The 57,671-nt window shown below is 60.7% G+C and carries 45 protein-coding genes, 6 tRNA genes and 3 rRNA genes (1 of these 54 cut by a window edge); 16 read left to right on the top strand and 38 right to left on the bottom strand.

Features of this window, described 5'->3' with window-relative positions; all coding sequences use genetic code 11:
* From rplB to ACEN42_RS01720, 29 genes are all read right to left on the bottom strand, one after another.
* Window positions 1-725 carry the 5' portion of a 50S ribosomal protein L2 gene (gene rplB / locus ACEN42_RS01860; protein ID WP_035506766.1) on the bottom strand. 103 nt of this gene lie to the left of the window's left edge, so 725 of the gene's 828 nt are visible here — the first part of the coding sequence; the start codon lies at window positions 723-725; the stop codon falls past the left edge of the window.
* A gap of 2 nt (window positions 726-727) precedes the next feature.
* On the bottom strand, window positions 728-1,042 hold the full coding sequence (rplW, locus tag ACEN42_RS01855; protein WP_008343846.1) for a 50S ribosomal protein L23: 315 nt from the start codon (window positions 1,040-1,042) through the stop codon (window positions 728-730).
* Entirely contained in the window at window positions 1,039-1,659 is a 621-nt protein-coding gene (rplD, locus tag ACEN42_RS01850; protein WP_035506767.1) for a 50S ribosomal protein L4, read from the bottom strand. Before rplD ends, rplW begins: the two co-directional genes overlap by 4 nt.
* On the bottom strand, window positions 1,659-2,318 hold the full coding sequence (rplC, locus tag ACEN42_RS01845) for a 50S ribosomal protein L3 (RefSeq protein ID WP_035506792.1): 660 nt from the start codon (window positions 2,316-2,318) through the stop codon (window positions 1,659-1,661). The genes rplD and rplC overlap by 1 nt, the downstream gene beginning before the upstream one ends.
* A gap of 209 nt (window positions 2,319-2,527) precedes the next feature.
* Window positions 2,528-2,839 carry a 30S ribosomal protein S10 gene (rpsJ, locus tag ACEN42_RS01840; RefSeq protein WP_006998489.1) on the bottom strand — a complete coding sequence of 104 codons (312 nt, stop codon included), beginning with the start codon at window positions 2,837-2,839 and terminating at the stop codon, window positions 2,528-2,530.
* A gap of 140 nt (window positions 2,840-2,979) precedes the next feature.
* Window positions 2,980-4,170, bottom strand: coding sequence for an elongation factor Tu (tuf, locus tag ACEN42_RS01835; RefSeq protein ID WP_250484237.1), 1,191 nt, complete (start codon window positions 4,168-4,170; stop codon window positions 2,980-2,982).
* 67 nt (window positions 4,171-4,237) lie between these two features.
* Window positions 4,238-6,340, bottom strand: a complete 2,103-nt coding sequence (gene fusA, locus ACEN42_RS01830; protein ID WP_371880510.1) for an elongation factor G — start codon at window positions 6,338-6,340, stop codon at window positions 4,238-4,240.
* A 118-nt stretch (window positions 6,341-6,458) separates the two neighbouring features.
* A complete protein-coding gene (gene rpsG / locus ACEN42_RS01825; protein WP_006053291.1) occupies window positions 6,459-6,929 on the bottom strand; it encodes a 30S ribosomal protein S7 in 471 nt (156 codons plus the stop codon).
* A 181-nt stretch (window positions 6,930-7,110) separates the two neighbouring features.
* Window positions 7,111-7,491: a 30S ribosomal protein S12 gene (rpsL, locus tag ACEN42_RS01820; RefSeq protein ID WP_006998493.1), complete on the bottom strand. Its 381-nt coding sequence runs from the start codon at window positions 7,489-7,491 to the stop codon at window positions 7,111-7,113.
* Window positions 7,492-7,730: 239 nt separating this feature from the next.
* Window positions 7,731-9,578 (bottom strand): DNA helicase RecQ, encoded by a 1,848-nt coding sequence (recQ, locus tag ACEN42_RS01815; RefSeq protein WP_371880509.1) that lies wholly within the window; start codon window positions 9,576-9,578, stop codon window positions 7,731-7,733.
* Between the two features lie 177 nt (window positions 9,579-9,755).
* The gene (gene rpoC, locus ACEN42_RS01810; RefSeq protein ID WP_187609762.1) at window positions 9,756-14,000 is read right to left on the bottom strand and encodes a DNA-directed RNA polymerase subunit beta'; all 4,245 of its coding nucleotides are present in this window, start codon (window positions 13,998-14,000) and stop codon (window positions 9,756-9,758) included.
* 21 nt (window positions 14,001-14,021) lie between these two features.
* Window positions 14,022-18,128 carry a DNA-directed RNA polymerase subunit beta gene (gene rpoB / locus ACEN42_RS01805; RefSeq protein WP_035511394.1) on the bottom strand — a complete coding sequence of 1,369 codons (4,107 nt, stop codon included), beginning with the start codon at window positions 18,126-18,128 and terminating at the stop codon, window positions 14,022-14,024.
* Window positions 18,129-18,496: 368 nt separating this feature from the next.
* Complete coding sequence (gene rplL, locus ACEN42_RS01800; RefSeq protein WP_035511392.1) at window positions 18,497-18,871, bottom strand: 50S ribosomal protein L7/L12; 375 nt, start codon at window positions 18,869-18,871, stop codon at window positions 18,497-18,499.
* Window positions 18,872-18,954: 83 nt separating this feature from the next.
* Window positions 18,955-19,452 (bottom strand): 50S ribosomal protein L10, encoded by a 498-nt coding sequence (rplJ, locus tag ACEN42_RS01795; RefSeq protein ID WP_034473109.1) that lies wholly within the window; start codon window positions 19,450-19,452, stop codon window positions 18,955-18,957.
* 302 nt (window positions 19,453-19,754) lie between these two features.
* Window positions 19,755-20,453 carry a 50S ribosomal protein L1 gene (gene rplA, locus ACEN42_RS01790; protein WP_238295825.1) on the bottom strand — a complete coding sequence of 233 codons (699 nt, stop codon included), beginning with the start codon at window positions 20,451-20,453 and terminating at the stop codon, window positions 19,755-19,757.
* Window positions 20,454-20,885, bottom strand: coding sequence for a 50S ribosomal protein L11 (rplK, locus tag ACEN42_RS01785; protein ID WP_008343796.1), 432 nt, complete (start codon window positions 20,883-20,885; stop codon window positions 20,454-20,456).
* A gap of 147 nt (window positions 20,886-21,032) precedes the next feature.
* Entirely contained in the window at window positions 21,033-21,590 is a 558-nt protein-coding gene (gene nusG, locus ACEN42_RS01780; RefSeq protein WP_187609765.1) for a transcription termination/antitermination protein NusG, read from the bottom strand.
* A 1-nt stretch (window position 21,591) separates the two neighbouring features.
* Entirely contained in the window at window positions 21,592-21,972 is a 381-nt protein-coding gene (secE, locus tag ACEN42_RS01775; RefSeq protein ID WP_371880508.1) for a preprotein translocase subunit SecE, read from the bottom strand.
* 34 nt (window positions 21,973-22,006) lie between these two features.
* A tRNA-Trp gene (locus tag ACEN42_RS01770) sits at window positions 22,007-22,082 on the bottom strand.
* A 67-nt stretch (window positions 22,083-22,149) separates the two neighbouring features.
* Complete coding sequence (gene tuf, locus ACEN42_RS01765; protein ID WP_250484237.1) at window positions 22,150-23,340, bottom strand: elongation factor Tu; 1,191 nt, start codon at window positions 23,338-23,340, stop codon at window positions 22,150-22,152.
* A 62-nt stretch (window positions 23,341-23,402) separates the two neighbouring features.
* Window positions 23,403-23,477 (bottom strand) — tRNA-Thr (locus ACEN42_RS01760).
* A gap of 16 nt (window positions 23,478-23,493) precedes the next feature.
* Window positions 23,494-23,567: transfer RNA gene (locus ACEN42_RS01755), tRNA-Gly, on the bottom strand.
* Window positions 23,568-23,597: 30 nt separating this feature from the next.
* Window positions 23,598-23,683: transfer RNA gene (locus ACEN42_RS01750), tRNA-Tyr, on the bottom strand.
* A 148-nt stretch (window positions 23,684-23,831) separates the two neighbouring features.
* A 5S ribosomal RNA gene (gene rrf, locus ACEN42_RS01745) occupies window positions 23,832-23,945 on the bottom strand.
* A gap of 174 nt (window positions 23,946-24,119) precedes the next feature.
* Window positions 24,120-27,006: ribosomal RNA gene (locus ACEN42_RS01740) — 23S ribosomal RNA — on the bottom strand.
* 287 nt (window positions 27,007-27,293) lie between these two features.
* Window positions 27,294-27,369 (bottom strand) — tRNA-Ala (locus tag ACEN42_RS01735).
* A 47-nt stretch (window positions 27,370-27,416) separates the two neighbouring features.
* Window positions 27,417-27,493 (bottom strand) — tRNA-Ile (locus tag ACEN42_RS01730).
* Window positions 27,494-27,555: 62 nt separating this feature from the next.
* Window positions 27,556-29,089, bottom strand: a 16S ribosomal RNA gene (locus ACEN42_RS01725).
* The 16S, 23S and 5S rRNA genes sit together here with 5 tRNA genes alongside, the layout of an rRNA operon.
* A gap of 451 nt (window positions 29,090-29,540) precedes the next feature.
* Window positions 29,541-30,836: an SGNH/GDSL hydrolase family protein gene (locus ACEN42_RS01720; protein ID WP_371880507.1), complete on the bottom strand. Its 1,296-nt coding sequence runs from the start codon at window positions 30,834-30,836 to the stop codon at window positions 29,541-29,543.
* 177 nt (window positions 30,837-31,013) lie between these two features.
* Here ACEN42_RS01720 and ACEN42_RS01715 point away from each other — a divergent pair, with 177 nt between their 5' ends.
* The gene (locus tag ACEN42_RS01715; protein ID WP_371880506.1) at window positions 31,014-32,165 is read left to right on the top strand and encodes a methyltransferase; all 1,152 of its coding nucleotides are present in this window, start codon (window positions 31,014-31,016) and stop codon (window positions 32,163-32,165) included.
* Window positions 32,166-32,169: 4 nt separating this feature from the next.
* On the opposite strand, the gene ACEN42_RS01710 is transcribed toward ACEN42_RS01715, so the two are convergent.
* Window positions 32,170-33,432, bottom strand: a complete 1,263-nt coding sequence (locus ACEN42_RS01710) for a TIGR03862 family flavoprotein (protein ID WP_371880505.1) — start codon at window positions 33,430-33,432, stop codon at window positions 32,170-32,172.
* A gap of 204 nt (window positions 33,433-33,636) precedes the next feature.
* Here ACEN42_RS01710 and ACEN42_RS01705 point away from each other — a divergent pair, with 204 nt between their 5' ends.
* The 9 genes from ACEN42_RS01705 to ACEN42_RS01665 all read left to right on the top strand — a co-directional run bounded on the left by ACEN42_RS01705 (window position 33,637) and on the right by ACEN42_RS01665 (window position 41,516).
* Complete coding sequence (locus tag ACEN42_RS01705; RefSeq protein ID WP_250484247.1) at window positions 33,637-35,109, top strand: MFS transporter; 1,473 nt, start codon at window positions 33,637-33,639, stop codon at window positions 35,107-35,109.
* Between the two features lie 235 nt (window positions 35,110-35,344).
* Window positions 35,345-36,349: a 1,2-phenylacetyl-CoA epoxidase subunit PaaA gene (gene paaA, locus ACEN42_RS01700; protein ID WP_371880504.1), complete on the top strand. Its 1,005-nt coding sequence runs from the start codon at window positions 35,345-35,347 to the stop codon at window positions 36,347-36,349.
* A 17-nt stretch (window positions 36,350-36,366) separates the two neighbouring features.
* Window positions 36,367-36,651, top strand: a complete 285-nt coding sequence (gene paaB / locus ACEN42_RS01695) for a 1,2-phenylacetyl-CoA epoxidase subunit PaaB (protein ID WP_014191517.1) — start codon at window positions 36,367-36,369, stop codon at window positions 36,649-36,651.
* Window positions 36,652-36,664: 13 nt separating this feature from the next.
* On the top strand, window positions 36,665-37,462 hold the full coding sequence (gene paaC / locus ACEN42_RS01690; protein ID WP_371880503.1) for a 1,2-phenylacetyl-CoA epoxidase subunit PaaC: 798 nt from the start codon (window positions 36,665-36,667) through the stop codon (window positions 37,460-37,462).
* Entirely contained in the window at window positions 37,462-37,974 is a 513-nt protein-coding gene (paaD, locus tag ACEN42_RS01685; protein ID WP_371880502.1) for a 1,2-phenylacetyl-CoA epoxidase subunit PaaD, read from the top strand. The genes paaC and paaD overlap by 1 nt, the downstream gene beginning before the upstream one ends.
* A gap of 47 nt (window positions 37,975-38,021) precedes the next feature.
* Window positions 38,022-39,110, top strand: a complete 1,089-nt coding sequence (paaE, locus tag ACEN42_RS01680) for a 1,2-phenylacetyl-CoA epoxidase subunit PaaE (protein WP_238217736.1) — start codon at window positions 38,022-38,024, stop codon at window positions 39,108-39,110.
* Window positions 39,111-39,193: 83 nt separating this feature from the next.
* The gene (locus ACEN42_RS01675) at window positions 39,194-39,994 is read left to right on the top strand and encodes a DUF1835 domain-containing protein (RefSeq protein ID WP_371880501.1); all 801 of its coding nucleotides are present in this window, start codon (window positions 39,194-39,196) and stop codon (window positions 39,992-39,994) included.
* Window positions 39,995-40,027: 33 nt separating this feature from the next.
* The gene (locus ACEN42_RS01670; protein WP_187606609.1) at window positions 40,028-40,630 is read left to right on the top strand and encodes a TetR/AcrR family transcriptional regulator; all 603 of its coding nucleotides are present in this window, start codon (window positions 40,028-40,030) and stop codon (window positions 40,628-40,630) included.
* A 220-nt stretch (window positions 40,631-40,850) separates the two neighbouring features.
* Complete coding sequence (locus ACEN42_RS01665; RefSeq protein WP_187606608.1) at window positions 40,851-41,516, top strand: GNAT family N-acetyltransferase; 666 nt, start codon at window positions 40,851-40,853, stop codon at window positions 41,514-41,516.
* Between the two features lie 75 nt (window positions 41,517-41,591).
* Here ACEN42_RS01665 and ACEN42_RS01660 read toward each other — a convergent pair whose 3' ends face one another.
* Window positions 41,592-42,095 carry an Lrp/AsnC family transcriptional regulator gene (locus ACEN42_RS01660; RefSeq protein WP_371880500.1) on the bottom strand — a complete coding sequence of 168 codons (504 nt, stop codon included), beginning with the start codon at window positions 42,093-42,095 and terminating at the stop codon, window positions 41,592-41,594.
* 146 nt (window positions 42,096-42,241) lie between these two features.
* Here ACEN42_RS01660 and hppD point away from each other — a divergent pair, with 146 nt between their 5' ends.
* On the top strand, window positions 42,242-43,345 hold the full coding sequence (gene hppD, locus ACEN42_RS01655; RefSeq protein ID WP_371880499.1) for a 4-hydroxyphenylpyruvate dioxygenase: 1,104 nt from the start codon (window positions 42,242-42,244) through the stop codon (window positions 43,343-43,345).
* Window positions 43,346-43,453: 108 nt separating this feature from the next.
* On the opposite strand, the gene ACEN42_RS01650 is transcribed toward hppD, so the two are convergent.
* A complete protein-coding gene (locus ACEN42_RS01650; RefSeq protein WP_371880498.1) occupies window positions 43,454-43,663 on the bottom strand; it encodes a hypothetical protein in 210 nt (69 codons plus the stop codon).
* Window positions 43,664-44,008: 345 nt separating this feature from the next.
* Between ACEN42_RS01650 and ACEN42_RS01645 the strand changes: the two genes are divergently transcribed.
* Complete coding sequence (locus ACEN42_RS01645; RefSeq protein ID WP_371880497.1) at window positions 44,009-47,593, top strand: indolepyruvate ferredoxin oxidoreductase family protein; 3,585 nt, start codon at window positions 44,009-44,011, stop codon at window positions 47,591-47,593.
* 118 nt (window positions 47,594-47,711) lie between these two features.
* On the opposite strand, the gene ACEN42_RS01640 is transcribed toward ACEN42_RS01645, so the two are convergent.
* Window positions 47,712-49,985 (bottom strand): NADP-dependent malic enzyme, encoded by a 2,274-nt coding sequence (locus ACEN42_RS01640; protein WP_035509395.1) that lies wholly within the window; start codon window positions 49,983-49,985, stop codon window positions 47,712-47,714.
* A 256-nt stretch (window positions 49,986-50,241) separates the two neighbouring features.
* A complete protein-coding gene (locus ACEN42_RS01635) occupies window positions 50,242-51,480 on the bottom strand; it encodes an MFS transporter (RefSeq protein ID WP_371880496.1) in 1,239 nt (412 codons plus the stop codon).
* 234 nt (window positions 51,481-51,714) lie between these two features.
* On the opposite strand from ACEN42_RS01635, the gene ACEN42_RS01630 reads away from it, so the two are divergent.
* Window positions 51,715-52,401 carry an orotate phosphoribosyltransferase gene (locus ACEN42_RS01630; protein ID WP_371880495.1) on the top strand — a complete coding sequence of 229 codons (687 nt, stop codon included), beginning with the start codon at window positions 51,715-51,717 and terminating at the stop codon, window positions 52,399-52,401.
* 79 nt (window positions 52,402-52,480) lie between these two features.
* Here the strand turns inward: ACEN42_RS01630 and ACEN42_RS01625 are convergent, their stop codons facing one another.
* Window positions 52,481-53,191, bottom strand: a complete 711-nt coding sequence (locus tag ACEN42_RS01625) for a response regulator (RefSeq protein WP_187606601.1) — start codon at window positions 53,189-53,191, stop codon at window positions 52,481-52,483.
* 290 nt (window positions 53,192-53,481) lie between these two features.
* On the opposite strand from ACEN42_RS01625, the gene ACEN42_RS01620 reads away from it, so the two are divergent.
* From ACEN42_RS01620 to argC, 3 genes are all read left to right on the top strand, one after another.
* Entirely contained in the window at window positions 53,482-54,072 is a 591-nt protein-coding gene (locus ACEN42_RS01620) for a YbhB/YbcL family Raf kinase inhibitor-like protein (RefSeq protein WP_371880494.1), read from the top strand.
* A gap of 119 nt (window positions 54,073-54,191) precedes the next feature.
* A complete protein-coding gene (locus ACEN42_RS01615; protein WP_035509487.1) occupies window positions 54,192-54,806 on the top strand; it encodes a flavodoxin family protein in 615 nt (204 codons plus the stop codon).
* Between the two features lie 46 nt (window positions 54,807-54,852).
* Window positions 54,853-55,806 (top strand): N-acetyl-gamma-glutamyl-phosphate reductase, encoded by a 954-nt coding sequence (gene argC, locus ACEN42_RS01610; protein ID WP_371880493.1) that lies wholly within the window; start codon window positions 54,853-54,855, stop codon window positions 55,804-55,806.
* A 232-nt stretch (window positions 55,807-56,038) separates the two neighbouring features.
* On the opposite strand, the gene ACEN42_RS01605 is transcribed toward argC, so the two are convergent.
* From ACEN42_RS01605 to ACEN42_RS01595, 3 genes are all read right to left on the bottom strand, one after another.
* Complete coding sequence (locus tag ACEN42_RS01605; RefSeq protein WP_371880492.1) at window positions 56,039-56,404, bottom strand: response regulator; 366 nt, start codon at window positions 56,402-56,404, stop codon at window positions 56,039-56,041.
* 7 nt (window positions 56,405-56,411) lie between these two features.
* On the bottom strand, window positions 56,412-56,852 hold the full coding sequence (locus tag ACEN42_RS01600) for a hypothetical protein (RefSeq protein WP_371880491.1): 441 nt from the start codon (window positions 56,850-56,852) through the stop codon (window positions 56,412-56,414).
* A 153-nt stretch (window positions 56,853-57,005) separates the two neighbouring features.
* The gene (locus ACEN42_RS01595; protein WP_309881622.1) at window positions 57,006-57,635 is read right to left on the bottom strand and encodes a LysE family translocator; all 630 of its coding nucleotides are present in this window, start codon (window positions 57,633-57,635) and stop codon (window positions 57,006-57,008) included.
* Between the last annotated feature and the right edge of the window lie 36 nt (window positions 57,636-57,671).

The raw sequence follows: 57,671 nt of genomic DNA, 5'->3' as shown, positions 1-57,671 counted from the left end.
CCTGCAGCCGTCTTGCCTTCACCACCGCCGTGCGGGTGATCGACCGGGTTCATTGCAACACCACGCACCGTCGGACGGATACCGCGCCAGCGGTTTGCGCCGGCCTTACCGATTTGACGCAGGCTGTGCTCTTCGTTGCCCACTTCACCGATGGTCGCGCGGCACTCAACGTGCACGCGACGGATTTCGCCCGAGCGCAGACGCACTTGAGCGTAGACGCCTTCGCGAGCCAGCAGCATGGCCGACGTGCCAGCCGAACGCGCGATTTGCGCGCCCTTGCCCGGCAGCATTTCGATGCAGTGGATCGTCGTACCGACCGGAATGTTGCGGATCGGCAGCGTGTTGCCTGCCTTGATCGGCGCTTCCGAACCCGACATCAGCGGCGTACCAACCGTCACGCCCTTCGGCGCGATGATGTAGCGACGCTCGCCGTCTGCGTACAGAACCAGCGCGATGTTCGCGCTACGGTTCGGGTCGTACTCGAGACGCTCGACCTTTGCCGGAATGCCGTCCTTGTTGCGACGGAAATCGACGATACGATAGTGCTGCTTGTGACCACCGCCCTGGTGACGCGTGGTGATACGGCCGTTGTTGTTACGGCCCGCCGACTTGGATTGCGAGTCGAGCAGCGCTGCGTGCGGCGCGCCCTTATGCAGATCCTTGTTGACGATCTTGACCATCGCGCGGCGACCCGGCGAGGTCGGCTTAACTTTCACGATTGCCATGATTACTTGGCCTCCGCTTCAAAGTTGATTTCCTGGCCGGGCTTCAGGCAGACGTACGCCTTCTTCACGTCCTTGCGCTTGCCGTTGAAGCGGCCAAAGCGCTTGGCCTTGCCCTTCGTGACGAGCACGTTGACGGAATTGACTTCGACCTTGAACAGCAGCTCGACAGCAGCCTTAACTTCCTGCTTCGTGGCGTCCGGCGCGACTTCGAACACGACTTGCTCGTTCTTGTCGGCAACCAGCGTCGCCTTTTCGGAGATCACCGGAGCGAGCAGAACTTGCATCAAACGATGATCGTTTTTGCGAATTTCGCTCATGACAGCAACTCCTCGATCTGAGCGACCGCAGCCTTCGTGATCAGAATCTTCTTGAAGTAGATCAACGAGAGCGGGTCGGCGTAACGCGGCTCGACAACTGCCACGTGGGCCAGGTTGCGCGACGCGAGGTACAGGTTCTCGTCGACCGTATCGGTAATGACCAACACGGATTCGAGACCCATCGCCTTGAATTTATCGGCCAACAGCTTGGTCTTCGGGGCTTCGAGCGCGAGGTCTTCGACCACCGCGATACGGCCTTCGCGAGCCAGCTGCGAGAAGATCGAGCAGAGACCTGCGCGATGCATCTTCTTATTGACCTTGTGCGAGAAGTTTTCTTCCGGCGAGTTCGGGAAGATACGACCACCGCCACGCCACAACGGGCTCGACGACATACCGGCACGAGCACGGCCCGTACCCTTCTGACGCCACGGCTTCTTGGTGGTGTGCTTGACCTGCTCGCGGTCCTTCTGCGCGCGGTTGCCGCTACGTGCGTTCGCTTGATAAGCGACGACGATCTGGTGAATCAGGGCTTCGTTGTAATCGCGACCGAACACGACGTCCGATGCGTTCACGCCAGCGCCTTCCTGACCATTGGCATTCAGGAGCTTAAGTTCCATTATTTCGCTCCTTTCACAGCACGCGCCTTGACGGCCGGGGTCACGAAGACCTTGCCGCCCTTCGCACCCGGAACTGCACCGCGGACGAGCAGCAGATTGCGCTCAGCGTCGATGCGGGCGATTTCGAGATTTTGAACCGTAACGGTCTCGTCACCGAGGTGACCCGTCATGCGCTTACCAGGGAACACGCGACCCGGATCCTGCGCCATACCGATCGAACCCGGAACGTTGTGCGAACGCGAGTTACCGTGCGTCGCGCGACCCGAGGCGAAGTTGTAGCGCTTGATCGTGCCGGCGTAGCCCTTACCGATCGACGTGCCTTGCACATCAACCTTCTGGCCGACTTCGAAAATGTCCGTACCGATCACGGCGCCGTTCGACAGTTCACCTGCCTTGGCCGTATCGATATGGAATTCCTTGAGGATTTCACCGGCTTGAACACCGGCTTTGGCGAGGTGACCCGCCAGCGGCTTCGTCACGCGAGATGCGCGGCGAGCACCGAATGCAACCTGAACGGCGGTATAACCATCCGTTTCAACGGTCTTGATCTGCGTCACGCGGTTGTCCGACACGTCCAGCACGGTGACGGGGATCGAATCCCCTTCAGGCGTGAAGATACGGGTCATGCCAACCTTGCGACCTACGAGTCCAAGGCTCATCGTTTTCTCCATTCCCAACTGCGATTGGTCGGGGCTGATTTACAAATGCCGGCTTCGTTACGAGAAACTGGGTCGGCTTTCTTGCGTCTCTTTCGTGCGAATAGGCGCGAAAAGCCTTGGAGTATAACAAGGCTTTTCGAATCCCGCAAGCAATCAAAGACTTAGCATGTTCTGAGGCACCTGCAGGCACGCCAGACACCTTTCGGCACTTACTGCAGCTTGATCTCGACGTCGACGCCAGCGGGCAGATCGAGCTTCATCAGCGCGTCAACGGTCTTGTCCGTCGGATCGACGATATCCATCAGGCGCTGGTGGGTACGGATTTCGAGCTGATCGCGCGACGTCTTGTTGACGTGCGGCGAACGCAGGATGTCAAAACGCTGAATACGCGTCGGCAGCGGCACCGGACCACGGACGATCGCGCCAGTCCGCTTCGCGGTATCGACGATTTCGGCTGCCGATTGATCGATCAGGCGATAGTCGAAAGCCTTCAGACGAATACGGATTTTCTGGTTTTGCATGACAATTCCTTGAAAAGAGCGAGGCGGTATTGCACCGCACATCTGGCAAAAGAGCGTGGGACCGGACGCTCGCTGAGGGCGAGCGTCCGGTCCCTGTTTTTACAGCATTACTGCAACTTCAATCGAGCAAGCCCGATATCTTACTCGATAATCTTCGCCACGACACCGGCGCCGACGGTACGGCCGCCTTCGCGAATGGCGAAGCGCAGACCTTCTTCCATGGCGATCGGAGCGATCAGCTTCACCGTGATCGACACGTTGTCGCCCGGCATCACCATTTCCTTGTCCTTCGGCAGCTCGATCGAGCCCGTCACGTCCGTCGTACGGAAGTAGAACTGCGGACGGTAGTTGTTGAAGAACGGCGTGTGACGGCCGCCTTCGTCCTTGCTCAGCACGTACACTTCAGCCGTGAAGTGCGTGTGCGGCGTGATCGAACCCGGCTTCGACAGCACTTGGCCGCGCTCCACGTCTTCACGCTTCGTGCCGCGCAGCAGGATACCGACGTTGTCGCCTGCCTGACCCTGGTCGAGCAGCTTGCGGAACATTTCCACGCCCGTGCACGTCGTCTTCACCGTCGGCTTGATACCGACGATTTCGATTTCCTCGCCGACCTTCACCACGCCGCGCTCGATACGACCCGTCACCACCGTGCCACGACCCGAGATCGAGAACACGTCTTCCACCGGCATCAGGAACGAACCGTCAACTGCGCGCTCCGGCGTCGGGATGTACGAATCCAGTGCGTCGGCCAGGTTCATGATCGCCACTTCGCCCAGCTCGCCCTTGTCGCCTTCCAGCGCCAGCTTGGCCGAACCCTTGATGATCGGCGTGTCGTCGCCCGGGAAGTCGTACTTCGACAGAAGCTCGCGCACTTCCATTTCGACGAGCTCGAGCAGCTCGGCGTCGTCCACCATGTCGCACTTGTTCAGGAACACGATGATGTACGGCACGCCAACCTGACGGGCCAGCAGGATGTGCTCGCGCGTTTGCGGCATCGGGCCGTCAGCGGCCGAGCACACCAGGATTGCGCCGTCCATCTGCGCTGCGCCCGTGATCATGTTCTTCACATAGTCAGCGTGGCCCGGACAGTCGACGTGTGCGTAGTGGCGGTTAGCCGTTTCGTACTCGACGTGCGCGGTGTTGATGGTGATACCACGCGCCTTTTCTTCCGGCGCTGCGTCGATCTGGTCGTACGCCTTCGCTTCGCCGCCGAACTTCTGCGTGAGAACCGTCGTGATCGCTGCCGTCAGCGTGGTCTTGCCGTGGTCAACGTGACCGATCGTGCCCACGTTCACGTGCGGCTTGGTCCGCTCGAATTTACCTTTTGCCATGATTACCTTCTTTCAAAGTTTGGTTATCGGTTAAAGCTTGTGGCTTGCGCCGAATTACTTGCGGGTATTACTTACCCTTGGCGTTGATGATCGCTTCGGCGACGTTACGCGGAGCTTCGGAGTAGTGCTTGAACTCCATCGTGTACGTGGCACGGCCCTGCGTCAGCGAACGCAGCGACGTCGAGTAGCCGAACATTTCCGACAGCGGCACTTCGGCGCGAACGATCTTGCCGCCGCCAATCATGTCTTCCATGCCCTGGACGATACCGCGACGGCCCGACAGGTCGCCCATCACGTTGCCCATGTAGTCTTCCGGCGTTTCGACTTCCACAGCCATCATCGGTTCGAGGATGACCGGGCTTGCCTTGCGCATTGCTTCCTTGAAGGCCATCGAACCGGCCATGCGGAACGCGTTTTCGTTCGAGTCGACGTCGTGGTACGAACCGAACGTCAGGTGAACCTTCACGTCGACCACCGGGAAGCCAGCCAGCACGCCCGACTTCAGCGTTTCCTGGATACCCTTGTCCACGGCCGGGATGTATTCGCGCGGAATCACGCCGCCCTTGATCTCGTCCAGGAACTCGTAGCCCTTGCCCTGCTCGTTCGGCTCGAGCGTAATGACCGCGTGACCGTACTGGCCGCGACCACCCGACTGCTTGACGAACTTGCCGTCGACGTCTTCCGCCTTGCTGCGGATCGTCTCGCGGTAAGCAACCTGCGGCTTGCCGACAGTCGCTTCCACGCCGAATTCGCGGCGCATACGGTCTACCAGAATTTCGAGGTGGAGCTCGCCCATGCCCGAAATGATGGTTTGGCCCGATTCTTCGTCCGTTTGCACGCGGAACGACGGATCTTCCTGTGCCAGACGGTTCAGCGCCAGACCCATCTTTTCCTGGTCAGGCTTCGTCTTCGGCTCAACTGCCTGCGAAATCACCGGCTCCGGGAAAATCATGCGTTCGAGCACGATCGGGTGTTGCGGATCGCACAGCGTGTCGCCGGTGGTCGCTTCTTTCAGACCGACTGCCGCCGCGATATCGCCCGCGCGCACTTCCTTGATTTCTTCGCGCTGGTTGGCGTGCATCTGCAGAATACGGCCGAGGCGTTCCTTCTTGTCCTTGGTCGCGTTCAGCACGGTGTCACCCGAATTCACAACGCCCGAGTACACGCGGAAGAAGATCAGCTGACCGACGAACGGGTCCGTCATGATCTTGAACGCCAGCGACGAGAACTTCTCGTCGTCGGCTGCACGACGCTCGCCCTTCTCACCGCTCTCGAGTTCGCCCGTAACAGGCGGAATGTCGATCGGCGACGGCAGGAAGTCGATCACGGCGTCGAGCATGCGCTGCACGCCCTTGTTCTTGAACGCAGTGCCGCACAGCATCGGCTGAATTTCGCACGCGATGGTCCGGTCGCGGATCGCCTTGACGATTTCCGCTTCGGTCAGCTCTTCGCCGCCGAGGTACTTTTCCATCAGCTCTTCGGTAGCTTCGGCAGCCGACTCGATCATCTTCTCGCGCCACTCGTTGCACGTGTCGACGAGTTCAGCCGGGATATCGACGTAGTCGAACTTCGTGCCTTGCGACGCTTCGTCCCAAATGATCGCCTTCATCTTGATCAGGTCGACCACGCCCGTGAACGTGTCTTCAGCGCCGATCGGCACCACGACGGGAACCGGGTTCGCCTTCAGACGCGTCTTCAACTGGTCGTAGACCTTGAAGAAGTTCGCGCCGGTACGGTCCATCTTGTTGACGAACGCGAGACGGGGAACCTTGTACTTGTTAGCCTGACGCCACACGGTTTCCGACTGCGGCTGCACGCCGCCCACTGCACAGTAGACCATGCACGCGCCGTCGAGAACGCGCATCGAGCGCTCCACTTCGATCGTGAAGTCGACGTGCCCCGGGGTGTCGATGATGTTGATGCGGTGCTCGGGATAGTTGCCGCCCATGCCCTTCCAGAAGGCCGTGGTAGCAGCCGACGTGATGGTGATGCCGCGCTCCTGCTCCTGCTCCATCCAGTCCATCGTTGCTGCGCCGTCGTGAACTTCACCGATCTTGTGGTTCACGCCCGTGTAAAACAGAATGCGCTCGGTCGTCGTCGTTTTGCCGGCGTCGATGTGAGCGCTGATACCGATATTGCGGTAGCGCTCGATAGGTGTCTTGCGAGCCACTTTGGATCCTTTTTCGGTCGACGCGCCAGCGAGTGCGAGCGCGCCCTAACACAAACGGGCGAGGCGCCTGGAGTAGCGCACCCGCCCTGATTTTTCCGTTTGCTCTACGAGCGGGAGCTTAGAAACGGAAGTGCGAGAATGCCTTGTTGGCCTCTGCCATGCGGTGAACTTCGTCGCGCTTCTTCATCGCGCCGCCGCGGCCTTCAGCCGCTTCGGAGAGTTCACCTGCCAGACGCAGGGCCATCGACTTTTCGCTGCGCTTCTTCGCGGCTTCACGCAACCAACGCATCGCCAATGCCATACGACGCGAGGGACGCACTTCGACCGGAACCTGATAGTTGGCACCACCAACGCGACGGCTCTTCACTTCGACCACCGGCTTCACGTTGTTGAGCGCAACCGTGAACACTTCCAGCGGGTCCTTGCCACCCTTGGTCTGGATCTGTTCAAAAGCGCCGTACACGATACGCTCGGCAACCGACTTCTTGCCGGAGAGCATCAGCACGTTCATGAACTTGGCTACATCTACGTTACCGAACTTCGGATCCGGCAACACTTCCCGCTTGGGGACTTCGCGACGACGCGGCATGATTCTTCCTTTACTTTTTCAGTTGGAGTTGGCTTTCAACTCCGCGGCCACCAACAAACCCGATCCATCTATTCGACTAAACCAGCTTGGCCGGGTGACCACTTACTCGACAGCACCGGCACTTCCGGCACCACCGCCTAAACCGCCTTGCGGCGACCTGACTCTTACTTTCGACCGAGACTTACTTGCCGGCCTTTGCGCGCTTCGCACCGTACTTCGAGCGAGCTTGCTTACGGTCCTTGACGCCCTGGGTATCCAGCGAGCCGCGAACCATGTGGTAACGCACACCCGGCAAGTCCTTCACACGGCCGCCGCGGATCAGCACAACCGAGTGCTCTTGCAGGTTGTGGCCTTCACCGCCGATGTACGAAATGACTTCGAAGCCGTTCGTCAGACGAACCTTGGCAACTTTACGAAGTGCCGAGTTCGGCTTCTTCGGCGTCGTGGTGTACACGCGAGTGCACACGCCACGACGCTGAGGGCAGTCCTGCAGGGCCGGCGACTTGCTCTTCGTCGTTTCCGACGCGCGGCCTTTGCGAACCAGTTGATTGATGGTTGGCATTGTTTAATCCTAAAAATGAACAGAATCCGCGCAATTCTTTCGGGCAAAGCGAAGACAATTGCGCGTTTGACGATCTCGTCGATGAATTCCGCTTTCCGCACCCGGGACTAAGCCGGTTCCACCCGGGACTAAGCCGGTTCCGAAGGCGGACCAAGAACGAGAACCAAGCATGATATTCCGAAAATCGCAATCGGGTCAATACGTTGCGACAATTTCGAGGGCTTTTCGCATGCGTGGCATCAATCGGAACCGACGACGGCGAGCAATTCGTCACCGAAGCGTTCCAGTTTGCGCACGCCGATGCCAGGAATGTGGCGCAGATCGTCGATCGTATCGGGATCGCTGCGGACGATCTCGGCGAGCGTGGCGTCATGGAAAATGACGTAGGCCGGCACACCGTCGCTCTTTGCGGTCTCCGCGCGCCAGCTGCGCAGACGCTCCCAACGGGCCTTTTCGCGGGCTGACATGCCGGCGGTCGGATCCGCGCGCTCGCCTGTGCGACTGGAAGACTGACGTGCTCGAGTCGGCTTTACGTATTTGCGCAACGTGACGTGCTCTTCGCCCTTCAGGACAGGCTTGCTGGCGTCGGTCAGCACGAGCGCGCCAAAACCGTCGTGATCGACGGCAAGATAGCCGAACGCCACGAGCTGCCGGAACACGGCGCGCCACTCGGGTTCGGAAAGCGCGGCGCCCACACCGAAGGTCGAAATCTTCTCGTGTCCGCGCTGCAGGACTTTCTCGCTGCGGGTGCCGCGCAGGATATCGATGAGATGGCCCGCGCCAAAACGAAATCCGCTCGCCTTCTGCGCGCGATACACGCACGACAGCGCCATTTGCGCCTCGCGTGTGGCATCGAAGGACGCGGGCGGCTCGAGACACGTATCGCAGTTGCCGCACGGCTTGCTGCTCTCACCAAAGTACGCAAGCAGACGCACGCGACGACACGACGCCACCTCGCACAGACCCAGCAGCGCATCGAGTTTGCCGGTCTGCACGCGCTTGTGTGCGTCGTCGGCTTCGGATTCGTCGATCATCTTGCGCTGCTGCACGACGTCGCCCAGTCCGTACGCCATCCACGCGTTCGCCGGTAGACCGTCGCGGCCGGCGCGCCCCGTTTCCTGGTAATAGCCCTCGACGCTCTTCGGCAAATCCAGATGCGCGACAAATCGCACGTCCGGCTTATCGATGCCCATGCCGAACGCGATCGTCGCGCACATGACGACGCCCTCCTCGCGCTGAAACATCTCCTGATGTTTTTGACGCGTCTCGAACTCCATGCCGGCGTGGTACGGCAGCGCGCGGATGCCGTGGCCCTTCATCCACTCCGCGGTTTCTTCGACCTTGCGCCGCGACAGACAGTACACCACGCCCGCATCGGTCGTGCCGTCCTTGTTCGTATGCTCGGCCCGGATGAAGTCGAGCAGTTGCGAGCGCGCGTTGTCCTTCTCGACGATGCGATACCGAATGTTCGGGCGGTCAAAGCTGGATACGAAGATGCGCGCATCGTCGAGCGCGAGCCGATGGACGATTTCATCGCGCGTGATCGCGTCGGCAGTAGCGGTGAGCGCGATGCGCGGGACATCCGGAAACCGCTCGTGCAGCACCGAAAGCTGAATGTACTCGGGGCGGAAATCGTGCCCCCACTGCGACACACAGTGCGCTTCGTCGATGGCGAAAAGTCCGACGCGCGCGCGTTCGAGCAGTTCGAGAAAGCGCGGCGTCATCAGGCGTTCGGGCGCGACGTAAAGAAGATCGATGTCGCCATCGCGCAGCGCGCGCTCGGTGGCCGCGGCCTCGGCGCCCGACAAGGTCGAATTCAGATATGCGGCGCGCACGCCGACTTCCTTGAGGGCCGCGACCTGATCCTGCATCAGCGCGATCAGTGGGGACACCACGATGCCCGCGCCGAGCCCGGCCTCGCTGCGCACGAGGGACGGTATCTGATAGCACAGCGACTTGCCGCCGCCCGTTGGCATGAGAACGAGCGAATCGCCGCCGTTCGCGACATGCTCGACGATCTCCGCCTGTTGTCCGCGAAATGCGGGATAGCCGAAGATTTCGTTGAGTATTTCGAGTGGGCGGGACATGGAAGACGGGTGCGTACTGCGGTGAGAGATAACGAATTCTACCAACGCATCCACGCGCGCCGACGCTCAAGAATGCGCGTTAGCCAAATGACGGAGGCAACGAGGCGGAATCGACAGCCGAAAAAAAACCGCTCAGCCGAAGCTGAGCGGTTCGTGGCTACTACGAGCGAATGACGCTTACTCGTTGGTATGCGGCTGCTGCTGCTCCGCCGCCGGGGTTTCCGGCGTACCAAAGTCGAATGCCTCTTCGGCCGCGATCTGGTCGAAACGCTCGCGATCCGACGATTCCTTCGCCTTGCGTGCCTTGTGGAACGCGAGACCCGTACCGGCCGGAATCAGACGGCCGACGATCACGTTTTCCTTCAGGCCACGCAGATCGTCGCGCTTGCCCATGATCGCCGCTTCAGTCAGCACGCGGGTCGTTTCCTGGAACGACGCCGCCGAGATGAACGAGTCGGTCGACAGCGATGCCTTCGTGATACCGAGCAGCACGTTGTCGTACGACGCCGGACGCTTGTCTTCCGCGATCATCTTGTCGTTTTCGTCCAGCATGTCCGAACGCTCGACCTGCTCGCCCGGGATGAAGCGCGTATCGCCGTTGTCGACGATCTGCACACGACGCAGCATCTGACGCACGATCACTTCGATGTGCTTGTCGTTGATCTTCACGCCCTGCAGACGGTACACGTCCTGCACTTCGTCCACGATGTAGCGCGACAGCGCCTCGATACCCTGCAGACGCAGGATGTCGTGCGGATCGGCAGGACCGTCGACGATCATTTCGCCCTTGTTGACGACCTGACCATCGTGCACCAGCACCTGCTTTTCCTTCGCGATCAGGAACTCGTGCTGATTGCCTTCGAGATCCGTGATGACGAGACGCTGCTTGCCCTTCGTGTCCTTACCGAACGACGTCGTGCCCGTGACTTCCGCCAAAATACCGGCGTCCTTCGGCGAGCGCGCTTCGAACAGTTCGGCCACGCGCGGCAGACCACCGGTAATGTCACGCGTCTTCTGCGCTTCAACCGGGATACGTGCCAGCACTTCACCGACCTGCACTTGCTGACCATCCTTCACGGTGATCAGTGCGCCGACCTGGAAGCCGATCTGCACCGAATGCTCGGTGTTCGGGATCTTCACTTCCTCGCCGTTCGCGTCGAGCAGTTTCACCTGCGGACGCACGCTCTTCGAAGCTTGCGAGCCGCGACGCTTCACGTCGATCACGACCAGGGTCGAAAGACCGGTCACATCGTCGATCTGCTTCGCAACCGTCACGCCTTCCTCGACGTTTTCGAACTTCACCGTACCGCCCCACTCGGTGATGATCGGACGCGTCAGCGGGTCCCATTGAGCCAGTTGCGCACCGGCCTTGATCTGCGCGCCGTCGAGTTGCAGCAGCGTCGCGCCGTACGGCACCTTGTGACGCTCACGCTCGCGACCGAAGTCGTCCGCGATGATCGCCTCGCCCGAACGCGAGATGACGACCTGCTCGCCCTTCGCGTTGGTGACGTAACGCATCGTCGCCGTAAAGCGCACCGTACCGTTGCTCTTCGCTTCGACCGTCGAAGCAACCGCCGCACGCGATGCCGCACCACCGATGTGGAACGTACGCATCGTCAGCTGCGTGCCCGGCTCGCCGATCGACTGAGCTGCGATCACGCCGACTGCCTCACCGACGTTCACGCGCGAACCGCGGCCGAGGTCACGGCCGTAGCACGCGGCGCACAGGCCATAGCGCGTTTCGCAGGTCAACGGCGTGCGCACGCGCACTTCGTCGATGCCGAGGCGTTCGATTTCCTCGACCGCGTCTTCGTCGAGCAGATCGCCCGACGCGTACAGCGTTTCCTGCGTTTCCGGATTGACGACGTCCGCCACCGCGACGCGACCGAGAATACGGTCACGCAGCGCTTCGACGACTTCACCGCCTTCCACCAACGCCTTCATCGCCACGCCGTTCGACGTGCCGCAATCGTCTTCGACGACAACCAGATCCTGCGTCACGTCGACGAGACGACGCGTCAGGTAACCCGAGTTCGCGGTCTTCAGTGCCGTATCCGCCAGACCTTTACGAGCGCCGTGGGTCGAGATGAAGTACTGCAACACGTTCAGGCCTTCGCGGAAGTTCGCGGTAATCGGCGTCTCGATGATCGAGCCGTCCGGCTTCGCCATCAGGCCGCGCATACCGGCCAACTGACGAATCTGCACCGCGGAACCACGAGCGCCCGAGTCGGCCATCATGTAGATGGAGTTGAACGACTCCTGCTTCGTTTCGTTGCCGTCACGGTCGGTGACGGGTTCCGTCGCGAGCTGCTCCATCATCGCCTTGCCGACGCTTTCCGACGTCGCCGACCAGATGTCGACCACGTTGTTGTAGCGTTCCTGCGCGGTGACGAGACCCGACATGTACTGACGGTCGTACTCCTTCACCTTCTTCGCGGCGTCGCCCACGATCGTCTCTTTCTGCGGCGGCACGAGCATGTCGTCCACGCAAATCGAGATGCCGGCGCGCGTTGCGAGGCGGAAGCCCATCTGCATCAGCTGGTCGGCGAAAATCACCGTCTCGCGCAAACCGCACTTGCGGAACGCCGTGTTGATCAGGCGCGAGATTTCCTTCTTCTTCAGCGGCTTGTTCAGCACCGTGAACGGCAGTCCCGGCGGCAGAATCTCCGACAGGATCGAACGGCCAACGGTCGTCGCATACAGCGAGATCTTCGGCACGAACGCCGGCGCGCCTTCGCTCGTGTCCTCGTTCGCCACCATTTCGGTGATACGCACGTTGACGCGCGAAGCCAGCTCGACTTCCTTGTTCTCGTACGCGCGGATCACCTCCGACACGCCCGTGAACGTCATGCCTTCGCCCTTGCCGTTGATCGCTTCACGCGACGCGTAGTAAAGGCCCAGCACGATATCCTGCGACGGCACGATCGACGGATCGCCGTTCGCCGGGAACAGGACGTTGTTCGACGCCAGCATCAGCGTGCGCGCTTCCATCTGCGCTTCGAGCGACAGCGGCACGTGAACGGCCATCTGGTCACCGTCGAAGTCGGCGTTGAATGCCGCGCAGACGAGCGGGTGGAGCTGAATCGCCTTGCCTTCGATCAGCACCGGCTCGAAAGCCTGAATGCCGAGTCGGTGAAGCGTAGGCGCACGGTTCAGCATCACCGGATGCTCGCGGATCACCTCTTCGAGGATGTCCCACACCACCGCCGTCTGGTTCTCGACTTCCTTCTTCGCGGCCTTGATGGTCGTCGCGACGCCCATCACTTCCAGCTTGTTGAAGATGAAAGGCTTGAACAGTTCGAGCGCCATCAGCTTCGGCAGACCGCACTGATGCAGCTTGAGCGTCGGACCCACCACGATCACCGAACGGCCCGAGTAGTCGACACGCTTACCGAGCAGGTTCTGACGGAAACGACCGCCCTTACCCTTGATCATGTCGGCGAGCGACTTCAGCGGACGCTTGTTCGCGCCGGTCATCGCCTTGCCGCGACGGCCGTTGTCGAGCAGCGAATCGACGGCTTCCTGCAGCATCCGCTTTTCGTTGCGGACGATGATTTCAGGCGCCTTCAGTTCGAGCAGACGCTTCAACCGGTTGTTACGGTTGATCACGCGGCGATACAGGTCGTTCAGATCCGACGTCGCGAAACGGCCGCCATCCAGCGGCACCAGCGGACGCAGTTCCGGCGGCAGCACCGGCAGCACTTCGAGCACCATCCAGTCAGGCTTGATGCCAGAACGCTGGAATGCTTCGAGCACTTTCAGGCGCTTCGCGTACTTCTTGATCTTCGCTTCCGAACCCGTGTTCTTGAGTTCGGTGCGCAGCATCTCGACCTGTTCGTCGATGTTGATCGCGCGCAGCAACTCGCGCACGCCTTCCGCGCCCATCTCGGCACGGAATTCGTCACCGTACTCTTCGACCTTGTTGTAGTAATCCTCTTCGGTCATGATCTGCCGCGCTTTCAGCGGCGTCATGCCCGGATCGATGACCACGTACGCTTCGAAGTACAGCACGCGCTCGATGTCGCGCAGCGTCATGTCGAGCACCATGCCCAGACGCGACGGCAGCGACTTCAGGAACCAGATGTGCGCGACCGGCGAGGCCAGTTCGATGTGGCCCATCCGTTCGCGACGCACCTTCGCCAGCGTCACTTCGACGCCGCACTTCTCGCAGATCACGCCACGGTGCTTCAGGCGCTTGTACTTGCCGCAAAGGCATTCGTAGTCCTTGATCGGACCAAAAATCTTCGCGCAGAACAGACCATCCCGCTCCGGCTTGAACGTGCGGTAGTTGATGGTCTCAGGCTTCTTCACTTCACCGAACGACCAAGAACGAATCTTGTCGGGCGACGCGAGGCCGATCTTGATCGCATCAAAAACTTCTTCTTGTTGGACTTGCTTGAATAGATCGAGCAGAGCTTTCATTGCTTTCTCTCCGTAGTCCGATTAGTTGCGGTCCAGATCGATATCAATACCGAGCGAGCGGATTTCCTTCACCAACACGTTGAAGGATTCCGGCATGCCCGCGTCGATCACGTGATCGCCCTTGACCAGGTTCTCATAAACCTTGGTCCGGCCCGTCACGTCGTCCGACTTGACCGTCAGCATTTCCTGCAGCACATACGATGCGCCATACGCCTCGAGCGCCCACACTTCCATCTCACCGAAGCGCTGGCCACCGAACTGCGCTTTACCACCCAGCGGCTGCTGCGTGACGAGCGAGTACGGACCGGTCGAACGCGCGTGCATCTTGTCGTCGACCAAGTGGTGCAGCTTCAGATAGTGCATGTAGCCGACCGTGACTTTCCGCTCAAACGGCTCGCCGGTGCGACCATCGTGCAGCTGAACCTGATTCTTCGACGAGTTCATGCCGAGGTTCGTGGCGATGTCGTCCGGATACGCCAGATCGAGCGCACGCCCCATTTCCTCTTCGGTCGCGCCATCGAACACCGGCGTTGCGAACGGCACGCCTTCGCGCAGGTTCTTCGCGAGTTCGAAGATTTCGTCATCGGAGAAGCTTTCCAGCTCTTCCTTGCGCCCCGACTCGTTGTAGATCTTCGTCAGGAACTGGCGCAGTTCCTCGATCTTCGTCTGACGCGCCAGCATTTCGCCGATACGCCAGCCGAGACCCTTCGCGGCCCAGCCCAGATGCACTTCGAGAATCTGACCCACGTTCATCCGCGACGGCACGCCGAGCGGATTCAGCACGACGTCGGCCGGACGGCCATCGGCCATGTACGGCATATCTTCGATCGGCACGATCTTCGACACGACACCCTTGTTACCGTGACGGCCCGCCATCTTGTCGCCAGGTTGCAGACGACGCTTCACGGCGAGATACACCTTGACCATCTTCAGCACGCCCGGCGGCAGTTCGTCGCCTTGCGTGAGCTTCTTGCGCTTCTCTTCGAATGCGAGGTCGAACTGGTGACGCTTCTGCTCGATCGAGTCCTTGATCGCTTCCAGCTGCGCGGCTGCTTCTTCGTCCGCGAGGCGGATGTCGAACCAGTGGTAGTGGTCGAGATCTTCGAGGTACGGGAGGTCGATCTTCGTGCCCTTCGCGAGCTTCTTCGGACCGCCGTTCGCGACCTTGCCGTTCAGCATGCGTGCGAGACGCTGGAACGCATCGCCTTCCACGATACGAAGCTGGTCGTTCAGGTCGAGGCGATAGCGCTTCAGTTCGTCGTCGATGATCTGTTGCGCGCGCTTGTCACGCGTGATGCCTTCGCGCGTGAACACCTGCACGTCGATGACCGTGCCGCTCATGCCCGACGGCACGCGCAGCGACGTATCCTTCACGTCCGATGCCTTCTCGCCGAAGATCGCGCGCAGCAGCTTTTCTTCCGGCGTCAGCTGGGTTTCGCCCTTCGGCGTGACCTTGCCGACCAGCACGTCGCCCGCTTCCACTTCTGCGCCGATGTACACGATGCCCGACTCGTCGAGACGGCCAAGCTGCACTTCCGCGAGGTTCGAAATGTCGCGCGTGATTTCTTCCGGTCCGAGCTTCGTGTCGCGAGCAACGACGTTCAACTCTTCGATGTGGATCGACGTGTAGCGATCGTCCGCGACGACCTTCTCCGAGATCAGGATCGAGTCTTCGAAGTTGTAGCCGTTCCACGGCATGAACGCGACCAGCATGTTCTGGCCGAGCGCGAGCTCGCCCAGATCCGTCGAGGCGCCGTCGGCCAGCACGTCGCCGCGCGAAACCTTGTCGCCAACCTTCGCGATCGGACGCTGGTTGATGTTCGTGTTCTGGTTCGAACGCGTGTACTTGATCAGGTTGTAGATGTCCACGCCGACGTCACCGGCAACGGCTTCATCGTCGTTCACACGAATCACGATACGGCCCGCGTCGACGTAATCCACCACACCGCCACGCAGCGCCTGCACGGTCGTACCCGAGTCGACCGCGACCGTACGCTCGATGCCCGTACCGACGACCGGCTTCTCCGGACGCAGACACGGCACGGCCTGACGCTGCATGTTCGAGCCCATCAACGCGCGGTTCGCGTCGTCGTGCTCGAGGAACGGAATCAGCGATGCAGCCACCGACACGATCTGCGACGGCGCCACGTCCATGTACTGGATGCGGTCCGGCGTGACCATCAGCGTTTCGCCCGCTTCACGCGACGACACGAGTTCGTCGGTCAGCGTGCCGTCGTCGGCCACTGCCGCGTTCGCCTGAGCGATCACGTAACGGCCTTCCTCGATTGCCGACAGATAGTCGATCTGGTCGGTCACCTTGCTGTCCACGACCTTGCGGTACGGCGTTTCGAGGAAGCCGTATTCGTTCAGGTGGGCATACAGCGCGAGCGAGTTGATCAGACCGATGTTCGGGCCTTCCGGCGTTTCGATCGGGCACACGCGGCCATAGTGCGTCGGATGCACGTCGCGGACTTCGAAGCCCGCGCGCTCGCGCGTCAGACCGCCCGGACCCAGTGCGGAAACACGACGCTTGTGCGTGATTTCCGACAGCGGGTTGGTCTGGTCCATGAACTGCGAGAGCTGCGACGAACCGAAGAACTCGCGAATCGCCGAAGAAATCGGCTTCGAGTTGATCAGGTCGTGCGGCATCAGGTTTTCGCTTTCGGCCTGGCCGAGGCGTTCCTTCACCGCGCGCTCGACGCGCACGAGACCCGCGCGGAACTGGTTCTCCGCGAGTTCGCCGACGCAACGCACGCGACGATTGCCCAAGTGGTCGATATCGTCCACTTCGCCCTTGCCGTTACGCAACTCGACGAGGATCTTGATCGTCGCGAGGATGTCGTCGTCCTGCAGCGTCATCGGGCCGACGATTTCGTCACGACCGACACGGCGGTTGAACTTCATACGGCCGACCTTCGACAGGTCGTACGCGTCTTCGCTGTAGAACAGACGGTTGAACAGCGCCTCGACCGCTTCTTCGGTCGGCGGTTCGCCCGGACGCATCATCCGATAAATCGCGATGCGCGCAGCCATCTTGTCGGCGGTTTCGTCGATACGCAGCGTCGACGAAATATACGGGCCTTGATCCAGATCGTTCGTGTAGAGCGTCTGGATGTCCTTGACCTTCGCCTCGCGCAGCTTCTCGAGAACCGTTTCCGTGATTTCCTCGTTGGCGTTCGCGATCACTTCGCCCGTTTCCGGGTCGATCACGTTCTTCGCCAGCACGCGGCCGAGCAGGTACTCCTCGGGCACCGAGATGAACTTCGTCTTGGCGTTTTCGAGGTCGCGAATGTGCTTCGCGTTGATCCGCTTGTCCTTCGTGACGATGACATTGCCATCGCGATCCTGGATGTCGAAGCGCGCGACTTCACCGCGCAGGCGCTCGGGAACGAATTCCATTTGCGCGCCTTCGCTCATCAGGCCGAAGTTGTCGAACACGAAGAAGTTCGCGAGGATCTGCTCCGGCGTCATGCCGATCGCTTTCAGCAGAATCGTGACCGGCATCTTGCGGCGACGGTCGACGCGGAAATACAGCACGTCCTTCGGGTCGAATTCGAAATCGAGCCACGAGCCACGGTAAGGAATGATCCGCGCCGAGAACAGCAGCTTGCCGGAGCTGTGCGTCTTGCCCTTGTCGTGCTCGAAGAACACGCCAGGCGAACGGTGGAGCTGCGACACGATCACGCGCTCGGTTCCGTTGATGACGAATGAGCCCGTCGGCGTCATGAGCGGAATTTCGCCCATGTAGACTTCCTGCTCTTTCACTTCCTTGACGACCGGCTTGCTCGGCGACTCCTTATCGAGCAGAACCAGGCGCACTTTTGCGCGCAACGCCGAGCAGTACGTCAGGCCGCGCTGCTGGCATTCCTTGATGTTGAATGCGGGCGACGACAGCATGTAGCTGACGAACTCGAGCCGCGCGAAGCCGTTGTGCGAAACGATGGGGAAAACAGACGTGAACGCAGCCTGCAAGCCTTCTGACTTGCGCTGCGACGACGACGTGTCTGCTTGCAGAAACGTCTGGAATGATTCAAGCTGGGTCGCCAGCAAAAAGGGAACTTGGTGAACGATGGGGCGCTTCGCGAAACTCTTGCGAATACGCTTCTTCTCGGTGAAGGAATATTGCATACGATCTCCGAATCACGGCGGGCGTTACCGAGGCGGGATACCTCGGTGTCACAGCCCGGTGTTCACCGACTGAGACTCGCGCATATGTCCGGGGAGGACGCGCGAGCCTAGAAGCTTGGTGGTTGGCCGCTACCAACCGCTGGCTGACGGCAGCGGATGCCTGTGTTTCCCGCTACCCGACCAAACTTGCCTTCTGCAGTCGCTTCAGAAGACAAAGCGAACCGCCGGAAATTCATACCGATCCGACCGTTCGCTTTGGCTTCTGTGAGGACTTTTATACCTGCCGGCAGGCATAAAAACTCAGTCCCCACAAAGCACAAAAAGGCCGGCGGTGGAAAACCGCCAGCCTTCGCACGGCGCAATGAAACTTACTTGATTTCAGCCTTCGCGCCTGCTTCTTCCAGCTTCTTCTTCGCTTCTTCAGCAGCAGCCTTCGGCACCGCTTCCTTGACGGGCTTCGGTGCGCCGTCGACCAGGTCCTTCGCTTCCTTCAGGCCGAGACCCGTCAGTTCGCGAACAGCCTTAATCACGGAGACCTTGTTTGCGCCGACTTCGAGCAGGTTCACGGTGAACTCGGTTTGCTCTTCGACAGCAGCAGCTGCGCCGCCACCAGCCGGGCCAGCAACTGCGACAGCAGCAGCCGACACGCCAAACTTCTCTTCGAACGCCTTGACCAGTTCGTTCAGTTCGAGAACCGACATCGAGCCAACGGCTTCCAGGATGTCTTCTTTTGCGATTGCCATTTGAAATACTCCTAAATTGAATTCGGATCGAGCTAGCGATCTAGCTAATACCTAACTGAGCAACTGGTGCCCAAGTGCGTGCGTTATGCAGCTTCGCCTTGTTTCTTCTCGGCGAGCGCGGCCAAAGCGCGCGCGAAGCCGGAAACAGGTGCTTGCATGACGAACAGCAGCTTGGAGAGCAGTTCTTCGCGGCTCGGGATGTTGGCCAGCGCTTGCACGCCTGCCTTGTCCATCACATTGCCTTCGTAGGAACCAGCCTTGATGATCAACTTGTCATTGCTCTTGCCGAAGTCGTTGACGACCTTGGCAGCGGCAATGGCATCTTCGGAGATGCCGTAGATCAGAGGACCAGTCATCTGCTCAGCCAGCGGAGCGAACGGGGTACCTTCGACAGCGCGACGCGCCAGCGTGTTCTTCAACACGCGCAGATACACCTGTTGCTCACGCGCTTTCGCGCGCAGCTTGGTCAGATCGCCAACCGTGATCCCACGATACTCAGCGAGCACCATCGTCTGAGCCTTCGCGACTTGCGCGGCGACTTCAGCGACGACTGCCTGCTTATCTTCTTTGTTCAGTGGCACGGTTAAACCTCCAGATTCGATGCACTCGGGCCACAAACCCTCATGCACCACGTTCGACAACGGCGTCCGACTGTTAGGAGTATTTCGATCGATCGGTGATCATTCAGGATGATCGACAACCGACTTCAACCACTGCAAAACTGTTTCGGGTTCGCCATCTGCGTTGGCTTGAATTAAGGTGCTGCCTGCCTGCTGCATCACCACCAACGGTCTTTGACAACCGGTTGCTCGACCCGGAACCGCAATCTTGCAACCGCCCAAAGCCCTTTAATAGCGCGACCTTGCGGCCGCGCCAGAAATTCTTACTGTTGCGCCAGCGTGGCCTGATCCACGCGAACGCCAACGCCCATCGTGCTCGACACAGCGATCTTGCGCAGATACACGCCCTTGCTCGTCGCCGGCTTCGCCTTTTGCAGCGCTTCGATCAGCGCCGCCAGGTTTTGACGCAGCGATGCCGGCTCGAAAGATGCGCGACCGATCGTGCCGTGGATGATACCGGCCTTGTCGACGCGGAACTGAACCTGACCCGCCTTTGCGTTCTTGACTGCTTGAGCGACGTCCGGGGTAACCGTGCCGACCTTCGGGTTCGGCATGAGACCACGCGGACCGAGGATCTGACCCAACGTACCGACGACACGCATCGTGTCCGGCGAAGCGATCACGACGTCAAAGTTCAGGTTGCCTGCCTTGACTTGCTCGGCCAGGTCTTCCATGCCGACCACGTCTGCGCCAGCCGCACGAGCTTGCTCGGCCTTGTCGCCTTGCGCGAACACTGCCACACGAACCGACTTGCCGGTACCAGCCGGCAGAACCACCGAACCACGAACGACTTGGTCCGACTTCTTCGCGTCGATGCCGAGCTGAACCGCGACGTCGATCGATTCGTCAAACTTCGCGCTCGCGCATTCCTTGACGAGAGCCAGAGCGTCTTCGATCGCGTACAGCTTTTGACGATCAACCTTGCTCGCGAATGCCTGAAGGCGCTTAGAAAGCTTAGCCATTTACACGCCCTCCACAGTGATGCCCATCGAACGCGCGCTGCCGGCGATCGTGCGCACGGCGGCGTCCAGATCAGCTGCCGTGAGATCCGGCATCTTGGTCTTTGCGATTTCTTCCGCTTGAGCGCGGGTGATGTTGCCGACCTTGTCGGTGTGCGGCTTGCTCGAACCCTTTTGCACCGCGGCAGCCTTCTTGATCAGAACGGTAGCCGGCGGCGTCTTCATGATGAAGGTGAAGCTCTTGTCCGCAAATGCCGTAATAACGACCGGCACCGGCAGACCCGGCTCCATACCTTGAGTCTGCGCGTTGAACGCCTTGCAGAACTCCATGATGTTCAGACCACGCTGGCCCAGTGCCGGACCGACCGGCGGCGACGGGTTGGCTTTACCTGCAGGAATCTGCAGTTTGATAAAGCCGATGATTTTCTTTGCCATGTTGAAAACCTCTGCTGGACGCGTGAGCGTCCGATGAGTGATAGCGCGCGTTCGCCCTTGCCGGCTACTGACGCTCCTCAACGGTCATGATGCGGACCGTAAGCGCGAATCGCGCGATGGCTCGGAAGCCACGCGCGATGTACTAAATTAAAGCTTTTCGACCTGACCAAACTCAAGCTCAACAGGTGTCGACCGCCCGAAAATCGTCACGGAGACACGAACTCGGGACTTTTCGTAGTTCACTTCTTCGACGTTGCCATTGAAGTCGGTGAACGGACCTTCCTTCACGCGGACCATCTCGCCCACCTCGAACAGCGTCTTCGGCCGCGGCTTTTCGACGCCTTCCTGCATCTGCGACATGATCTTTTCGACTTCACGCGGCGAGATGGGGCTCGGGCGGTTACGCGCGCCACCGACGAAACCCGTGACCTTGGCCGTATTCTTGACCAGATGCCATGTTTCGTCCGTCATTTCCATCTCGACCAGGACATAGCCCGGGAAGAAACGACGCTCCGTGACCGACTTGTGACCACCTTTCACTTCAACAACTTCTTCCGTCGGGACAAGAATCTGACCGAATTGATCTTGCATTCCCGCACGGTCGATGCGCTCCTGAAGCGCACGTTGCACGCTCTTCTCCATGCCGGAGTAGGCGTGCACCACATACCAACGCTTTCCACTCGGAGATGCCGGAGTATCGCTCATATCATTTCCAACCCAGAATCGCCGAGAAAATCACCCATTCGATCGACTTATCGCTAAGCCAAAGAAAAATGGCCATGATCAGAACAAACGCGAAGACCACCAGAGTCGTCTGAGTGGCCTCTTTGCGAGTTGGCCAGACAACCTTGCGGACTTCCTTGTACGAGTCCTTGGCGAACGCGATGAACCCTTTGCCCGGCGCAGAGAGAAGACCGACTGCGACACCCGCGATGACACCGACAGCAAGCGCTGCGCCGCGGACGTACCATTCTTGGCCAGAGAGCCAGAAGAACCCAACGAACCCGGCCAAGACCAACAATACGCCCGCCATCAACATCAATTTGTCGCCGGAAGTATTTACAGTTTCGACGGAAGGATTCGCCATAACACCTTAAACAGCGCCACTCGGCGCGAGAAGTTGGCAGGGGCAGAGGGAATCGAACCCCCAACCTTCGGTTTTGGAGACCGACGCTCTGCCAGTTGAGCTATACCCCTAAACCATTTGGGGTCGACGGACTTCGCCGACCCCGAAACCACTAACCATCGAGAAGATTTCTGGCTCTTACTCGATAATCTTCGCCACGACACCGGCGCCGACGGTACGGCCGCCTTCGCGAATGGCGAAGCGCAGACCTTCTTCCATGGCGATCGGAGCGATCAGCTTCACCGTGATCGACACGTTGTCGCCCGGCATCACCATTTCCTTGTCCTTCGGCAGCTCGATCGAGCCCGTCACGTCCGTCGTACGGAAGTAGAACTGCGGACGGTAGTTGTTGAAGAACGGCGTGTGACGGCCGCCTTCGTCCTTGCTCAGCACGTACACTTCAGCCGTGAAGTGCGTGTGCGGCGTGATCGAACCCGGCTTCGACAGCACTTGGCCGCGCTCCACGTCTTCACGCTTCGTGCCGCGCAGCAGGATACCGACGTTGTCGCCTGCCTGACCCTGGTCGAGCAGCTTGCGGAACATTTCCACGCCCGTGCACGTCGTCTTCACCGTCGGCTTGATACCGACGATTTCGATTTCCTCGCCGACCTTCACCACGCCGCGCTCGATACGACCCGTCACCACCGTGCCACGACCCGAGATCGAGAACACGTCTTCCACCGGCATCAGGAACGAACCGTCAACTGCGCGCTCCGGCGTCGGGATGTACGAATCCAGCGCGTCGGCCAGGTTCATGATCGCCACTTCGCCCAGCTCGCCCTTGTCGCCTTCCAGCGCCAGCTTGGCCGAACCCTTGATGATCGGTGTGTCGTCGCCCGGGAAGTCGTACTTCGACAGAAGCTCGCGCACTTCCATTTCGACGAGCTCGAGCAGCTCGGCGTCGTCCACCATGTCGCACTTGTTCAGGAACACGATGATGTACGGCACGCCAACCTGACGGGCCAGCAGGATGTGCTCGCGCGTTTGCGGCATCGGGCCGTCAGCGGCCGAGCACACCAGGATTGCGCCGTCCATCTGCGCCGCGCCCGTGATCATGTTCTTCACATAGTCAGCGTGGCCCGGGCAGTCGACGTGTGCGTAGTGGCGGTTAGCCGTTTCGTACTCGACGTGCGCGGTGTTGATCGTGATACCACGCGCCTTTTCTTCCGGCGCGGCGTCGATCTGGTCGTACGCCTTCGCTTCGCCGCCGAACTTCTGCGTGAGAACCGTCGTGATCGCTGCCGTCAGCGTGGTCTTGCCGTGGTCAACGTGACCGATCGTGCCCACGTTCACGTGCGGCTTGGTCCGCTCGAATTTACCTTTGGCCATTTTCGACTCCTAACAGGATTTTCGCACCTTGCGCCGCGCGCAACTTACTAGACTGATACAACTGGTGCCCATGGGCAGGATCGAACTGCCGACCTCTCCCTTACCAAGGGAGTGCTCTACCACTGAGCCACATGGGCACTACAAAACAGGTACTGGAGCGGGTGAAGGGAATCGAACCCTCGTCATAAGCTTGGAAGGCTTCTGCTCTACCATTGAGCTACACCCGCGAGGGCCGGATTCCCTTACCGCTTGAATTCTGGTGGAGGAGGTTGGATTCGAACCAACGTAGGCGTAAGCCAACAGATTTACAGTCTGCCCCCTTTAGCCACTCGGGCACCCCTCCGCAGAGAACTATCGATTATGGGGTAACAACACGCCGTTGTCAAGCGCTTCTTACGCTCCGAAACATTCGATGCTCTCACTTATAGGTGAAGACAGAAACGCAAAAACCCCACCTTTGCGGGGTGGGGTTTTTGTTTTCGGCATGAGGAGCCTGACGATTACCTACTTTCACACGGGTGATCCGCACTATCATCGGCGTGGAGTCGTTTCACGGTCCTGTTCGGGATGGGAAGGGGTGGTACCGACTCGCTATGGTCATCAGGCATGACTTGTTGTTGTATCGCCTGTGGGGCGCTACAACCAATCTGGGAAGAAGTAGTATTGAATTCGGGTGGTGACTGTTGCACACACGGTACTCAACCAGTGGCGCCCCCTACGGGGGCGGGAAGCTCGTAAGTGCTGAAGCACTGACGATCATCGCGAAACACACTGGTTATAGGATCAAGCCTTACGGGCAATTAGTATCAGTTAGCTCAATGCATTACTGCACTTACACACCTGACCTATCAACGTCCTGGTCTGGAACGACCCTTCAAGGGGCTCGAAGCCCCGGGGATATCTCATCTTAAGGCGAGTTTCCCGCTTAGATGCTTTCAGCGGTTATCTCTTCCGAACATAGCTACCCGGCGATGCCACTGGCGTGACAACCGGTACACCAGAGGTTCGTCCACTCCGGTCCTCTCGTACTAGGAGCAGCCCCCTTCAAATATCCAACGCCCACGGCAGATAGGGACCAAACTGTCTCACGACGTTTTAAACCCAGCTCACGTACCTCTTTAAATGGCGAACAGCCATACCCTTGGGACCGGCTACAGCCCCAGGATGAGATGAGCCGACATCGAGGTGCCAAACACCGCCGTCGATATGAACTCTTGGGCGGTATCAGCCTGTTATCCCCAGAGTACCTTTTATCCGTTGAGCGATGGCCCTTCCATACAGAACCACCGGATCACTATGACCTGCTTTCGCACCTGCTCGACTTGTCGGTCTCGCAGTTAAGCACGCTTATGCCATTGCACTATCAGCACGATTTCCGACCGTACCTAGCGTACCTTCGTACTCCTCCGTTACACTTTGGGAGGAGACCGCCCCAGTCAAACTGCCTACCATGCACTGTCCCCGATCCAGATAATGGACCAAGGTTAGAACCTCAAACAAACCAGGGTGGTATTTCAAGGACGGCTCCACCGAAACTAGCGTTCCGGTTTCATAGCCTCCCACCTATCCTACACAGATCGGTTCAAAGTCCAATGCAAAGCTACAGTAAAGGTTCATGGGGTCTTTCCGTCTAGCCGCGGGGAGATTGCATCATCACAAACACTTCAACTTCGCTGAGTCTCGGGAGGAGACAGTGTGGCCATCGTTACGCCATTCGTGCAGGTCGGAACTTACCCGACAAGGAATTTCGCTACCTTAGGACCGTTATAGTTACGGCCGCCGTTTACCGGGACTTCAATCAAGAGCTTGCACCCCATCATTTAATCTTCCGGCACCGGGCAGGCGTCACACCCTATACGTCCACTTTCGTGTTTGCAGAGTGCTGTGTTTTTATTAAACAGTCGCAGCCACCAGTTTATTGCAACCTCTTCACCCTTCTGGCGCAGGCCAGTCAAGCTACAGAGGCGTACCTTATCCCGAAGTTACGGTACCAATTTGCCGAGTTCCTTCTCCCGAGTTCTCTCAAGCGCCTTAGAATACTCATCTCGCCCACCTGTGTCGGTTTGCGGTACGGTCACTATTAGACTGAAGCTTAGAGGCTTTTCTTGGAACCACTTCCAATTGCTTCGCTTCCGAAGAAGCTCGCGCCACACCCTTGAATTATGTGCCCGGATTTGCCTAAGCACCTTCTCCAATGCAGCGACCGGGACGTCCAACACCCGGACAACCTTCCGCGATCCGTCCCCCCATCGCATCTAACAATGGTGCAGGAATATTGACCTGCTTCCCATCAGCTACGCATTTCTGCCTCGCCTTAGGGGCCGACTCACCCTACGCCGATGAACGTTGCGTAGGAAACCTTGGGCTTACGGCGAGGGGGCTTTTCACCCCCTTTATCGCTACTCATGTCAGCATTCGCACTTCCGATACCTCCAGCACGCTTTTCAACGCACCTTCGCAGGCTTACGGAACGCTCTCCTACCACACACGTGTCTTTCAACGTGTATCCGCAGCTTCGGTGACTGGCTTGAGCCCCGTTACATCTTCCGCGCAGGACGACTCGATCAGTGAGCTATTACGCTTTCTTTAAAGGGTGGCTGCTTCTAAGCCAACCTCCTGACTGTTTTAGCCTTCCCACTTCGTTTCCCACTTAGCCAATCTTTGGGACCTTAGCTGGCGGTCTGGGTTGTTTCCCTCTTGACACCGGACGTTAGCACCCGATGTCTGTCTCCCGTGATTGCACTCTTCGGTATTCGGAGTTTGCTATGGCGTAGTAATCCGCAATGGACCCCACAACCATGACAGTGCTCTACCCCCGAAGGTGATACACGAGGCACTACCTAAATAGTTTTCGGAGAGAACCAGCTATTTCCAAGTTTGTTTAGCCTTTCACCCCTATCCACAGCTCATCCCCTAACTTTTCAACGTTAGTGGGTTCGGTCCTCCAGTACGTGTTACCGCACCTTCAACCTGGCCATGGATAGATCACTTGGTTTCGGGTCTACGCCCAGCAACTGATCGCCCTATTCGGACTCGCTTTCGCTACGCCTGCCTTAATCAGTTAAGCTCGCTACTGAACGTAAGTCGCTGACCCATTATACAAAAGGTACGCCGTCACCCCTTACGAGGCTCCGACTGTTTGTATGCATGCGGTTTCAGGATCTATTTCACTCCCCTCCCGGGGTTCTTTTCGCCTTTCCCTCACGGTACTGGTTCACTATCGGTCGATCACGAGTATTTAGCCTTGGAGGATGGTCCCCCCATCTTCAGACAGGATTTCACGTGTCCCGCCCTACTTCTCGTACCCCTAGTTCTTCCAAGCTGTTTTCGTCTACAGGGCTATCACCTGCTATGGCCGCACTTTCCAGAGCGTTCGACTAACAATTCAGATAAAGAGTACAGGCTGATCCCATTTCGCTCGCCACTACTTTGGGAATCTCGGTTGATTTCTGTTCCTGCGGTTACTTAGATGTTTCAGTTCACCGCGTTCGCTTCACGTAACCTATGGATTCAGTTACGGATGACCCATACGGGCCGGGTTTCCCCATTCGGATATCGGTGGATCAAAGCTCGTTTGCCAGCTCCCCACCGCTTTTCGCAGGCTACCGCGTCCTTCATCGCCTGTGATCGCCAAGGCATCCACCACATGCACTTGTTCGCTTGACCCTATAACGAGTGTGTCTCGCAACACCCTCGTCATAGGCTGAGTATTCGCGTTGTGCCGTATTCCAAAGCAATCTTTCGATTACCTTTTCATACTTGATACAATCACTACCCTGATGCCCCTACTCACACCCATCTCTAAGTGCTTTCAGCGCATCTCTTTACTACTTCTTCCAGATTGTTAAAGAACGTTTAGCCGATCGGGTCACTTCACTACCCAACAGCATCAACTGGCTATAGTCGCCAATGCACAACGTTGAATCGCCATTCAGCGCTGTGCATTGAGGACTTGGTGGAGGATGACGGGATCGAACCGACGACCCCCTGCTTGCAAAGCAGGTGCTCTCCCAGCTGAGCTAATCCCCCTACGTGGCCTGACCATGAGCTGTTGCCCCATCAGCACGCTTTTCGGGTGGTGGGTCTGGTTGGATTCGAACCAACGACCCCCGCCTTATCAAGACGGTGCTCTAACCGACTGAGCTACAGACCCTTAGCCTGTCTTAAACAACAGCCGATAAGCGTGAGCGCTTAATGTTGCGTGCGAAGCTCGAGAAAGGAGGTGATCCAGCCGCACCTTCCGATACGGCTACCTTGTTACGACTTCACCCCAGTCATGAATCCCACCGTGGTAAGCGCCCTCCTTGCGGTTAGGCTACCTACTTCTGGTGAAACCCACTCCCATGGTGTGACGGGCGGTGTGTACAAGACCCGGGAACGTATTCACCGCGGCATGCTGATCCGCGATTACTAGCGATTCCAGCTTCACGCAGTCGAGTTGCAGACTGCGATCCGGACTACGATCGGTTTTCTGGGATTGGCTCCACCTCGCGGCTTGGCAACCCTCTGTTCCGACCATTGTATGACGTGTGAAGCCCTACCCATAAGGGCCATGAGGACTTGACGTCATCCCCACCTTCCTCCGGTTTGTCACCGGCAGTCTCCTTAGAGTGCTCTTGCGTAGCAACTAAGGACAAGGGTTGCGCTCGTTGCGGGACTTAACCCAACATCTCACGACACGAGCTGACGACAGCCATGCAGCACCTGTGCGCCGGTTCTCTTTCGAGCACGTCCACCTCTCAGCAGACTTCCGACCATGTCAAGGGTAGGTAAGGTTTTTCGCGTTGCATCGAATTAATCCACATCATCCACCGCTTGTGCGGGTCCCCGTCAATTCCTTTGAGTTTTAATCTTGCGACCGTACTCCCCAGGCGGTCAACTTCACGCGTTAGCTACGTTACTAAGGAAATGAATCCCCAACAACTAGTTGACATCGTTTAGGGCGTGGACTACCAGGGTATCTAATCCTGTTTGCTCCCCACGCTTTCGTGCATGAGCGTCAGTGTTGGCCCAGGAGGCTGCCTTCGCCATCGGTATTCCTCCACATCTCTACGCATTTCACTGCTACACGTGGAATTCTACCTCCCTCTGCCACACTCAAAGCCTGCCAGTCACCAATGCAGTTCCCAGGTTAAGCCCGGGGATTTCACATCGGTCTTAACAGACCGCCTGCGCACGCTTTACGCCCAGTAATTCCGATTAACGCTCGCACCCTACGTATTACCGCGGCTGCTGGCACGTAGTTAGCCGGTGCTTATTCTTCCGGTACCGTCATCCCCCTCAGGTATTAACCAAGAGGTTTTCTTTCCGGACAAAAGTGCTTTACAACCCGAAGGCCTTCTTCACACACGCGGCATTGCTGGATCAGGGTTGCCCCCATTGTCCAAAATTCCCCACTGCTGCCTCCCGTAGGAGTCTGGGCCGTGTCTCAGTCCCAGTGTGGCTGGTCGTCCTCTCAGACCAGCTACAGATCGTCGCCTTGGTAGGCCTTTACCCCACCAACTAGCTAATCTGCCATCGGCCGCCCCTCTAGCGCGAGGTCCCGAAGGAGCCCCCGCTTTCTTCCGTAGATCGTATGCGGTATTAATCCGGCTTTCGCCGGGCTATCCCCCACTACAGGACACGTTCCGATGTATTACTCACCCGTTCGCCACTCGCCACCAGGGTTGCCCCCGTGCTGCCGTTCGACTTGCATGTGTAAGGCATGCCGCCAGCGTTCAATCTGAGCCAGGATCAAACTCTTCAGTTCAAACCTGTTACTGTTTTTCGGTTCCGTTAGAAACCGGTCGCTCACTCAACGTTCTGACGATGATTGTTCATCCAAAGATGAAAAACCTTCCTCTGATACTTCGTGTGAGACTCTTGATACTTTTGCTTGTTGTCTCAGCCCAAAAAGACTGAAACCGCACTCGCTATCAAGCGCCCACACTTATCGGCTGTTAGTTTTTAAAGAGCACATCGCAAGACCGCTACCACATCAACTTCCGTCTTGCGTCGCTGCATCAGCAGCAGAGAAACGAGATTATGAAGAATCTTTTTCTCCTTGTCAACAGTATTTTTTAGCTTTTGCTTCAAAATCTGCCGACTTCGGAGGCCGTCTGTTTCGCTCGACGGCCCGTCGTCTTGCGACGAGGGGCTGAATATTAGGTCAAGCAGACTCGAATGACAAGGTGATGAAGCAACTTTTTTTGGCGGTCGCTTCAATGCATCACTTTCGTCGCTCCTGAGACGAATTCCATCGGCACTGCCGCCGCCATCGCCGCGTAGCCGGCGTCGCTCGGGTGGATGTGATCGCCGCTGTCATATCGGCGTTGAAGCACGCTCGGGCGCGCCGGATCGCGCAGCGCCTGATCGAAGTCGATCACGCCATCGAACGCTCTGCTCGATCGGATCGATTCGTTGACCGCCGTGCGGATCGCCTCTCGCTCGGGCGGCAGCGAGGCCGGCGTCAGCGTCGCGCCGTAAATCTTGATGCCGCGCTGGTGCGCCTGCGCGATCAGCCGCTGATACCCGCGCACGAGCGCATCGGCGTTGACTTCGGTGTGCGGCGCGTCGCAATCGAGTCCGGCGTGCGCGGGCATCGCCATGAAATTGATGTCGTTGATGCCGATCAGCACGATGATCGCGCGCACGCCCGGTTGGCGCAGCGCATCGCGCTCGAAGCGGCTGACCACCGCCTCGCCATAGCACGGCGAATTGCTCAACAGCCGATTCCCGCTGATGCCCGCGTTCACTACGACCGTCTGCCCGCCACCTTTGCGCGCCACCTGTTTGGCGAGCGCATCGGGCCAGCGCCGATTGGCATTGACAGAGGAGCGCATGCCATCGGTGATCGAATCGCCGATCGCGACGATCGCCTGCGCCGATGGGCTTTCCACCATCACATTGGTCAGCCACGCGAATTGGGTGAAGCGCGTGCGAAATGCGCCCGCCGATGCATCTTCGGTGCGATCGCCCGGCGTCGAGATGTAGTTCACCTGACTCGACACGCGATGCCAGGCGACAAGTTTCTGATCCTTCCCCATGAACATGCTGACGGCCACGGGCTGGAACGCGTCGGCATCGAAATTGACCGCATCGCTCGTGGCCTGGGCTCCCGGCGCGACGGTCACGCTCTTGCGTCCGCCGAACAGCACCGGACGCGCACTTCCCGCGCGAATCGCGGCACTGTCGCCCGCGGCGGCCCGCGCGACGGTCATCGATTCGACGACGAGCGGCTCGCTCCCATACAGATTGCTGATGCGCAGGCGCATCCGTTTGCCGTCCAGTTGCGGGTAAATCAGCTGACGGACGGTGCGACCCGCGACATCCGGCGCGCGATACAGCGGCGGCAGATTCGCCAGTTGCGGAATCGACTGCAGCGCAGTGCCCCACGCGCTGACCCAATGTTCGTTGGCGGGCGCTTCGGCGGCGTCGGCGGCGAAAGCGTGCGGTGCGAAATTGACCTGCGCGACAAGCGCGGCCGCGCAGATCGCGGCGAGAACTCGGAGTTTCATTCGGCGATGGCGTGCGGAAAAGGCTCGATTGTGCCTGAAGTGTCACAACGCTCGCGCCGCCCGATTGCCCTGACCGCGAACAACCCGCAGCGACGCGCCCCAAATAGCCTCACAATGCAGCCAGTTCATTTTCGCCGGCGCGACGACTCCCGCTTCAGGCATCTATATAGATTAGATATGCAATCGAAAAATTCAGCACCGCAACAACTCACCTGGGACGAGGACGGCGAAAGCCGCTCCGCCCGCTGGAGATCGGAGAGCGGCAATCCGCCCGCGAAGCGCGTCGTCATCGGACATGACCAGATGACCGCCGATCACGCATACCGGCTCGCCTGCGAAGGCACGGCGATTCTCTGGCGCGGCGATTTCCAGAACGCCCGGCAACTGCTGCAGGCGATGGCGCGCCGAATCGACAGCAAGCCCCGCAAGGCAAAAAAGCACGCGACGGAGCCATCGCCGATCGATGCCTTCAATCTGCACCGCCTCGCGCAATCGCAACGCGCGCGCACCCTTGCGATGCTGATGCTTCCGCTCGACGGGCAGTACACGATCCCGCTGCGCCGCGCGCCCGATGTGCGTCACGCGTGCGAGGAAGCTTACGGACCGCCGACGAATGAGCCGTCGGTCGTGTCCTTGCGTGAAGTGCTGGGGCTGGTCGGCGCGCACGAGTGGCGCAAGAAAGGCGTCGAAATCGGCGCGGTCGGCGGGAGGATTCATCCCTACTACGGCGTGTTCTCGCCGGTTCGGGGCGAATATATCGATCTGGTCGCGAATCAGCCGCTTCCGTCGAAAGAACTCGCGTTCGATATCGGCACCGGGACCGGCGTGCTCTCGGCCGTGCTCGCGCGCCGCGGTGTCGGACGAATCGTCGCGACCGACGTCGATGCTCGCGCGCTCGACTGCGCGCGGGAGAACATCGGGCGGCTGGGGCTCGATCGCCAAGTCGAAATCGTCGAGACCGATATGTTCCCGGACGGACGCGCGCCTCTCATCGTCTGCAATCCGCCCTGGCTGCCCGCAAGGCCGAGCGCGACGATCGAACACGCGATCTACGATCCGGAAAGCCGCATGCTGCGCGGTTTTCTCGACGGGCTCGCCGCGCATCTGACACCGGGCGGCGAAGGCTGGCTCATCCTGTCGGACTTTGCGGAGCATCTCGGACTGCGCACGCGCGCCCAATTACAGGAATGGATCGACAAAGCTGGCCTGAAGGTCGATGGACGCATCGACGTCAAGCCGCATCATCCGCGCGCGAGCGACAAGTCCGATCCGCTTTACGCCGCGCGCTCGGCGGAAGTGACGTCGCTGTGGCGGCTCGTCGCCGCATAATTCTCTACGCGCGCTCGGCGAGCCACGCCAGCGCGCCTTCACCCGCGACAAGTCCGCTCGCGAAACACGCCGTCAGCAGATAGCCGCCGGTCGGTGCCTCCCAGTCGAGCATTTCGCCCGCGCAGAACACGCCGGGAAGCGCGCTGATCATCGAGCGCGCGTCGAGCGCTTCGAATTCGACGCCGCCCGCGCTGCTGATGACTTCCTCGATAGGACGTGGCCGCAACAGGCGCAACGGCAGCGCCTTGATCCGCGCGGCGAGCGTCTCCAGATCCGCGAATTCGCCCTTGCTCATGCACTCGCGCAGCAAGCCCGCCTTCACGCCCGTCAGATGCAGGCGGCTTTGCAAATGACTCGAAACCGAGCGCGCCCCGCGCGGATGCAGCACCTCGTCACGCACGCGTTCGACTGAAAATTGCGGCGCAAGATCCAGCAGGATCGTCGTGCCCGCGCCGCCGCTTTCGGCGATCCGATCGCGGATCGGCGCCGACAATGCGTAAATCAAACTGCCCTCGATGCCCTGATCGGTGATCAGACATTCGCCGATGCGCCAATCGGGCGTGCCGTCCACACGCGGCAAGCCGATCGCCACGGATTTGAGCGGTTCGCCGGCGAAGCGGCTGCTGAAATGCTCGCTCCACGCGACGTCGAAGCCGCAATTCGACGGCACGAAAGGCCGAACGGGCACGCCGCGCGCCGCGAGCACCGGGAGCGCGCCGCCGTCCGAGCCGAGTTGCGGCCAGCTTGCGCCGCCCGGCGCGAGCACCAGCGCGTCGTGCCGGACGAGCTTTTCGCCCGATGGCGTCGCGAAACGGGATATCGCCGTGCCTTCGTCGGCCCAGCCGAGCCAGCGATGCCGCATATGAAACGTCACGCCCGACGCGCGCAGCCGATGCAGCCACGCACGCAGCATCGGCGCGGCTTTCATGTCGGTGGGAAATACGCGGCCCGAGCTGCCGACGAACGTCTCGACGCCGAGGCCATGCACCCAGTTTCGCAACGCGTCCGCGTCGAAGCGCGCGAGCAGCGGCGCGATGTCCGGGCTGCGCGCGCCGTAGCGGGCGAGAAAGGCGTTGGCGGGCTCGGAATGCGTGAGGTTCATGCCGCCCTTGCCGGCCATCAGAAATTTCCGCCCGACGGACGGCATCGCGTCGAACACATCGACACGCGCGCCGCCTGTCGCGAGCGCTTCGGCGGCCATGAGCCCGGCCGGTCCTCCGCCGATCACCGCGACACTCACCGATTCGATGTTTTCAACTGACGACATGTCCAAATGGAAGAAACGGAACGGAGCGACATTGTCGCATCGCGCGTCGTCGCGACGGCTTCGCACCGATCGCACCACGCGTGAAAAGCATTGCAGACCCGTCGTAAGTCATTAAATAACAAAAAAGAATTTGGCCGGCTGCGTTCGGGCCAGTACGATCCGTCGATTCGTTGCATCGACAACTTTTTACCGAACTAGCCGATCATGTCCGTTTCTCTCGCGCCCGAACGCGCTGTCGTCGGCGCTGCCGCCAACGATTCGCGGCCCGTCATCAAAAGTCCCGCCGATGTCTCCAGTCTCGTCAATAGCGGCGCGGCGATCGGCAGCGATGCGCGCGTCGTCGTCGCCATCGCGCTGGGCGGGATTTTTCTCGATGCCTACGATCTTGGCGCACTCGCGTTCGGCATGAAGGACATCGCTCGCGAGTTTTCGCTGACGCCGACTGGTACCGGTTTCGTCGCTGCCGCGATCACGCTCGGCGCGATCATCGGCGCGTTTCTCGGCGGCTATCTCACCGACAAGGTCGGGCGCTATCGCGTCTTCATGGCCGACATGTTCTTCTTCGTCGTCGCGGCGATCGCCTGCGCGCTCGCGCCCAACGCCTGGGTGCTCGGCGGGGCGCGCTTCGTAATGGGTCTGGGCGTCGGCATCGACCTGCCCGTCGCGATGGCGTTTCTCGCGGAGTTTTCGCGTCTGCAGGGCCGCGGCAACAAAGCAGCGCGCGTCGCGATGTGGTGTCCGGTCTGGTACGCGGCGATCAGCGTCTCGTATCTGCTCGTGCTCGGCTTGTACGCGGTCTTGCCCGAGCACAACGCGGGCTGGCTCTGGCGTCTGATTCTCGGCTTCGGCGCGGTGCCGGCGATCGCGATTATCGCGATCCGCAGCCGCTATATGAGCGAATCGCCCGTGTGGGCCGCGAATCAGGGCGATCTGAAAGGCGCGGCCGCGATCCTGAAGCGTTCATACGGCATCGATGCCCGCGTCGACGAAACCGCCGTCGCGCCGCCCAAGGCCCGTCGCGCGACGTGGAGCAACTACGGCGCGCTGCTGCGCGGCGTTTATCTGCGCCGGACGGTGCTGGCGACCGTCATCGCGATTGCGTCGTCGTTCGCATATAACGCCGTCGCGTTCGGATTGCCGGTCATCATCTCGAGCTTCCTCGCGCAGTCGATGCTCACCACGATTCTCGCGTCCCTCGCGCTGAATCTGTGCTTCGCGTTCGCGGGCGGGCTGTTCTCCGTGCGCACGGTGCCGAAGTACGGCGCATGGAAGCTGTCGGTCGTCGGCTACGCGTTTCAACTGGCGGCGCTCATTGGGCTCGCGGTCGTCGGGAAACCGTCGACGGGCGCCGAAGTCGTGATCGCGATCGCGTTTCTCGCCGCGTTCCTGCTCGGGCAAGGCGTCGGACCGGGTTCGCACAGCATGACGTTCGCATCGTTGAGCTATCCGACTTCGCTGCGCGGCGTCGGCGTGGGTTTCAACCAGACGCTGATGCGCGCCAGTTCGACGGTCTCGCTGTTCCTGTTCCCGGTTTTGTCGGCGGCGCTCGGCACGAAGGTGTTCTGGATCATCGCCGTCGCGCCGCTCGCGGGGCTCGTGGCGCTGCTCGCGGTGCGCTGGGAGCCGTCGGGCTATGACGTCGACGCCGAAGATTTCGCCGCACAACAGACGCGATAAGCGCGCGCTTTCCCTCCTTTTCAAAGCGGCGGCGATTCATCGCCGCCGCTTCTCGTTTCTCTCGCCGTCCGGCAAGCCTCCCTCGTCTGCACTAGATTGAATATCGCGTGGATTGCGCGCGCTTCTGCGCGCCCCAATCATGCGGAGTTACCCGAGTACGCCTCAAAAATTTATTTACCGACCGTCCGGTCGGTTTATAATCGCCGGACAGCGACTATCCAGGAGCGAGCCCCGCATGTACACCCAATCCCTCGACCTCCCGAGCCCCACGCAGGCCACTGAAGCGGACCGATCCGCCTCGACCCCCGACCAAACCCGCTTCGACGCGGTGATGCAGGCCGACGGCAAGATCGAGCCGCAGGACTGGATGCCCGAGGCCTATCGCAAGACGCTGGTGCGGCAGATTTCGCAGCATGCGCACTCGGAGATCATCGGCATGCAGCCCGAGGGCAACTGGATCAGCCGCGCGCCGAGCCTCAAGCGCAAGGCGATTCTGCTCGCGAAGGTGCAGGACGAAGGCGGCCACGGCCTGTATCTCTACAGCGCGGCCGAAACGCTGGGCGTCTCGCGCGATCAGCTCGTCGCCGCGCTGCACGCTGGCCGGGCGAAGTACTCGAGCATCTTCAACTACCCGACGCCCACCTGGGCCGATGTCGGCGTGATCGGCTGGCTGGTCGATGGCGCGGCGATCATGAATCAGATTCCGCTGTGCCGCTGCACCTACGGGCCGTACGCCCGCGCGATGATCCGCATCTGCAAGGAAGAGTCGTTCCATCAACGCCAGGGCTTCGACGCGCTGCTCGCGATGATGAAGGGCACGCAGGCGCAAAAGGACCTCGTGCAACAGGCGGTGAACCGCTGGTGGTGGCCGGTGCTGATGATGTTCGGCCCGAGCGACAAGGATTCGATCCACAGCGGCCAGTCCTTCGCATGGGGCATCAAGCGCATCTCGAACGACGACCTGCGCCAGAAGTTCGTCGATGCAACCGTCGAGCAGGCGAAGATTCTGGGCGTCACGCTGCCCGACGCCGATCTGAAGTGGAACGCGCAAAGAAACGCGCACGACTACGGCGAGATCGATTGGGAAGAATTCTGGCGCGTGGTCAACGGCGATGGCCCGTGCAACAAGGAGCGCCTCGCCACACGCGTGAAGGCGCACGACGAAGGCACCTGGGTGCGCGAAGCGGCGCTCGCCTATGCGGAGAAGCAAAAGGTCCGCGCCCACAAACAAGCTGCATGAGCATGGAGACGATGAAGATGAACAAGGAATGGCCGATCTGGGAAGTGTTCGTGCGCAGCAAGCAGGGACTGGATCACAAGCATTGCGGCAGCCTGCACGCGCCGGATGCGGGTGCGGCGCTGCGCATGGCGCGCGATGTGTACACGCGCCGTCAGGAAGGCGTGAGCATCTGGGTGGTGCCGTCGGCGGCGATCACCGCATCGGACCCGGCGGACAAGGGCGAATTGTTCGAGCCCGCGGCCGACAAGATCTATCGGCATCCGACGTTCTTCGTGCTGCCTGACGAAATCAATCACATGTAAGGGCGACAGAGCTATGAGTCAGGACCATCTCGCCTACGTGCTGCGTCTGGCGGACAACGCGCTGATCCTCGGGCAGCGCAACGCCGAATGGTGCAGCCACGGCCCGGCGCTGGAAGAAGACATCGCGCTGGCGAACATCAGTCTGGATCTGATCGGTCAGGCGCGCCTGCTGTACACGCACGCGGCGTCGCTGGAAGCCGCGCTTAACGGCAGCAAGAAGACCGAAGACGACTACGCGTACTTTCGCAGCGAGCGCGAATTCGCCAACTACACGATCGCGGAGTTGCCGCACTTCGGCCCGCTCGCGGGCACGACGCGCGCCGAGCGCGATTACGCGGTGACGATCGTGCGCAACTTCCTGTACTGCGCGCTGATGATCGAAGTGTGGAGCGCGCTGCAGACATCGAGCGATGCGCAACTCGCGGCGATCGCGGCGAAGTCGATCAAGGAGACGAGCTATCACCTGCATCATGCGCGCGACTGGCTGGTGCGGTTCGGCGATGGCACGGAGGAGTCGCATCGTCGTGCGCAGGCTGCGCTCGATTATCTGATGCCGTACACGCGCGAGTTCTTCGCCACCGATGCGATCGAGCAAGCCGTCGCCGATGCAGGCATCGCGCCGCTCGCAAGCGAGTTCGAAGCGGCATGGGGTGAGCAGGTCGCATCGGCACTGGAAGAAGCCACGCTCGAAGCGCCCGCCGAGGTGAAGCACATCACCACGGGCAAGCACGGCGAGCACTCCGAGCACATGGGCTATCTGCTGGCGGAGATGCAGAGTCTCGCGCGTCAGCATCCGGGCGCGAGCTGGTAATGAATACCGCCAACGCAAGCATCGAACGCGCGTGGGACGTGCTCGAAGCGGTGCCCGATCCGGAGATTCCGGTGGTCTCGATCCGCGAGCTGGGCATTCTGCGCGATGTGCGTCACGGCGACGATGGCGTGCTCGAAGTGGTGATCACGCCGACGTACTCGGGCTGTCCTGCGATGTCGCAGATTGCGGAAGACATCGCGCAGGCGATCGATCGGGCCGAGCTCGGCGCGCATCGCATCGAGACGGTGCTGGCGCCTGCGTGGACGACCGACTGGATCACCGATGAAGCACGCGAGAAGCTGCGCCGCTACGGCATCGCACCGCCGACGGGCGCATGCAGCAGCGCGGAAAAGCCGATCCGCTTCGTGCCATACAGGAAGGAAACGATCGCCTGTCCGCGCTGCGGCTCGACGCATACGGAGAAGCTGGCGCAATTCGGCTCGACGGCGTGCAAGGCGCTGTATCGCTGCATCGACTGCCGCGAGCCGTTCGACTACTTCAAGCCGTACTGAGCCGAATCAACCGAATCAACCGAACCAACGATAGCGAGCCGAAAAACATGGCGACTCCGCAATTCCATCCGCTGCGCATCCGTGAGGTCCGCCCCGAAACCGCCGACGCGTTCACCGTTTCGTTCGAGGTGCCGCCCGCGCTGCGCGATGCGTTTCGCTTCACGCAGGGTCAGTTCGTGACGCTCAAGACGCATATCGATGGCGAGGAGACGCGCCGCTCGTACTCGATCTGCGTGGGCGTGACCGACTACGATCGCGATGGCGAATTGCGCATCGGCATCAAGCGCGTGCGTGGCGGGCGCTTCTCGAACTTCGCGTTCGATACCCTGAAGCCCGGCCACGAGATCGACGTGATGACGCCCGACGGCCGCTTCTTCACGCACCTGAACGCGGATCACGCAAAACACTACGTGGCGTTCTCGGGCGGCTCGGGCATCACGCCGGTGCTGGCGATCATCAAGACGACGCTTGATACGGAGCCGACGAGCCGCTTCACGCTGGTGTACGGCAATCGCAGCGTCGATGCGATCATGTTCGCCGAAGAGCTCGAGGATCTGAAGAATCGATATATGGACCGGTTCTCGCTGTATCACGTGCTGTCGGACGATCTGCAGGATGTAGAGCTCTTCAACGGCGTGCTGGATCAGGCGAAGTGCAAGGCGTTTCTGGAGACGCTGCTCTCGCCGGAGGAAATCGACGAGGCCTTCATCTGCGGCCCCGGCCCGATGATGGATGCGGCCGAAGCGGCGTTGAAGGACTCGGGCGTCGCGCCGAAGCAGATACACGTGGAGCGATTCGGCACGCCGTTGCCGCAAGCAGGGGTGCCTGCCATCGAGATCACGGAGAGCACGCCGGCGGCGGATCTGGAGTTGATCATCGACGGCAAGAAGCGCAAATTGCGGCTGCCGTATGAAGGCGTGAGCGTGCTCGATGTGGGCTTGAAAGCGGGACTCGCGTTGCCGTACGCGTGCAAAGGCGGTGTGTGCTGCACGTGCCGCGCCAGAGTGCTCGAAGGCGAAGTGAAGATGGAGAAGAACTACACGCTCGAACAACACGAAATCGATGATGGCTTCGTGCTGACTTGCCAGTGTCATCCGGTGAGCGAGCGCGTGGTGGTGAGTTTCGACGAGCGCTAGATCGCAGCCCGGCGTCATTCGATTCGCGTAAACTAGGACTGCTCACCCGAGCGGTCCTTTCGTCCTTCTGGCCTCCGACACCGATGAACATGATTCACGTCACGAATGGCGATTGCGCGGCCCAATCCCTCACGGAAGCATTGCGGCGCGCCGAACGCGACGAGCGCGTCATCGCGTTGCGCGACGATCTCGCCGTCGGTCCGATCAGGGACATCGACGAATCGCCGCTCGCGCGCGCCACGTTCTGGCGTCAGGTCCTGAACAGCGCCATCGACCTCGAGGGCGAACTCGAAGAACAACAGGCGCTGTTCGGCCGCCTCGCGCGCGGCGACGATCAGATCGTCGTGTGGCACGGCCAGAGCGCGGCCGACCAGCTCACGCTGCGACGCGTCGCCTATCACATGCGCAACGTCCCGCAGCGCCTTAACGAAGCGAAACTCACTCACGACGATCTGACGATTGCGACCGGCGACAGCGATCCCGAGCACGTCGGCCGCGAAGACCGTGCGACGGCCGTCGGTATGTTTTCACCGAAGCAACTGCTCGCGAAGCTGCCGACCGCCGCGCCGATTTCCGTGCTGCGCATCAGCAGGCTCGCGCTCGAATGGCAGGAAGCGAAATACGCCAACGCCGACACGCGCCGCCTGCGCGACAACATGCTCGTAACAGGAACATGGATCGATATCGACGAAGCCTTGCTCGATCTCGCCGGTCCCGAATGGAAACCGGCGCGCCAGATCGCCGGCGCGGCAATGGGACAGCGCTTCGATTTCATGCTTTCCGATTCCATCGCATTCTGGCGCTGCCGCGAACTCGTCACGGCGGGACGGCTTAAAATCCGCGGCACGCCGTCCGAAATCAGTCAGGCCGAACTGCGCCGCTGAATCCATACCTATAAGAACGCACTTTCCGAACACATGGCCCGTACCAAAGCGCCCGATCACGAGACACAACGCGAACAGATCCTCGAACTCGCCGCCGCGAAATTCGCCCAGACGAGCTATCCCAGCACTTCGATGGCCGATCTCGCCGCCGCGAGCGGCACGTCGAAGGCCCGCCTCTATCACTATTACGTGAGCAAGGAAGCGATCCTCTTCGATTTGCTCGACCGCTACACCAAGCGTCTGATGCTGATCATCGCGGAAGTGGAAGGCGCCAGCCAGCGGCGCGGACTGAGCGAACGCGAGGCTTTCGCCGATCTCGTGCGCGCGTTTCTCGCCGAATACGAGACGTCGCACAGCCGGCACGTCGCGCTTCTGAATGATGTGAAGTATCTGGAAGAGGCGCAGCGCGAAATCGTCCTCGATCGTCAGCGCGACATCGTGGCGGCGTTCGCGCGTCAGCTCGCGCGGGCTTATCCGAAACGCGCAACCAAGGACAACCAGACCGCGCTGACCATGATGGTCTTCGGCATGATCAACTGGACGTTCACGTGGCTTAAGCCGGGCGGCAAGCTGGGCTACAGCGAGTTCGCGGAACAGGTCGTCGACATGATCGAAAACGGCCTCAATGTCGAATAGCTCGATGTTGCAGCACAACAAACCGACTGGACGGTAAGTTGTCGTGTTTGCGACACTTCGTTAAGTTATTGATTTTACTACGATCTAATCGTTTTCAGTAGCTGTTTAGAACGTGCCGTCTAGGTCGTTTTAAGGGTTTTCCCGTATCCGTTTCTCCGTAATCGGCTAAAATTCGTTTTGCTTTGCAGCGTGCTGCATGACGAACGAAGGAGAAACGAATATGGAACTGACCATCAACCGCACTGCCGAGCCGATCGTCGCGCACGATCAGCCGCTCAAAGACGCGCGTATGCCGGTTCTCGTCCGCGAACTGTCCTCGGCAGATCGCGAGCGTCTCCTCACGCACTTTCTGGCTCTCGACGAAGACGACCGTCTCCTGCGCTTCGGGCAGGTCGTGCCGGATCACGTCATCGAGAACTATGTGCGCAACATCAACTTCTCGAACGACAAGGTGTTCGGCGTGTTCGGCGGCGCCCTGGAATTGATCGGCGTCGGCCATCTGGCGTATTTGCCCGCCGAGGGCGACAAGCGAACGGCCGAATTCGGCGTCTCGGTGCTCGAAAGCGCGCGCGGCCGTGGCATCGGCTCGAAGCTGTTCGAGCGCGCCGCCATGCGCAGCCGCAACACGCAGGTATCGGTGCTCTATATGCACTGCCTGTCGCGGAACTCGACCATGATGCATATCGCGAAAAAGTCGGGCATGAAGATCGAATACGCCTACGGCGAAGCGGATGCCTATCTCTCGCTCGCGCCGGCCGACCAGACCAGCATCGTGGCCGAAATGCTTCAGGAGCAGGCAGCCGTGTTCGACTACGCGATCAAACGCCAGGCGCAACGCGCGTCGCAGGTTTTCAAGGCGTTCATGCCGGCAGCGGGCGTCGCGTAATTTTTCTCAGGAACAGCGCGGGAATGGCGCTGCGAGCGGGACCAACAAGGGCGGATTTGACCGCCCTTCGTCGTTTTAACGCAGCGGCAGAACCGTCGTCTCCTTGATACGTTCCAGCGAGAAGCTCGAGCGCACATCAATCACGGACGGATGGTGCAGTAATTCATCCTGCACGAAGCGCGAGAAATCATCCATGTCGCGCACCTGAACGCGCAGCAGAAAATCCATCTCGCCGGTCATCGCGTCGCAGGCGACGACTTCCGGCCATGAACGCACCGCTTCACGAAAGAGATCGCCGTGCGTCGGCGCTTTCGGCATGCCCGCCGCAGCCTGCACGCCGCCGCGCTTTTCCAGACGCACGTTGATGTAGGCGAGTAAGCCAAGCCCGAGTTTCTTCGCGTCGAGCAGGGCGACATAACCGCGAATCACGCCGATCTCCTCCAGCCGTCGAATGCGCCGCAGACACGGACTCGGCGACAGATTCACGCGATCCGCGATCTCCTGATTCGATAGCCGTCCATTTTCCTGAAGAATCGCCAGAATTCGGCGGTCTATCGTGTCCAGCTCGAGTTCAGCCATTTTGTAGCTCCTTGCTGCACTCGACTGGCAGCATCGTGCGCAATCTTATGAATAGCCGATTAGTTTCGCAAGCTTTTGCCAGCGTCACCTGACTAAACTGTTTCCACGTCGCGCACATCGCGCCGCATCTAAATCAGGAGACACGAATGACCGCAACGACCTGGGAGAATCCCGTCGGCACCGATGGCTTCGAGTTCATCGAATACACTGCGCCGGATCCGGTCGCGCTCGGCAAACTGTTCGAGCAGATGGGCTTCACCGCGATCGCGAAGCATCGTCATAAGGACGTGACGCTTTACCGCCAGGGCGAAATCAACTTCATCGTCAACGCCGAGCCGGATTCGTTCGCGCAGCGCTTCGCGCGTCTGCACGGTCCGTCGATCTGCGCGATCGCCTTCCGCGTCGCCGATGCCGCCAAGGCGTACAAGCGCGCGCTCGAACTCGGCGCATGGGGCTTCGACAACAAGAATGGCCCGATGGAGCTGAACATCCCGGCGATCAAGGGAATCGGCGATTCGCTGATCTACTTCGTCGACCGTTGGCGCGGCAAGAACGGCGCGCAGCCGGGCAGCATCGGCGATATCAGCATTTATGACGTCGATTTCGAACCGATTCCGGGCGCGGAGCAAAACCCGGTGGGCCACGGACTCACCTACATCGATCACCTGACGCATAACGTGCACCGCGGTCGCATGGTCGAATGGGCGGAGTTCTACGAGCGGCTCTTCAACTTCCGCGAAGTCCGCTATTTCGATATCGAAGGCAAGGTCACGGCGGTCAAGTCGAAGGCGATGACGTCACCGTGCGGCAAAATCCGCATTCCGATCAACGAAGAAGGCTCGGAAACCGCGGGACAGATTCAGGAATATCTGGACGCGTATCACGGCGAAGGCATCCAGCACATCGCGCTCGGTGCGGGCGACATTTACAGCACCGTCGACGGCCTGCGCGGCGCGAAGATCGCCCTGCTCGACACCATCGACACATATTACGAACTGGTCGATCGCCGCGTGCCCGGCCATTGCGAAACGGTCGCGGAGTTGAAGAAGCGCAAGATTCTGATCGACGGCACCAAGGACGAAATCCTGCTACAGATCTTCACGGAGAACCAGATCGGGCCGATCTTCTTCGAGATCATCCAGCGCAAGGGCAATCAGGGCTTCGGCGAAGGCAACTTCAAGGCGCTGTTCGAGTCGATCGAACTGGATCAGATGCGCCGCGGCGTGCTGAAGGACACCACCGCGGGCTGATCGCATTTCGAAACGCGGGCATCAAAAAAGGGACATGGACCGCGAAGGTCCATGTCCCTTTGTTCATTCTGGCGGCCCGTTTGGTCGATACGGACCGCGATGAGCGGGTCAGCCCGCCGTCTCGTCGTCGCTGCTTTCCGATTCGCGGCGCTTTTCAGCACCCGCCTTAACCGACTGAACGCGCGCTTGCGCGACCTGTGCAACCGACGACGCCCCGAACGGCGAGCCATTATTCGCGCGTGCGCCGCCCACCGGCGCGCTGATGGCGAAAAAAGCCGCCGAAACGACCAAGAAATTCTGGATGTGGCGTTGTTTCATCGTTATCTCCTTCTAACTGCAAAGTACAACTCGCTTCCGAAACTCAAAGCGTGCACAGAAAATTGGCACGGAAGTTCCGGAAGCGTCATTTTAGACAGGGATGAACGGCAGGGTTCCGTGGATCGGTCGAATTTACATGCTGTAACAAAACCCTCTTGATGACGGTCAAATCGTCAAGGATTTGACGCAAAGCGCGGCTAAGTGAGGAATTTTTAACGGGTTTGTACCAGTGCCTGAAAGATCATTGCACCGGCAAACTGGTAGTCCCGGCCTACGCGTTCACAAGACGCGACGGCCCGAAACATGCTTTGGTGATCCCAAACCTCGGGTGGAGGAATACACATAATGAACGCCCCGCTAGACGCAGAACAAAGAGCTTCGCTAGAAGCCGCGTTGAAATCCGTCACGCTCGACGACAAATACACGCTCGAACGCGGCCGCGCCTACATGAGCGGCATCCAGGCCTTGGTGCGCCTGCCGATGCTGCAGCAAGAGCGCGACAAGGCCGCTGGCCTCAACACCGCCGGATTCATCTCCGGCTATCGCGGTTCTCCCCTCGGCGGTCTCGACCAGTCACTCTGGAAGGCGAAAAAGCATCTCGCCGGCCATCAGGTCGTGTTTCAGCCGGGTGTGAACGAAGATCTCGCCGCCACCGCCGTGTGGGGCTCGCAGCAAGTGAACCTGTACCCGAGCGCCAAATACGACGGCGTGTTCTCGATGTGGTACGGCAAAGGCCCGGGCGTCGATCGTTCGGGCGATGTCTTCAAGCACGGCAATTCCGCCGGATCGGCGCAACACGGCGGCGTTCTGGTGCTCGCCGGCGACGATCACGCCGCGAAATCATCGACGCTCGCGCATCAGTCCGAGCACGTGTTCAAGGCGTGCGGACTGCCGGTGCTGTTTCCGTCGAACGTGCAGGAATATCTCGATTTCGGCCTGCACGGCTGGGCGATGTCACGCTACTCCGGCCTGTGGGTCGCGATGAAGTGCGTGACGGATGTCGTCGAGTCGTCGGCTTCGGTGGATATCGATCCGCATCGCACGAAGATCGTGCTCCCGACCGATTTCGCGATGCCCGATGGCGGCCTGAACATCCGCTGGCCGGATCCGCCGCTCGTGCAGGAAGCGCGTCTGCTCGACTACAAGTGGTACGCCGCGCTCGCCTACGTGCGCGCGAACAAGCTGGACCGCGTGGAAATCGATTCGCCGCATGCGCGCTTCGGCATCATGACCGGCGGCAAAGCCTATCTCGACGTTCGTCAGGCGCTGACCGATCTCGGTCTCGACGACGCGACGTGCTCGCAGATCGGCATCCGTCTCTACAAGGTCGGCTGCGTGTGGCCGCTCGAAGCGCAGGGCGCGCATGAATTCGCGCGCGGGCTGGAAGAAATTCTGGTCGTCGAGGAAAAGCGGCAGATTCTCGAATACGCGATCAAGGAAGAGCTATACAACTGGCCGGATGCGCAACGTCCGCGCGTGTACGGCAAGTTCGACGAAAAAGACGGCGCCGGCGGCGAATGGTCCGTGCCGATGGGCAACTGGCTTTTGCCCGCGCACTACGAGCTGTCGCCCGCGATCATCGCGAAGGCCATCGCGACGCGCCTCGACAAATTCGATTTGCCCGCCGATGTGCGCGCGCGCATCGCGACGCGCATCGCCGTGATCGAGGCGAAGGAACGGTCGCTCGCGCGGCCGCGTGTCGAGGCGGAGCGCAAGCCGTGGTTCTGCTCGGGCTGTCCGCACAACACATCGACGAACGTGCCGGAAGGCTCGCGCGCGATGGCGGGCATCGGCTGCCACTACATGACGGTCTGGATGGACCGCAACACGAGCACGTTCAGCCAGATGGGCGGCGAAGGCGTGGCGTGGGTCGGCCAGTCGCCGTTCTCGAACGACAAGCACGTTTTCGCGAATCTCGGCGACGGCACGTATTTCCATTCGGGCCTGCTCGCGATCCGCGCGGCGATCGCGGCGAAGGTGAACATCACCTACAAGATTCTTTATAACGATGCCGTCGCGATGACCGGCGGTCAGCCCGTCGACGGCGTGCTGACCGTGCCGCAGATCACGCATCAGCTCGCGGCGGAAGGCGCGGCGAAGATCGTCATCGTGACCGATGAGCCGGAGAAGTACACGGCGAGCGTCGGACTTGCGCCGGGCATCGACGTGCATCATCGCGACAAGCTGGACGAAATCCAGCGTCAACTGCGCGAGGTTGCGGGCACGTCGATCCTGATCTACGACCAGACCTGCGCGACCGAGAAGCGTCGTCGTCGCAAGCGCGGCGCATTCCCCGATCCGGCGAAGCGCGTCGTCATCAACGAAGCCGTGTGCGAAGGCTGCGGCGATTGCTCGGTGAAGTCGAACTGCCTGTCGGTCGAGCCGCTCGATACCGAGTACGGCACGAAGCGGCAGATCAACCAGTCGACGTGCAACAAGGATTACTCGTGTCTGAACGGCTTCTGCCCGAGCTTCGTGACGGTGGAAGGCGGCCAGTTGAAGAAGCCGAAGGCGACGAGCGTCGAGAGCGATGCGATGCCGTCCGTGCCCATGCCCGAGCTTCCGGAGATCGGACGGCCGTATGGCGTGCTGGTCACGGGCGTCGGCGGAACGGGCGTCGTGACGATCGGCGCGCTGCTCGGCATGGCCGCGCATCTGGAGCAGAAAGGCGTCACCGTGCTCGACGTCACCGGGCTCGCGCAGAAAGGCGGCGCCGTGATGAGTCACGTGCAGATCGCGAACCGTCCGACCGATATCCACGCGACGCGCATCGCGATGGGCGAAGCGGATCTCGTCATCGGTTGCGATGCGATCGTCACCGCGAGCAACGAATGCGGCTCGCGGATGCAGCCTGATCACACGCGCGTCGTCGTGAACAGCGCGCAGACGCCGACCGCCGAGTTCATCAAGAACCCGAACTGGAGTTTCCCGGGCGCGAGCGCGGAGGCGGATATTCGCGCGGCCGCGGGCGAGCATGTCGCGCTCGTCGATGCGAACCGCTTCGCCGTCGCGCTGATGGGCGATGCGATCTACACGAATCCGTTCGTGCTCGGCTTCGCGTGGCAGAAGGGTTGGGTGCCGCTGCTGCATGAATCGCTGGTACGCGCCATCGAGCTGAACGCGGTGCAGGTCGAGAAGAATCTCGCGGCGTTCGAATGGGGCCGTCGCGCGGCGCACGATCCCGAAGCCGTGCGCCGTCTCGCGGATGCGCAGCATGGCGTGCAGGCGGCGCCGGGCAAGGTCATCGCGCTGCATACGCCGAAGGCGCTCGACACGCTCATCGACAAGCGGCTCGACTATCTCGCGAAGTACCAGAACACGGCCTACGCAGCGCGATACGGACGGCTGGTTGCGGAAGTTCGTGCGAAGGAAGCCGGGCTGGGCGCCGGGGACGGGCAATATCCGCTGACCGAAACCGTCGCGAAGAATCTGCACAAGCTGATGGCGTACAAGGACGAATACGAAGTCGCGCGTCTTTATGCCGATCCGGTGTTCCTCGACAAGATTCGCGCGAGTTTCGAGGGCGACTGGAAGATCAAGATGCATCTCGCGCCGCCGAGTCTTTCGAAGAAGGATGCGCACGGGCATCTGGTGAAGAAGCAGTACGGTCCGTGGATGATGTCGGCGATGCGCGTGCTCGCGAAGCTGAAGTTCCTGCGCGGAACGGCGCTGGATCCGTTCGGCCGCACGGAAGAGCGGAAGATGGAGCGCGCGTTGATCGGCGAGTACGAGGCGCTGGTGCGTGAGTTGATCGGCGGACTCACGGAGCAGAAACTGTCACTCGCTGTACAACTCGCGAATCTTCCCGATTCGATGCGCGGTTACGGCCACGTCAAGGAGAACAACGTCAAGGCCGCGAAGATCAAGTGGAATGCCTTGCTCGCGCGCTGGCGCAGTAACGAAGGCGGGGAAAAGCGGCAGGTCGCGTAATTCTCGTTGCTTCACGCTCGAAGGCGGTTCGTGAAAACGGACCGCCTTTTTTATCGGCCAAAAAAAACGGCGATCCGGTCTCCCGGATCGCCGTTCGTCTTTCTAGCGCGATGTTGTGTTACTTCGCTACACGCGCATTCGCGCTCGCTACCGCCGTCATATTGATGATCCGCCGCACCGTCGCGGCCGGCGTCAGGATATGCACGGGCTTCGCAGCACCGAGCAGGATCGGCCCGACGGTCACGCCCTCGCCGCTCACCATCTTGAGCAGGTTGTACGTGATGTTCGCCGCTTCGACGTTCGGCATGATCAGCAGATTTGCCTCACCGTGCAACGTGGTCCCCGGGAACGAAGCCTTGCGCACGGCTTCGGAAAGCGCCGCATCGCCGTGCATTTCACCGTCGATTTCGAGATCAGGCGCACGCTCGGCAATCAGCTTGCGCGCTTCCGCCATCCGCTTGCTCGACGCGCTCTGCACGCTGCCGAAGTTCGAATTCGACACCAGCGCGACCTTCGGCTGAATCCCGAAACGCTCGATCTCGCGCGCCGCCAGAATCGTCATGTCGGCGAGTTGCTCGGGCGTCGGCGTCTCGTTGACGTACGTGTCGCTGATGAACAGATTGCGCCCTTGCAGCATCAGCAGATTCATCGCCGCGAAGTTGTTCGCGCCTTCCGCCTTGCCGAGCACCTGATCGATGAACTTCAGGTGATCCTGATATGTGTCGATGAGACCGCAGATCATCCCGTCCGCGTCGCCGGTGTGAACCAGGATCGCGCCGATCAGCGTGTTGAACTTGCGCAGCGCGGCCTTCGCGCTTTCGGGCGTTACGCCCTGACGCGCGGCGATCTCGTGATACGCCTGCCAGCTCTTCTGATAACGCGGATCGTCTTCCGGATTCACGATCTCGAAATCGACGCCCGGCTTCAGCTTCGAACCCATTTTCTGAAGACGCATTTCGACGACAGCCGGACGGCCGATGATGATCGGCTTCGCGATCTTCTCCAGCAGCACGAACTGCGCGGCGCGCAGCACGCGCTCGTCCTCGCCTTCCGCGAACGCGATACGCGCCGGCGCCGCCTTCGCCGCCGTGAACACCGGACGCATCACCATGCCCGTGCGATACACCGTGGCGCCGAGCGTCTCGCGATACGCGTCCATGTCCTTGATCGGACGCGTCGCGACGCCCGAATCCATCGCGGCTTGCGCCACGGCCGGCGCGATCTTGATGATCAGGCGCGGATCGAAAGGCTTCGGAATCAGATATTCCGGGCCGAATTCCAGCGAATGGCCTTCGTAAGCCTTCGCAACTTCATCGCCCTGATCGGTTTCTTCCGCGAGTTCGGCGATCGCGCGCACGCACGCGAGCTTCATTTCCTCGGTGATCGTCGTCGCGCCCACGTCGAGCGCGCCGCGGAAAATGAACGGGAAGCAGAGCACGTTGTTGACCTGATTCGGATAATCCGAACGGCCCGTCGCGACGATGCAGTCCGGACGCACGCGCTTCGCTTCTTCCGGACGAATTTCCGGCTCGGGATTCGCCAGCGCGAGAATCAGCGGCTTGTCGGCCATCGTCTCGACCATTTCCGCCTTCAGCACGCCCGCGCTCGAACAGCCGAGGAAGACGTCGCAACCGTGCATCGCATCGGCGAGCGTGCGCGCGTCGGTGCTCGCCTGATAGCGCTCTTTCGATGCGTCCAGATTGCCGCGGCCTTCGTAGATCACGCCCTTCGAATCGATCACGAGCGTGTTCGACTTCTTCAGGCCGAGGTGAACGAGCAGGTCCAGACACGCGATCGCCGCCGCGCCCGCGCCGGAGCAGACGAGCTTCACTTCGTCCAGCTTCTTGCCGACCACTTTCAGGCCGTTCAGGATCGCCGCCGACGCGATGATCGCCGTGCCGTGCTGATCGTCATGGAAAACAGGAATCTTCATGCGCTCGCGCAGCTTCTTCTCGATATAGAAGCATTCCGGCGCCTTGATGTCCTCGAGGTTGATGCCGCCCAGCGTGGGTTCGAGCATCGCGATCGCATCGACGAGCTTGTCCGGATCGGTTTCCGCCAGCTCGATATCGAACACGTCGATGCCCGCGAACTTCTTGAAGAGGCATCCCTTGCCCTCCATCACCGGCTTCGCCGCGAGCGGGCCGATGTTGCCGAGACCGAGTACGGCCGTGCCATTGGTCACGACGCCGACGAGGTTCGCACGCGACGTGTACTTCTGCGCGTCGAGCGGCTCATCGTAGATCGCCATGCACGCGGCCGCGACGCCCGGCGAATAGGCGAGCGAGAGGTCGAGCTGGTTGGAAAGCGGCTTGGTCGGAGTAACCGAAATCTTGCCGGGACGGGGATTCTGGTGATACGCGAGGGCACTTTGCTTCAGTTGTTCGTCCATGATTTGACCTGAGACGTTTGAGAATTATTTGAACAGGGTTCACACCGCCGTCGACCGTGCTGCAATGAATGCGGGAATGTGAATCGATGGACCAATTTTCATGGGCTCGGCGCGTCGGATAGACGCGGCGTGCCGCTCGTCGGAATCGAACGAGCGGACGGAGCCTTTGGTTTTTTTTGGGACGTTCAGTGTACACCGCGCGCCTGAAATGACGCGATGCAACGTTTCAGCGCAATTTCGTCCGACGACTGGGCGCTCAGTCGAGCTCGGCGCCGCGTTTTTCCGGGATCAGAAAGAGCGTCGCGACAACATCGACCAGATAGATCGATGCGAGAAACGCGAGCGCGACCGAGAACGAATAACGCGCCGCCAGCGCGCCGACCGCGACCGGACCGAGTCCACCCACCGCGCGGCCTATATTGAACAGCACGTTTTGCGCGGTTGCGCGCGCTTCGGTCGGGTAGATCTCGGAGATCAGCGCGCCGTAGCCGCCGAGCATGCCGTTCACGAACACGCCCATCACCGCGCCGCCGATCAGGAGCGCCGCCGGGCTCGCCAGACCGGAATAGACGAACACCATCGCGACCGCGCCGAACTGATAGACGAGAAACGCCGGTTTGCGTCCGAAGCGATCCGCCGCCAGGCCGAACAGCCAGATGCCGAACGCCATGCCGAGCACGGTCGCCGCGGTCCAGAGGCCGGATTTCGTCAGCGAGTAGCCGAACGTCTTCGACAGGTAGCTCGGCAGCCAGATCATCAAGCCGTAGTAGCCGAAGTTCTGCACCGAGCACAGGATGATCACGCCGAGACTCGCACGCGCGGTGCGGGCGTCGTCGAAAAGATGCCTGAGCGGCAGCTTTCGGGCGGTGTCGGCTTTGGCAGCCGCGCGGCGTTCGGTGAACAGCGCCGGCTCGTCCACATGACGCCGCACGAAGAACGAAACGACCGCCGGCAACAGCCCGACCGCGAACATGCCGCGCCAGCCGATCACGGGCAGGAGCATCGGCGTGATGAGCGCGGCGGCGAGCACGCCCATTTGCCAGCCGATCCCCACATACGACGACACGCGCGCCCGCAGCCGCGCGGGCCACGCCTCGGCGACGAGCGCCATGCCGATCCCGAACTCGCCGCCCAGCCCGATTCCCGCGACGGTGCGATAGATCAGCAAATCGCCGTAGCCCTGCGAGAGCGCGCACAGGCCGGTGAAGACGGCGAACACGAGAATCGTCCAGGTCAGCATGCGCACGCGGCCGAAATAATCGGACAGCATGCCGAACACGACGCCGCCCGCGACCGCCCCGGCGAGCGTCCACGTGACGAGCGCGCCGGATTGCGCGGGCGTGAGATGCAGGTCGGCGGCGATCGCGGGCAGCATGAAGCCGAGGATCAGCAGATCGAAACCGTCCATCGCGTAGCCGAGCATCGACGCGACGAGCGCCTGCAACGCGTGGCGGGAAAGCGGCTCGGAGGCAGTGAAAGAGGAAGCGGGCGTCATCGGAGCGTTCTGCGGGAAGTGCCGGGAGTGTAAGCGCGAGCACCCGAATCGTTCAATCGATCGAAAAAAGCCCACTCGCCCGCATTCGTCCGCTCGGGTAAAATGGCGGGCTACGCGCGCAGTGAGTGCGAAAACGTCGTCCAAAACGGCGTGTTCTGCATCGAAACATGCGCCAAAGGCCCTCGCGGCCGCCTCCCGCTTCTTCAAGCGCCACACAAGTCCAAGGATTCGCCCATGACAGGCTTCGATCGCCAGACGATCTCCGACACCACCGCCAAGATGCTGCTCGAAGTGCAGGCGGTGCACTTCAACGCGGAAAAACCGTACATCTTCACGTCCGGCTGGGCGAGCCCGGTGTATATCGACTGCCGCAAGCTGATCTCGTATCCGCGCGTGCGCCGCGGCCTGATGGAGATGGCCGAAGCGACGATTCTGCGCGATGTCGGCTACGAGCAGATCGATGCCGTCGCCGGCGGTGAGACCGCGGGCATCCCGTTGGCCGCCTGGATCGCCGACCGCCTGATGGTGCCGATGCAGTACGTCCGCAAGAAGCCGAAGGGTTTCGGCCGCAATGCGCAGATCGAAGGTTTGCTGACCGAAGGCCAGCGCGTGCTGCTGGTCGAAGATCTAACCACGGACAGCCGCAGCAAGATCAACTTCATCAACGCGCTGCGCACGGCGGGCGCGACGGTGAACCACTGCTTCGTGCTCTTCCACTACAACATCTTCAAGGAGAGCGTGTCGGTGTTGAAGGACATCGACGTCGATCTGCACGCGCTCGCCACCTGGTGGGACGTGCTGCGCGTCGCGAAGGAGCAAGGCTACTTCGAGTCGAAGACGCTCGATGAAGTCGAGAAATTCCTGCACTCGCCGGCGGAATGGTCGGCTGCGCACGGCGGTGCGACCGCTGCTCCGCAATAAGTATTAACGTCCGCGAAGCAATGATAAAAAAAGCCGCTGATCGAAATCAGCGGCTTTTTTATTTGGCAAGCAAAATCGTCTATAGCGAATTCGGATTGGGAAGCGAGTCGTCGAGCGAACCGTCGCCGGAATATGCCGAAAGATTCATTAACCCGTTACTTTGCGCGTACTGAAACAATTCGGAATCGCGCTCGATGCCGAGTTTTCGCATTGCGGTGTTCTTTTGCGTGCTGATGGTTTTGATACTGCGCCGCAATTGTCCTGCAATTTCCGTGATCGTCATGCCCGAAACAAACAGGCGCACCACTTCGAGTTCGCGCTTGGACAGGATCACGCTGCGTTGCTGCCCGCTCGAACTGAGCCCCATGCTGTCGAGTGCCGCCTTCACGGACGGCCCGAGATATTCCTGCCCGCGCATGACGTGCTGGATGGCCCAGCCGATGTGGTTCATGTCGTCGGCCTTGTTGATGATCGACATCACGCCCACTTCGCGCAAACGTTTGAGCAAGGCCGGATTCTCGAGCATGGTGAGCACGACAAGCTTCACCCGCGGGAATTGCCGGCCGATATAACCGAGCAGGGGCATGCCGTCGCCGTACGAGCCGCCGGGCATGGCGAGATCGGTGACGAGGACGTCGCATGGCTCCTTCTGAAGCAACTGGATGAGTTCGGTCGACTGGCGCGCCTGGCCGATAACGTCCACCTCCGGAAACTTGTTGAGCGCCTGTGCCGCGCCAAACAGAATGACGGGATGATCGTCGGCGATGATGACTTTTATTCGCTGGCTCATTTAACTTCTCCTGTATTTCGGTCGATTAGTTGCCGCGCGAATCTGCGTCGAATTACTCATTTCTACGTTTAATAGAGTCAGAAGTCATCGCCGTCAAGGCGCTGCGTGCTACGTCCAAGCCGCTGGGCGCGCAACGCGCCATCGGTAAAGTCTCAAGGATGTAAAGCTTTAATGCTTTGTTGCAATGTTAAACTGCAAGCTGGTACGAAGCGCATCATGAGACAAAAAACATCGTTGCAGCCGGCGAAACGCTGCTATAACGCGCGACGATACTGACAGGAGTTCAGCCCATGCGCCTCTCCGGGCGACGCGTGAGTTCGACTGGCCTTGCCGCATCAGTACTCTTCATCGCCCTGGCGGCGGCGTTTTTCGCGTATTCGCACGAGGTCACCGCCGACCCCGCTTTCACCGTGTCCAGCACGGACCTCGCGCCTGGCAAGACCATCGGGCGCGATCTGCTTTTCGATCAGTCGGAGTGCAAGGGCAGCAACCGCTCGCCGCAGATTTCCTGGCATGGCGCACCCGCAAACGCCCGCAGCTTCGCTGTAACGATCTTCGATCCCGACGCGCACGGACGCGGCTGGTGGCACTGGGCGGTCGCGGGCATCCCGATCGGCACGGATCGCCTGCCGAACAACGCGAGCGCGTCGGGGGCGCTGCGCAAGATGGGCGCCATCGAAGCGCGCAACGACTGGGATACGGACGGCTACGGCGGCCCGTGCCCGCCGCCCGGCAAGCCGCATCGCTACATAGTGACTGTTTACGCGCTCGACAGCGCCGATCTGCGCCTGCGTCAGGGCACGCCCGCGCTCATGTTCGAGCACGAAATCCGCACGATGACGATCGCCAGCGCACAGCTCACGTTCACATACGGCCGCTAATCTGAAGTCGAGAACCGTGCGCTCACGCCGCTCGGCGAAAAATTGTCTTTGCTAGACTGGCCCGGACCGTCCGCAAGGCACGCGTGCGCGGCGCGGCGCAGGAACGACTCGGGGAGACCATGCCGAACATCATCATCGTTTATCACAGTGGCTACGGCCACACGAAGAAGGTCGCCGAAGCGGTGCTCGGCGGCGCGACCGACGCCGGCGCCAACGTGAAACTGATCGCCGTCGCCGAACTCGACGATGCCGCCTGGGCAGAACTGGACGCCGCCGACGCCATCGTGTTCGGCGCGCCGACCTACATGGGCGGGCCGTCCGCCGACTTCAAGAAGTTCGCCGACGCGAGTTCGAAGCCCTGGTTCGCGCAGAAATGGAAGGACAAGATCGCGGCCGGATTCACCAATTCGGCCCACATGAACGGCGACAAATTCCTGACCATCTCGTATTTCGTCACGCTGGCGATGCAGCACGGCATGGTCTGGATCGGCACCGGCATGATGCCGTCTAACACGAAGGCTGCCACGCGCAACGATCTGAACTTCGTCGGCGGCTTTACGGGTCTCCTGACGCAATCGCCCGCCGACGCCTCGCCGGACGAAGCGCCGCCGCCCGGCGATCTCGAAACGGCGAAGGTCTTCGGCGCGCGCATCGCCGCGGTGACGGCGCGCTGGATCGGCAATCGCGGCGGCGTCGAAGACGGCGGACATCAGCCCGTCTCGGAATCGCACTAAAATGTCGGTTTTGCGGCGAGCGCCCGCACGAACCAGCGAGATCGAGATGACCACGAAAGTATTTGTCGACGGACAGGAAGGCACCACCGGCCTGAAGATTTTCGAATATCTGTCGCAGCGCCGTGACATCGAGGTGTTGCGTATCGAAGAAGCGAAGCGCAAGGACATCGAGGAGCGCCGCCGGCTCATCAACGCGTCGGACGTGACGTTCCTGTGCCTGCCGGATGTCGCGTCGCGCGAATCGGTTTCGCTCGTCGACCGCGACAACACGCGCACCGTGATGATCGATGCGAGCACGGCTTTCCGCACGCAGGACGACTGGGCGTACGGCCTGCCCGAACTCACGCGCGCGCAGCGCGAGCGTCTGCGCACGTCGAAGCGCATCGCCGTGCCGGGCTGCCACGCGTCGGCGTTCGTGCTGTCGGTGCAGCCGCTCGTCGCGGGCAGCCTCGTTCCCGCCAACTTCGACGCGCACGCTTATTCGATCACCGGCTACAGCGGCGGCGGCAAGAAAATGATCGCGGAGTTCGAAGCGGGCGGCAACGAACGACTCATGAGCCCGCGCGCGTACGCGCTGGGTCTGACGCACAAGCATCTGCCGGAAATGTCGGTGCGCGCGGGCCTCGCGCGCGCGCCGGTCTTTACGCCGATCGTCGGCCCGTTCCTGAAAGGTCTCGCGGTGACGACGTATTTCTCGCCGGACCAGCTTTCGCGGCGGGCGAAGCCACAGGACGTGCGCGACATGCTCGCCGAGTATTACAACAACGAGCCGTTCGTGCGCGTGATGCCGTTCGACACCGAGAGCAATCTCGACGACGGTTTCTTCGACGTGCAAGCCTGCAACGACACGAATCGCGTCGATATCTTCGTGTTCGGCAACGACGAGCGCTTCGTGACGGTCGCGCGTCTGGACAATCTCGGCAAGGGCGCGTCGGGCGCGGCGATCCAGTGTATGAATCTGGCGATCGGCGCGGAGGAAGAGACGGGTCTCGCCCGCTGACACATTTCGCGGGAAACCAGAAGGCCGATTCGCTCCACAGCGGATCGGCCTTTTTTGCCTCCGTCGATGCAGCGCAACATTAAACCGTACGGACGAAAAAAAGCCCGCCAAAGCTGGCGGGCTGAATCCATATCAGTGGAGACATGGAGGAGACAGGAGTAAATATACCAATAATATTGGTGCGTCGCAACATCGCGTGTTGCAGCGGACCGACACACGCGATCGATGCAAATCAGGGCTGCATCATCGACAGGATGAATTGCAGTTGGTCCGCGGATATCGGCTTGACGAGGTGAACATCGAAACCGGCGTCGAGCGTTATTTCCCGATGCTGCGGCTGTCCCCAGCCCGTCAGCGCGACCAGCATTCGCGCTTGGCCGTTCGGCAATGCACGCAACGCGCGCGCCGCCGCGAGACCATCGACGAGCGGCATGCCGAGATCGAGAATCACGACTTCCGGATCGAACTGCGCGGCGACATCGACGGCTTGCGCGCCGTTCGCCACGAGCGCCACTTCGTGGCCCATGCCGGTCAGCAGATTCGCGAGGCCGGAAAGCGCATCGTCGTCGTCATCGGCTATGAGGATGCGCTTGCTCACGATGGCCTCACCGGGAACCGTAGATTTCGAGTTTCAACTTGTTCGAGCCCGCCTGCGCCGCCGTAATCTCGGTGCGCGCGCCGCGTGCGCCCAGATAGAAATGCTGGCGCGCGGGCGAATTCTGGTCGTGCGTCGCGTCGGGCAGACACGATGCGATGTCCGCCGCGACACCCTGCAGCGCGTCGCCGCTGGCGCCGCCGTGCGGCGTCCACGTGCATCGATAGTTCGTCTGCGATGCGGCGCACTTCGCGTCGTCGCCGTAAGGCAGCGCGACGGCGCGGCCATCGATCGCGGAAAGCGATGAAAAATTCGGGGCGGCAGCCACGATGCGCTTGAGCGCATCGCAGGGACTCGGTGTGTCGTCGGCGTGCGCGGAAGTCGTCGCCAGTACGCCGAAACAGAGCGCGAGAAGCGCGGCGCAAGCGGGGCGTCGGACAAACACATGCATGAGGCGCCTCCTTTTTAGCTGTTTTTCTGGGTTCGCCGCGAACCGGGACGAGCGCGACTATGCGCCCGCCCGCCCTGCAAGTCTGTTCGAAAGCGAATGAAGCACTGCAAAGGAGAGCAAGCCGTGCACCCGTTCATACAGACGTTTGAATCGTCAATGGCGCACGAGCGCCATCATTGCGCCGAAGCCGACGAACACGCCGCCCGTCAAACGGTTGAACGCCCGCGCGACGTTCGCGCTTTTCAGCTTGTCGCCGATGCGCGCGCCGAGACCCGCGTACACGGCGTACCAGCTCACTTCGATCACGGCGAACGTCGACACGAGCACCGCGAATTGCGGCAAGACCGGCCGGCTCGCGTCGATGAACTGCGGCAGCAGCGCCGCCGCGAAGAGGATCGCCTTCGGATTGCTGCTCGCGACGAGAAAGCCGTTGCGAAAGAGCGTGAAGCGTCGGGAAGAATGCGCGGCGCCGCTGTCATCGCGAACATCGACGGCGCTCGCTTTCGCGCGCCAGCTCTTCACGCCGAGCCAGACGAGATATGCCGCGCCGATCAGACGCAGCGTATCGAAGAGACGCGGCCACGCTTCGAGAAACACGCCCAGGCCCGCCGCCGATACCGACAACATGATGACGAGCGCCGTGAGACAGCCGGCCATGGTGGCCGTCGAACGTTTGAGACCATGACGCGCGCCGTGCGTCATGACGAGCAGCATGTTGGGACCGGGAATCGCGGAAACGACAAAGACAGTGGCGACGAACAGCCACCAGAGATGCAGACTCATTGCGGCGTGGCGGAGAAAAGAACGGGACTCGCATTA

This window comes from Caballeronia sp. S22 (genome assembly GCF_964261745.1).
GTDB classification, from domain to species: Bacteria; Pseudomonadota; Gammaproteobacteria; order Burkholderiales; family Burkholderiaceae; genus Caballeronia; species Caballeronia jiangsuensis.
The sequence above is the reverse complement of the archived record's forward strand: the minus strand, read 5'-3'. Positions and strand labels throughout refer to the sequence as shown.

What these genes read in the sequence shown, in the direction of transcription:
- ACEN42_RS01645 (WP_371880497.1), top strand. Translation starts at nt 44,009, where the DNA reads ATGAACGCCCCGCTAGACGCAGAACAAAGAGCTTCGCTAGAAGCCGCG.
- rpoB (WP_035511394.1), bottom strand. Translation starts at nt 18,128, where the DNA reads ATGCAATATTCCTTCACCGAGAAGAAGCGTATTCGCAAGAGTTTCGCG.
- ACEN42_RS01640 (WP_035509395.1), bottom strand. Translation starts at nt 49,985, where the DNA reads ATGGACGAACAACTGAAGCAAAGTGCCCTCGCGTATCACCAGAATCCC.
- nusG (WP_187609765.1), bottom strand. Translation starts at nt 21,590, where the DNA reads ATGAGCGATACTCCGGCATCTCCGAGTGGAAAGCGTTGGTATGTGGTG.
- ACEN42_RS01675 (WP_371880501.1), top strand. Translation starts at nt 39,194, where the DNA reads ATGAACATGATTCACGTCACGAATGGCGATTGCGCGGCCCAATCCCTC.
- tuf (WP_250484237.1), bottom strand. Translation starts at nt 23,340, where the DNA reads ATGGCCAAAGGTAAATTCGAGCGGACCAAGCCGCACGTGAACGTGGGC.
- ACEN42_RS01635 (WP_371880496.1), bottom strand. Translation starts at nt 51,480, where the DNA reads ATGACGCCCGCTTCCTCTTTCACTGCCTCCGAGCCGCTTTCCCGCCAC.
- rpsJ (WP_006998489.1), bottom strand. Translation starts at nt 2,839, where the DNA reads ATGCAAAACCAGAAAATCCGTATTCGTCTGAAGGCTTTCGACTATCGC.
- ACEN42_RS01630 (WP_371880495.1), top strand. Translation starts at nt 51,715, where the DNA reads ATGACAGGCTTCGATCGCCAGACGATCTCCGACACCACCGCCAAGATG.
- ACEN42_RS01620 (WP_371880494.1), top strand. Translation starts at nt 53,482, where the DNA reads ATGCGCCTCTCCGGGCGACGCGTGAGTTCGACTGGCCTTGCCGCATCA.
- ACEN42_RS01665 (WP_187606608.1), top strand. Translation starts at nt 40,851, where the DNA reads ATGGAACTGACCATCAACCGCACTGCCGAGCCGATCGTCGCGCACGAT.
- ACEN42_RS01595 (WP_309881622.1), bottom strand. Translation starts at nt 57,635, where the DNA reads ATGAGTCTGCATCTCTGGTGGCTGTTCGTCGCCACTGTCTTTGTCGTT.
- argC (WP_371880493.1), top strand. Translation starts at nt 54,853, where the DNA reads ATGACCACGAAAGTATTTGTCGACGGACAGGAAGGCACCACCGGCCTG.
- ACEN42_RS01650 (WP_371880498.1), bottom strand. Translation starts at nt 43,663, where the DNA reads ATGAAACAACGCCACATCCAGAATTTCTTGGTCGTTTCGGCGGCTTTT.
- ACEN42_RS01625 (WP_187606601.1), bottom strand. Translation starts at nt 53,191, where the DNA reads ATGAGCCAGCGAATAAAAGTCATCATCGCCGACGATCATCCCGTCATT.
- ACEN42_RS01660 (WP_371880500.1), bottom strand. Translation starts at nt 42,095, where the DNA reads ATGGCTGAACTCGAGCTGGACACGATAGACCGCCGAATTCTGGCGATT.
- ACEN42_RS01670 (WP_187606609.1), top strand. Translation starts at nt 40,028, where the DNA reads ATGGCCCGTACCAAAGCGCCCGATCACGAGACACAACGCGAACAGATC.
- rplD (WP_035506767.1), bottom strand. Translation starts at nt 1,659, where the DNA reads ATGGAACTTAAGCTCCTGAATGCCAATGGTCAGGAAGGCGCTGGCGTG.
- rplW (WP_008343846.1), bottom strand. Translation starts at nt 1,042, where the DNA reads ATGAGCGAAATTCGCAAAAACGATCATCGTTTGATGCAAGTTCTGCTC.
- hppD (WP_371880499.1), top strand. Translation starts at nt 42,242, where the DNA reads ATGACCGCAACGACCTGGGAGAATCCCGTCGGCACCGATGGCTTCGAG.
- secE (WP_371880508.1), bottom strand. Translation starts at nt 21,972, where the DNA reads ATGGCGAATCCTTCCGTCGAAACTGTAAATACTTCCGGCGACAAATTG.
- ACEN42_RS01705 (WP_250484247.1), top strand. Translation starts at nt 33,637, where the DNA reads ATGTCCGTTTCTCTCGCGCCCGAACGCGCTGTCGTCGGCGCTGCCGCC.
- rpsG (WP_006053291.1), bottom strand. Translation starts at nt 6,929, where the DNA reads ATGCCGCGTCGTCGCGAAGTCCCCAAGCGGGAAGTGTTGCCGGATCCG.
- ACEN42_RS01720 (WP_371880507.1), bottom strand. Translation starts at nt 30,836, where the DNA reads ATGAAACTCCGAGTTCTCGCCGCGATCTGCGCGGCCGCGCTTGTCGCG.
- tuf (WP_250484237.1), bottom strand. Translation starts at nt 4,170, where the DNA reads ATGGCAAAAGGTAAATTCGAGCGGACCAAGCCGCACGTGAACGTGGGC.
- ACEN42_RS01715 (WP_371880506.1), top strand. Translation starts at nt 31,014, where the DNA reads ATGCAATCGAAAAATTCAGCACCGCAACAACTCACCTGGGACGAGGAC.
- ACEN42_RS01710 (WP_371880505.1), bottom strand. Translation starts at nt 33,432, where the DNA reads ATGTCGTCAGTTGAAAACATCGAATCGGTGAGTGTCGCGGTGATCGGC.
- rpsL (WP_006998493.1), bottom strand. Translation starts at nt 7,491, where the DNA reads ATGCCAACCATCAATCAACTGGTTCGCAAAGGCCGCGCGTCGGAAACG.
- rplC (WP_035506792.1), bottom strand. Translation starts at nt 2,318, where the DNA reads ATGAGCCTTGGACTCGTAGGTCGCAAGGTTGGCATGACCCGTATCTTC.
- rplL (WP_035511392.1), bottom strand. Translation starts at nt 18,871, where the DNA reads ATGGCAATCGCAAAAGAAGACATCCTGGAAGCCGTTGGCTCGATGTCG.
- rpoC (WP_187609762.1), bottom strand. Translation starts at nt 14,000, where the DNA reads ATGAAAGCTCTGCTCGATCTATTCAAGCAAGTCCAACAAGAAGAAGTT.
- paaB (WP_014191517.1), top strand. Translation starts at nt 36,367, where the DNA reads ATGAACAAGGAATGGCCGATCTGGGAAGTGTTCGTGCGCAGCAAGCAG.
- paaA (WP_371880504.1), top strand. Translation starts at nt 35,345, where the DNA reads ATGTACACCCAATCCCTCGACCTCCCGAGCCCCACGCAGGCCACTGAA.
- ACEN42_RS01615 (WP_035509487.1), top strand. Translation starts at nt 54,192, where the DNA reads ATGCCGAACATCATCATCGTTTATCACAGTGGCTACGGCCACACGAAG.
- ACEN42_RS01600 (WP_371880491.1), bottom strand. Translation starts at nt 56,852, where the DNA reads ATGCATGTGTTTGTCCGACGCCCCGCTTGCGCCGCGCTTCTCGCGCTC.
- rplA (WP_238295825.1), bottom strand. Translation starts at nt 20,453, where the DNA reads ATGGCTAAGCTTTCTAAGCGCCTTCAGGCATTCGCGAGCAAGGTTGAT.
- paaE (WP_238217736.1), top strand. Translation starts at nt 38,022, where the DNA reads ATGGCGACTCCGCAATTCCATCCGCTGCGCATCCGTGAGGTCCGCCCC.
- paaD (WP_371880502.1), top strand. Translation starts at nt 37,462, where the DNA reads ATGAATACCGCCAACGCAAGCATCGAACGCGCGTGGGACGTGCTCGAA.
- rplK (WP_008343796.1), bottom strand. Translation starts at nt 20,885, where the DNA reads ATGGCAAAGAAAATCATCGGCTTTATCAAACTGCAGATTCCTGCAGGT.
- paaC (WP_371880503.1), top strand. Translation starts at nt 36,665, where the DNA reads ATGAGTCAGGACCATCTCGCCTACGTGCTGCGTCTGGCGGACAACGCG.
- recQ (WP_371880509.1), bottom strand. Translation starts at nt 9,578, where the DNA reads ATGTCCCGCCCACTCGAAATACTCAACGAAATCTTCGGCTATCCCGCA.